General features: G+C 65.4%; 53 protein-coding genes and 1 tRNA gene (2 of these 54 cut by a window edge). 16 read left to right on the top strand and 38 right to left on the bottom strand.

Annotation, left to right across the window (positions count from 1 at the left end):
- Nucleotides 1-844, top strand: partial view of a PLP-dependent cysteine synthase family protein gene (locus HB681_RS03640; protein WP_213953412.1) — the 3' portion only. It extends 221 nt beyond the left edge of the window; the window shows 844 of its 1,065 coding nt (coding positions 222-1,065); its start codon lies off the left edge, out of view; the stop codon is at nt 842-844.
- Nucleotides 841-1,893, top strand: coding sequence for a carotenoid 1,2-hydratase (locus HB681_RS03635; RefSeq protein ID WP_213953411.1), 1,053 nt, complete (start codon nt 841-843; stop codon nt 1,891-1,893). The genes HB681_RS03640 and HB681_RS03635 overlap by 4 nt, the downstream gene beginning before the upstream one ends.
- Nucleotides 1,894-1,971: 78 nt before the next feature.
- Here HB681_RS03635 and HB681_RS03630 read toward each other — a convergent pair whose 3' ends face one another.
- The 11 genes from HB681_RS03630 to HB681_RS03580 form a co-directional block, all read right to left on the bottom strand.
- Nucleotides 1,972-2,928, bottom strand: a complete 957-nt coding sequence (locus HB681_RS03630) for an SMP-30/gluconolactonase/LRE family protein (RefSeq protein WP_213953410.1) — start codon at nt 2,926-2,928, stop codon at nt 1,972-1,974.
- The gene (locus HB681_RS03625; protein WP_213953409.1) at nt 2,925-3,911 is read right to left on the bottom strand and encodes a branched-chain amino acid ABC transporter permease; all 987 of its coding nucleotides are present in this window, start codon (nt 3,909-3,911) and stop codon (nt 2,925-2,927) included. The genes HB681_RS03630 and HB681_RS03625 overlap by 4 nt, the downstream gene beginning before the upstream one ends.
- Nucleotides 3,912-3,919: 8 nt before the next feature.
- Entirely contained in the window at nt 3,920-4,795 is an 876-nt protein-coding gene (locus tag HB681_RS03620; protein ID WP_213953408.1) for a branched-chain amino acid ABC transporter permease, read from the bottom strand.
- A gap of 39 nt (nt 4,796-4,834) precedes the next feature.
- Nucleotides 4,835-6,028, bottom strand: a complete 1,194-nt coding sequence (locus HB681_RS03615) for an ABC transporter substrate-binding protein (RefSeq protein ID WP_213953407.1) — start codon at nt 6,026-6,028, stop codon at nt 4,835-4,837.
- A gap of 11 nt (nt 6,029-6,039) precedes the next feature.
- The gene (locus HB681_RS03610; RefSeq protein ID WP_213953406.1) at nt 6,040-7,236 is read right to left on the bottom strand and encodes an ABC transporter substrate-binding protein; all 1,197 of its coding nucleotides are present in this window, start codon (nt 7,234-7,236) and stop codon (nt 6,040-6,042) included.
- 43 nt (nt 7,237-7,279) lie between these two features.
- A complete protein-coding gene (locus tag HB681_RS03605) occupies nt 7,280-7,990 on the bottom strand; it encodes an ABC transporter ATP-binding protein (protein WP_213953405.1) in 711 nt (236 codons plus the stop codon).
- Nucleotides 7,990-8,760: an ABC transporter ATP-binding protein gene (locus tag HB681_RS03600; protein ID WP_213953404.1), complete on the bottom strand. Its 771-nt coding sequence runs from the start codon at nt 8,758-8,760 to the stop codon at nt 7,990-7,992. Before HB681_RS03600 ends, HB681_RS03605 begins: the two co-directional genes overlap by 1 nt.
- A gap of 174 nt (nt 8,761-8,934) precedes the next feature.
- Nucleotides 8,935-10,497 carry a DHA2 family efflux MFS transporter permease subunit gene (locus HB681_RS03595; RefSeq protein WP_213953403.1) on the bottom strand — a complete coding sequence of 521 codons (1,563 nt, stop codon included), beginning with the start codon at nt 10,495-10,497 and terminating at the stop codon, nt 8,935-8,937.
- A 26-nt stretch (nt 10,498-10,523) separates the two neighbouring features.
- Nucleotides 10,524-11,891 carry an efflux RND transporter periplasmic adaptor subunit gene (locus HB681_RS03590; protein WP_213953402.1) on the bottom strand — a complete coding sequence of 456 codons (1,368 nt, stop codon included), beginning with the start codon at nt 11,889-11,891 and terminating at the stop codon, nt 10,524-10,526.
- A 31-nt stretch (nt 11,892-11,922) separates the two neighbouring features.
- Nucleotides 11,923-13,380 carry an efflux transporter outer membrane subunit gene (locus HB681_RS03585; RefSeq protein WP_213953866.1) on the bottom strand — a complete coding sequence of 486 codons (1,458 nt, stop codon included), beginning with the start codon at nt 13,378-13,380 and terminating at the stop codon, nt 11,923-11,925.
- A gap of 10 nt (nt 13,381-13,390) precedes the next feature.
- Nucleotides 13,391-13,942: a MarR family transcriptional regulator gene (locus HB681_RS03580; protein WP_213953401.1), complete on the bottom strand. Its 552-nt coding sequence runs from the start codon at nt 13,940-13,942 to the stop codon at nt 13,391-13,393.
- A 76-nt stretch (nt 13,943-14,018) separates the two neighbouring features.
- On the opposite strand from HB681_RS03580, the gene HB681_RS03575 reads away from it, so the two are divergent.
- Complete coding sequence (locus HB681_RS03575; protein WP_213953400.1) at nt 14,019-15,806, top strand: ABC transporter transmembrane domain-containing protein; 1,788 nt, start codon at nt 14,019-14,021, stop codon at nt 15,804-15,806.
- 86 nt (nt 15,807-15,892) lie between these two features.
- Here the strand turns inward: HB681_RS03575 and HB681_RS03570 are convergent, their stop codons facing one another.
- The 25 genes from HB681_RS03570 to HB681_RS03450 all read right to left on the bottom strand — a co-directional run bounded on the left by HB681_RS03570 (nt 15,893) and on the right by HB681_RS03450 (nt 39,698).
- On the bottom strand, nt 15,893-16,318 hold the full coding sequence (locus tag HB681_RS03570; RefSeq protein ID WP_213953399.1) for a DUF1178 family protein: 426 nt from the start codon (nt 16,316-16,318) through the stop codon (nt 15,893-15,895).
- Nucleotides 16,319-16,329: 11 nt separating this feature from the next.
- Nucleotides 16,330-16,920, bottom strand: a complete 591-nt coding sequence (locus HB681_RS03565; RefSeq protein WP_213953398.1) for an NUDIX hydrolase — start codon at nt 16,918-16,920, stop codon at nt 16,330-16,332.
- The gene (locus HB681_RS03560) at nt 16,913-17,230 is read right to left on the bottom strand and encodes a DUF2818 family protein (RefSeq protein ID WP_213953397.1); all 318 of its coding nucleotides are present in this window, start codon (nt 17,228-17,230) and stop codon (nt 16,913-16,915) included. The genes HB681_RS03565 and HB681_RS03560 overlap by 8 nt, the downstream gene beginning before the upstream one ends.
- Before the next feature lie 4 nt (nt 17,231-17,234).
- Nucleotides 17,235-18,725: an NADH-quinone oxidoreductase subunit NuoN gene (gene nuoN, locus HB681_RS03555; protein WP_213953396.1), complete on the bottom strand. Its 1,491-nt coding sequence runs from the start codon at nt 18,723-18,725 to the stop codon at nt 17,235-17,237.
- 22 nt (nt 18,726-18,747) lie between these two features.
- Entirely contained in the window at nt 18,748-20,223 is a 1,476-nt protein-coding gene (locus HB681_RS03550; protein ID WP_213953395.1) for an NADH-quinone oxidoreductase subunit M, read from the bottom strand.
- A 24-nt stretch (nt 20,224-20,247) separates the two neighbouring features.
- Nucleotides 20,248-22,275, bottom strand: coding sequence for an NADH-quinone oxidoreductase subunit L (gene nuoL / locus HB681_RS03545; RefSeq protein ID WP_213953394.1), 2,028 nt, complete (start codon nt 22,273-22,275; stop codon nt 20,248-20,250).
- 12 nt (nt 22,276-22,287) lie between these two features.
- Nucleotides 22,288-22,596: an NADH-quinone oxidoreductase subunit NuoK gene (gene nuoK / locus HB681_RS03540; RefSeq protein WP_213953393.1), complete on the bottom strand. Its 309-nt coding sequence runs from the start codon at nt 22,594-22,596 to the stop codon at nt 22,288-22,290.
- Nucleotides 22,593-23,258: an NADH-quinone oxidoreductase subunit J gene (locus HB681_RS03535; RefSeq protein WP_213953392.1), complete on the bottom strand. Its 666-nt coding sequence runs from the start codon at nt 23,256-23,258 to the stop codon at nt 22,593-22,595. Before HB681_RS03535 ends, nuoK begins: the two co-directional genes overlap by 4 nt.
- 28 nt (nt 23,259-23,286) lie before the next feature.
- Nucleotides 23,287-23,796, bottom strand: a complete 510-nt coding sequence (nuoI, locus tag HB681_RS03530) for an NADH-quinone oxidoreductase subunit NuoI (RefSeq protein WP_213953391.1) — start codon at nt 23,794-23,796, stop codon at nt 23,287-23,289.
- 14 nt (nt 23,797-23,810) lie between these two features.
- Nucleotides 23,811-24,887, bottom strand: a complete 1,077-nt coding sequence (gene nuoH / locus HB681_RS03525; RefSeq protein WP_213953390.1) for an NADH-quinone oxidoreductase subunit NuoH — start codon at nt 24,885-24,887, stop codon at nt 23,811-23,813.
- Complete coding sequence (gene nuoG / locus HB681_RS03520) at nt 24,884-27,064, bottom strand: NADH-quinone oxidoreductase subunit NuoG (RefSeq protein ID WP_213953389.1); 2,181 nt, start codon at nt 27,062-27,064, stop codon at nt 24,884-24,886. The genes nuoH and nuoG overlap by 4 nt, the downstream gene beginning before the upstream one ends.
- Nucleotides 27,065-27,080: 16 nt before the next feature.
- Nucleotides 27,081-28,421 (bottom strand): NADH-quinone oxidoreductase subunit NuoF, encoded by a 1,341-nt coding sequence (nuoF, locus tag HB681_RS03515; RefSeq protein ID WP_213953388.1) that lies wholly within the window; start codon nt 28,419-28,421, stop codon nt 27,081-27,083.
- Nucleotides 28,421-28,951: an NADH-quinone oxidoreductase subunit NuoE gene (nuoE, locus tag HB681_RS03510; protein WP_213953387.1), complete on the bottom strand. Its 531-nt coding sequence runs from the start codon at nt 28,949-28,951 to the stop codon at nt 28,421-28,423. Before nuoE ends, nuoF begins: the two co-directional genes overlap by 1 nt.
- The gene (locus HB681_RS03505; RefSeq protein WP_213953386.1) at nt 28,948-30,201 is read right to left on the bottom strand and encodes an NADH-quinone oxidoreductase subunit D; all 1,254 of its coding nucleotides are present in this window, start codon (nt 30,199-30,201) and stop codon (nt 28,948-28,950) included. Before HB681_RS03505 ends, nuoE begins: the two co-directional genes overlap by 4 nt.
- A complete protein-coding gene (locus tag HB681_RS03500; RefSeq protein ID WP_213953385.1) occupies nt 30,202-30,810 on the bottom strand; it encodes an NADH-quinone oxidoreductase subunit C in 609 nt (202 codons plus the stop codon).
- 7 nt (nt 30,811-30,817) lie between these two features.
- Nucleotides 30,818-31,300, bottom strand: a complete 483-nt coding sequence (locus HB681_RS03495; protein WP_140839331.1) for an NADH-quinone oxidoreductase subunit B — start codon at nt 31,298-31,300, stop codon at nt 30,818-30,820.
- Between the two features lie 2 nt (nt 31,301-31,302).
- Nucleotides 31,303-31,662, bottom strand: coding sequence for an NADH-quinone oxidoreductase subunit A (locus HB681_RS03490; protein ID WP_213953384.1), 360 nt, complete (start codon nt 31,660-31,662; stop codon nt 31,303-31,305).
- Nucleotides 31,663-31,718: 56 nt separating this feature from the next.
- Nucleotides 31,719-31,803: transfer RNA gene (locus HB681_RS03485), tRNA-Leu, on the bottom strand.
- A gap of 114 nt (nt 31,804-31,917) precedes the next feature.
- Entirely contained in the window at nt 31,918-32,346 is a 429-nt protein-coding gene (gene secG, locus HB681_RS03480) for a preprotein translocase subunit SecG (RefSeq protein WP_213953383.1), read from the bottom strand.
- 40 nt (nt 32,347-32,386) lie between these two features.
- Nucleotides 32,387-33,142: a triose-phosphate isomerase gene (tpiA, locus tag HB681_RS03475; RefSeq protein ID WP_213953382.1), complete on the bottom strand. Its 756-nt coding sequence runs from the start codon at nt 33,140-33,142 to the stop codon at nt 32,387-32,389.
- 12 nt (nt 33,143-33,154) lie between these two features.
- Entirely contained in the window at nt 33,155-34,150 is a 996-nt protein-coding gene (locus HB681_RS03470) for an NAD(P)H-quinone oxidoreductase (RefSeq protein WP_213953381.1), read from the bottom strand.
- A 90-nt stretch (nt 34,151-34,240) separates the two neighbouring features.
- Nucleotides 34,241-36,610: a polyribonucleotide nucleotidyltransferase gene (gene pnp / locus HB681_RS03465; RefSeq protein WP_213953380.1), complete on the bottom strand. Its 2,370-nt coding sequence runs from the start codon at nt 36,608-36,610 to the stop codon at nt 34,241-34,243.
- Nucleotides 36,611-36,815: 205 nt separating this feature from the next.
- A complete protein-coding gene (gene rpsO, locus HB681_RS03460; protein WP_007837783.1) occupies nt 36,816-37,082 on the bottom strand; it encodes a 30S ribosomal protein S15 in 267 nt (88 codons plus the stop codon).
- 109 nt (nt 37,083-37,191) lie between these two features.
- The gene (locus tag HB681_RS03455) at nt 37,192-38,364 is read right to left on the bottom strand and encodes a pyridoxal phosphate-dependent aminotransferase (protein ID WP_213953379.1); all 1,173 of its coding nucleotides are present in this window, start codon (nt 38,362-38,364) and stop codon (nt 37,192-37,194) included.
- A gap of 38 nt (nt 38,365-38,402) precedes the next feature.
- On the bottom strand, nt 38,403-39,698 hold the full coding sequence (locus tag HB681_RS03450) for a branched-chain amino acid ABC transporter substrate-binding protein (protein ID WP_213953378.1): 1,296 nt from the start codon (nt 39,696-39,698) through the stop codon (nt 38,403-38,405).
- A gap of 135 nt (nt 39,699-39,833) precedes the next feature.
- On the opposite strand from HB681_RS03450, the gene HB681_RS03445 reads away from it, so the two are divergent.
- The gene (locus tag HB681_RS03445; RefSeq protein WP_213953377.1) at nt 39,834-40,208 is read left to right on the top strand and encodes an Hsp20/alpha crystallin family protein; all 375 of its coding nucleotides are present in this window, start codon (nt 39,834-39,836) and stop codon (nt 40,206-40,208) included.
- A gap of 181 nt (nt 40,209-40,389) precedes the next feature.
- A complete protein-coding gene (locus tag HB681_RS03440) occupies nt 40,390-41,139 on the top strand; it encodes an alpha/beta hydrolase (protein ID WP_256354108.1) in 750 nt (249 codons plus the stop codon).
- Here the strand turns inward: HB681_RS03440 and tsaD are convergent.
- Nucleotides 41,099-42,136 carry a tRNA (adenosine(37)-N6)-threonylcarbamoyltransferase complex transferase subunit TsaD gene (gene tsaD, locus HB681_RS03435; RefSeq protein ID WP_213953376.1) on the bottom strand — a complete coding sequence of 346 codons (1,038 nt, stop codon included), beginning with the start codon at nt 42,134-42,136 and terminating at the stop codon, nt 41,099-41,101. The two genes, HB681_RS03440 and tsaD, sit on opposite strands and share 41 nt — an antisense overlap.
- Before the next feature lie 60 nt (nt 42,137-42,196).
- Between tsaD and HB681_RS03430 the strand changes: the two genes are divergently transcribed.
- The 11 genes from HB681_RS03430 to cobA all read left to right on the top strand — a co-directional run bounded on the left by HB681_RS03430 (nt 42,197) and on the right by cobA (nt 56,499).
- Nucleotides 42,197-43,456: a nitrate regulatory protein gene (locus HB681_RS03430; RefSeq protein ID WP_213953375.1), complete on the top strand. Its 1,260-nt coding sequence runs from the start codon at nt 42,197-42,199 to the stop codon at nt 43,454-43,456.
- A 314-nt stretch (nt 43,457-43,770) separates the two neighbouring features.
- Complete coding sequence (locus tag HB681_RS03425) at nt 43,771-45,015, top strand: CmpA/NrtA family ABC transporter substrate-binding protein (RefSeq protein ID WP_213953374.1); 1,245 nt, start codon at nt 43,771-43,773, stop codon at nt 45,013-45,015.
- A 10-nt stretch (nt 45,016-45,025) separates the two neighbouring features.
- Complete coding sequence (gene ntrB, locus HB681_RS03420; RefSeq protein WP_213953373.1) at nt 45,026-45,967, top strand: nitrate ABC transporter permease; 942 nt, start codon at nt 45,026-45,028, stop codon at nt 45,965-45,967.
- Nucleotides 45,964-46,791, top strand: coding sequence for an ABC transporter ATP-binding protein (locus HB681_RS03415; protein ID WP_213953372.1), 828 nt, complete (start codon nt 45,964-45,966; stop codon nt 46,789-46,791). The genes ntrB and HB681_RS03415 overlap by 4 nt, the downstream gene beginning before the upstream one ends.
- Before the next feature lie 37 nt (nt 46,792-46,828).
- Entirely contained in the window at nt 46,829-47,269 is a 441-nt protein-coding gene (locus HB681_RS03410) for a globin family protein (RefSeq protein WP_213953371.1), read from the top strand.
- Entirely contained in the window at nt 47,266-48,162 is an 897-nt protein-coding gene (locus tag HB681_RS03405; RefSeq protein ID WP_213953370.1) for a GAF domain-containing protein, read from the top strand. Before HB681_RS03410 ends, HB681_RS03405 begins: the two co-directional genes overlap by 4 nt.
- 25 nt (nt 48,163-48,187) lie before the next feature.
- Nucleotides 48,188-50,701 carry a nitrite reductase large subunit NirB gene (nirB, locus tag HB681_RS03400; protein WP_213953369.1) on the top strand — a complete coding sequence of 838 codons (2,514 nt, stop codon included), beginning with the start codon at nt 48,188-48,190 and terminating at the stop codon, nt 50,699-50,701.
- Nucleotides 50,702-50,715: 14 nt separating this feature from the next.
- On the top strand, nt 50,716-51,144 hold the full coding sequence (gene nirD, locus HB681_RS03395; RefSeq protein WP_213953368.1) for a nitrite reductase small subunit NirD: 429 nt from the start codon (nt 50,716-50,718) through the stop codon (nt 51,142-51,144).
- Between the two features lie 669 nt (nt 51,145-51,813).
- Complete coding sequence (locus tag HB681_RS03390) at nt 51,814-54,639, top strand: nitrate reductase (protein ID WP_213953367.1); 2,826 nt, start codon at nt 51,814-51,816, stop codon at nt 54,637-54,639.
- A 160-nt stretch (nt 54,640-54,799) separates the two neighbouring features.
- Nucleotides 54,800-55,705 carry a DNA-binding protein YbiB gene (ybiB, locus tag HB681_RS03385; protein WP_213953366.1) on the top strand — a complete coding sequence of 302 codons (906 nt, stop codon included), beginning with the start codon at nt 54,800-54,802 and terminating at the stop codon, nt 55,703-55,705.
- Entirely contained in the window at nt 55,702-56,499 is a 798-nt protein-coding gene (cobA, locus tag HB681_RS03380; protein ID WP_213953365.1) for a uroporphyrinogen-III C-methyltransferase, read from the top strand. Before ybiB ends, cobA begins: the two co-directional genes overlap by 4 nt.
- A gap of 7 nt (nt 56,500-56,506) precedes the next feature.
- Here cobA and HB681_RS03375 read toward each other — a convergent pair whose 3' ends face one another.
- On the bottom strand, nt 56,507-56,871 hold the final stretch of the coding sequence (locus tag HB681_RS03375) for a M48 family metallopeptidase (RefSeq protein WP_213953364.1). Its footprint extends 3,487 nt past the window's final position; the window shows 365 of its 3,852 coding nt (coding positions 3,488-3,852); its start codon lies off the right edge, out of view — the gene reads right to left on this strand; it ends in the stop codon at nt 56,507-56,509.

Genomic DNA, 56,871 nt, shown 5'->3' with positions numbered 1-56,871 from the left:
CTGGATCCGCGAAGGCACCACGGTCGTCGAGGCATCGAGCGGCTCGACGGCCGTGAGCGAGGCCTACTTCGCGCGCCTGCTGGGCCTGCCCTTCGTCGCGGTGATGCCGCGCATCACCTCGCCTGAAAAGATCGCACAGATCGGCTTCTACGGCGGCCAATGCCATTTCGTCGAGCGCGCCGCGCAGGTCTACGACGAGGCGCGCGCGCTGGCCGAGCGCAGCAACGGCCACTACATGGACCAGTTCACGTTTGCCGAACGCGCCACCGACTGGCGCGGCAACAACAACATCGCGCAGAGCATGTTCGAGCAGATGACGCACGAGCGGCATCCGGTCCCGGCTTGGATCGTGGTCGGCGCCGGCACGGGCGGCACCAGCGCAACCATCGGGCGCTATGTGCGCTATCGCTGCCACGACACCTCGATCTGCGTGGCCGATCCCGAGGGCTCGGTGTTCGGCGCCTACCACCGCACGGGCGATGCATCGCTGACCGCCCCGGGCTCGCGCATCGAGGGCATCGGCCGTCCGCGCGTGGAGCCCAGCTTCATCCGCACGCTGGTGGACCGGATGGTCGAAGTTTCCAACGCCGATTCGGTGGCCGCGATGCGCGCGCTCTCGGCGCTGCTCGGCCGCAAGGTCGGACCCTCGACCGGCACCAACCTGGTGGCGATGCTGGCGCTTGCGCAGGAGATGCGCGATGCCGGCCGGCAGGGCTCGATCCTGTCGCTGCTCTGCGATGCCGGCGAACGCTACCTGCCCAGCTACCACGATGACGATTGGGTGCGCGAAGCGTTCGGCGATGTGAGCGCGGACCAGCGACGCATCGAGGCGCTGCTGAAATGACGCTGCGCCTGTCGCGTCGCCACCTGCTGCTGGGCGCGCTGATGCCGCTGCCGGCCTGGGCCCTGCCGCCCCGCGGCTTGCAGTTTCCGCGCGACTTCGGCAGCCATCCCGACTTGCGCACCGAGTGGTGGTACATCACCGGCCAGGCCACGTCCGGCGCGCGCGTGTTCGGCTTCCAGGTGACCTTCTTTCGATCGCGCATCGCAGAGACGCAAGCCATGCAATCGGCCTTCGCGGCCAGGCAACTGATCTTTGCGCATGCCGCGATGACCGATCTCGCCGGCGGCAAGCTGCTGCACGACCAGCGCATCGCGCGGGCCGGCATGGGCGTGGCCGAGGCGAGCGAAGGCGATACCCGCGTGCATCTGCGCGACTGGCTGCTGGAACGCAAGGCCGAGGAGTACAGCGCCCGCATTCCGGCCAGCGGCTTCGCGCTGGACCTGCGTTTCATGCCCACGCAACCGCCGCTGCTCCAGGGTGACGCCGGCCTGTCGCGCAAGGGCCCGGAGGTCGAGCAGGCCAGCTACTACTACAGCGAGCCGCAACTCGCGACGAGCGGCCGCATCACCCTGCGCGGCCAGCCCTTCGATGTGCAGGGCAAGGCCTGGCTGGATCACGAATGGAGCGAGGCCTACCTGCACCCTGATGCGGCCGGCTGGGACTGGATCGGCATGAACCTCGCGGACGGCAGCGCGCTGATGGCGTTTCGAATGCGCCTCAAGACGGGCGGCGTGCTGTGGGCCGGTGGCTCGTTCCGGGCGGCAGGCGGCATGGCGAAGCCGTTCGCGCCGGGCGAGGTGGCGTTCGAGCCGCTGCGCGTGTGGAAGAGCACGGCCAGCCAGGCGAGCTACCCGGTCGAATGGAAAGTGCGCACGCCTGCGGGGAGCTTTGTCGTCAAGGCCCTGCTGGATGACCAGGAACTCGACAGCCGCGGCTCGACCGGCGCGATCTATTGGGAAGGCCTGAGCGACCTTCTGGATGAAAAAGGCAAGCCCGTCGGGCGGGGCTACCTGGAGATGACGGGCTACGCGGCTGCGCTACGGCTCTGACGCGACTCTGCAATCAAGCGCAGGACAAGGCGGAGCGCCGCAGACAGTGCTGTAGCACGGCAAGGCGATCCAACGCAGTCATGCGTTTGATTGCGAAGTCGTATGAGCGCCCTGCGTGTTCACGTACAGCGCATACACCGACTGGCTCGCCGCCATGAACAGCCGGTTGCGCGCCACGCCGCCAAAGCACAGGTTGGCGCAACGCTCCGGCAGCGTGATGTGCCCGATGGGCTTGCCATCCGGTGCGAACACCCGCACCCCGTCCTGGCCCTCGCCCGTGCCCCAGCCGGCCCAGAGGTTGCCGTCGACATCGCAGCGGAAGCCATCAGGGCGCTCGCCCTTCTTGCAACTGTAGAACACGCCGTCGTTGTAGAGCTGATCACCGCCATCGCTGACATCGAACACGCGGATGCGGGGTGGTGTGGTGCCGGACTCGACCACGTACAGCCGCTTCTCGTCCGGCGAGAAGCACAGTCCATTGGGCCTGTTCACCGAACTCCTGACCACCGTCGCGTGGCCTGTCTTGCCGTCCACGCGATAGATGTTGGTGGGCAACTCCGCCTCGGCGCGATGGCCTTCGTAGTGACCCAGGATGCCGAAGGGCGGATCGGTGAACCAGATCGAGTCGTCGGACTTCACCACGATGTCGTTGGGCGAGTTGAGCCGCTTGCCGTCGAACTTGTCGAGGATCACGGTCACGCGCCCATCGTGCTCGGTACGCGTGACGCTGCGGCTGCCGTGCTCGCAGCTCAGCAGCCGCCCTTGCCGGTCGCGCGTGTGTCCGTTCGCGAAGTTGGACGGCTGCCGGAACACGGTCACGTCGCCACTCGGTTCGTCCCAACGCATCACGCGGTTGTTGGGGATGTCGCTCCACAGCAGGCAGCGATGGTCGCCGAACCAGACCGGCCCCTCCGCCCAGCGCATGCCGGTGGCGATCCGCTCGATGGCGGCACTGAAGATCATGTACTTGCTGAAGCGCGGGTCCAGCACCCGCACTGCGGGATCCGGGTAGCGCGTGGCAGGTTGCCAGCTCATTTCGCCGGCCCCCGCAGCCGATCGATGAAAGCGATGATCTCGCCCATGATCCCGCGCCGGAACGCCAGCACGCAAACCACGAAGATCAGGCCCGTGACCATCGTGACCGACTCGCCCAGCGTATTGAACCAGTCGATGGTGGTGATGCGCGCCAGCAGGTTGCCGAGTTCGCCGATCTTGTTCTCCAGCAGCACCACGACGGCCGAGCCGACCAGCGGTCCCGACAGCGTGCCCAGCCCGCCCACCAGCGTCATCAGGATGACCTGGCCCGATGCCGTCCAGTGCACGTCGCTCAAGGTGGCAAAGCCCAGCACCAGCGTCTTCAGCGAACCCGCCAGGCCCGACAGCGCCGCCGAGATCACGAAGGCCAGCAGCTTGAAGCGGCTCACGTCATAGCCCAGCGACAGCGCACGCGGCTCGTTCTCCTTGATCCCCTTGAGCACCTGCCCGAAGGGCGAATGGATGGTGCGCACGATCAGCAGGAAAGCGAGCACCACGACCACGAGTGCGACGTAGTACATCGTGAGGTCGTTCGACAGGTCGATCACGCCGAACAGCTTGCCGCGCGGCACGCCCTGGAGGCCGTCCTCGCCGCCAGTGAACTTGGCTTGCAGCGCGACGAAGAACATCATCTGCGCCAGCGCCAGCGTGATCATTGCGAAGTAGATGCCCTGGCGGCGGATCGCCAGCACGCCGAACAGCCAGCCCAGCAGCGCGCCGGTGAGCGTGCCGGCCAGCAGGCCGAGTTCCGGCGTCAATCCCCAGACCTTGATCGCATGGCCGGCGACGTAGGCCGACCCGCCGAGAAAGGCGGCATGCCCGAAGGACAGCAACCCGGTGTAGCCCAGCAGCAGGTTGAACGCGGAGGCAAACAGCGCGAAGCACATCAGCTTCATCACGAACACGGGGTACGCGCCGAAGAACGGCGCGACGACCAATGCCACCAGCAGCAGCAAGTAGAAAACGATGGAGATCTTCTTCATGCCTGCGCTTATTTTTCTTTACCGAACAGGCCGGCCGGGCGGATGAGCAGCACGATGACCATGATCACGAACACGACCGTGGACGAAGCTTCCGGATAGAACACCTTGGTGAAGCCCTCCACGACGCCGAGCCCGAGCCCGGTGAGGATGGCGCCCATGATCGAGCCCATGCCACCGATCACCACCACCGCGAACACCACGATGATGAGGTTCTGCCCCATCAACGGCGACACCTGGATCACCGGCGCCGCCAGCACGCCGGCAAAGGCCGCCAGTGCGCATCCGAAGGCATAGGTCAGCGTGATCATCAGCGGCACGTTGACGCCGAAGGCCTCGACCAGCCGCGGGTTCTCGGTGCCGGCACGCAGGTAGGCGCCGAGCCGGGTCTTCTCGATCACGTACCAGGTCGCGAAGCAGATCACCAGCGACGCCAGCACGACCCAGGCGCGGTAGTTGGGCAGGACCATGAAGCCGAGATCCGTCGCGCCCGCCAGCGCGTCGGGTGCGTCGTAAGGCAGGCCGGACGAGCCATAGACCGAGCGGAACACCCCTTCGATCAGCAACGTGAGCCCGAGTGTCAACAGCAGGCCGTAGAGGTGGTCGAGCTTGTAGATCCAGCGCAGCAGCAATCGCTCGATCAGGACGCCGACGATGCCGACCACGATCGGCGCCAGCAGCAGCATGAACCAGTAGTTGATGCCGAAATACTCCGCCGCCATCCACGTGAAGATGGCGCCCAGCATGAACAGCGCGCCGTGCGCGAAGTTGATGACGTTGAGCAACCCGAAGATCACCGCGAGCCCGAGGCTCAGGATCGCGTAGAACGAGCCGTTGACCAGCCCCAAGAGGAGCTGGCTCAACAGGCCCTGGATCGAAATGTTCATGTGGTTGGGAGCGCGCGGGTCAGGTTGGCAGCGAGACGGTTACTTCCAGAGGGCGCACTTCGACTCGGCCTTGGTCGTGAAGACCTCGTCGCCCTTGAGCTTCTGCACCAGCTTGTAGTAGTCCCACGGCTGCTTCGATTCGGCCGGCGACTTGACCTGCATCAGGTACATGTCGTGCACGAAGCGGCCGTCGGCGCGCACCGTGCCCTTGGCATAGAAGTCGTCGATCGGCGTCTTCTTGATCTGGTCCATGACCTTGTCGGCGTCGATGGTCTTGGCGGCCTGCAGCGCCTTCAGGTAGGTCATGGTGGCCGAGTAGTCCGCCGCCTGGATGTCGGTGGGCATGCGCTTGGTCTTTTCGAAGAAGCGCTTGCCGAATTCGCGCGTCTTGTCGTCGAGGTTCCAGTCCCAGCTCGTCGTGACCAGCAGGCCCTCGGCATTCTTGAGGCCGATGCTGTGCACGTCGGTCACGAACACCAGCAGCCCGACCATCTTCATCGTCTTGGTGATGCCGAATTCCTTGGCCGCCTTGATCGCGTTGATGGTGTCGCCGCCGGCGTTGGCCAGCGCCAGCACCTGCGCCTTCGAGTTCTGCGCCTGCAGCAGGAAGGACGAGAAGTCGGAGGTGTTGAGCGGATGCTTGACCGAGCCCACCACCGTGCCGCCCTTCTCCTTCACGACCTTGGTGGCATCGGCTTCGAGCGCCTGGCCGAAGGCGTAGTCGGCCGTGAGGAAGAACCAGCTCTTGTCGCCGCGCGCGATGACGGCGCTGCCGGTGCCCTTGGCCAGCGCCACCGTGTCGTAGGCGTAATGCACGGTGTAGGGGCTGCACTGCTCGTTGGTCAGGGCCGAGCTGCCGGCGCCGTTGACCATGAACACGCGCTTCTTCTCCTGCGCCACCTTGGCCATCGCCAGGCCGGTGCCCGAGCTGGTGCCGCCGAACAGCATCGTCAGGCCCTGCGTGTCGATCCACTCGCGGGCCTTCGAGGCGGCGATGTCGGCCTTGTTCTGGTGGTCGGCGGTGAGCAGTTCGATCGGCATGCCGTTGACCTTGCCGCCGAAGTCGTCGATGGCCATCTGGATGGCCAGTGCGCCGTTCTTGCCTTCGACGTCGGCATAGAGGCTCGACATGTCGGTGATGAAGCCGATCTTGACCTTTTCCTGGGCTTGCGCGGCGCCAGACGCCAACGCGATGGCGAGGGAGACGGCGGAGAGTGCGAGTACCTTTTTCATGTTCGGATTCCTTATTTCCAGAGAGCGCATTTCGATTCGGATTGGGTCGTGAAGATCTGGTCGCCCGGCATCTTCTTGATCACCTTGAGGTAGTCCCACGGCCGCTTCGATTCCTCGGGCTTCTTCACTTCCACGAGGTACATGTCGTGGATGAAGCTGCCGTCGGCGCGGATCTGGCCCTTGGCATAGAAGTCGTCGATCTTCATGCTCTTGAGCTGGGCCATCACCTTGTCGCTGTCGGTGGTCTTGGCGGCCGTCACGGCCTTCAGGTAGGTCATGGTGGCCGAGTAGTCGGCGGCCTGCACGTCGGTCGGCATGCGCTTGGTCTTCTCGAAGTAGCGGGTCGCGAACTTGCGCGTGTCGTCGTTCAGGTCCCAATACCAGCTCGTGGTGTGCAGCAGGCCTTCGGTGTTCTTCAGGCCCAGGCTGTGCACGTCGCTCAGAAACACCAGCAGGCCGGCGACCTTCATGGTCTTGGTGATGCCGAATTCCTTGGCCGCCTTCATCGAGTTGATGAAGTCGCCGCCGGCATTGGCCAGACCCAGGATCTGCGCCTTGGAGTTCTGCGCCTGCAGCAGGAAGGACGAGAAGTCCGACGCGTTGAGCGGATGCCTGACCGAGCCGACCACCGTGCCGCCCTTGGCCTTGACGACCGTCGTGGTGTCGGCCTCGAGCGCCTGCCCGAAGGCATAGTCGGCCGTCAGGAAGAACCAGCTCTTGCCGCCGTTGTCCACCACCGCGCCGCCGGTGCCCTTGGCCAGCGCCACGGTGTCGTAGGCATAGTGCACGGTGTAGGGGCTGCAGGCTTCATTGGTCAGCGCCGATGAGCCCGCGCCGTTGTTGAAGTAGACGCGCTTCTTTTCCTGCGCCACCTTGGCCGCGGCCAGCGCCACACCGGAGTTGGTGCCGCCGAACACCATGGTCACGCCGGCGGTGTCGATCCATTCGCGCGCCTTCGAGGCCGCGATGTCGGCCTTGTTCTGGTGGTCGGCCGTGAGCAGCTCGATCGGCTGGCCCAGCGCCTTGCCGCCGAAGTCGTCGATGGCCATCTGGATCGCGGTGGCGCCGCCCTTGCCTTCCAGGTCGGCGTAGAGGCCCGACAGGTCGGTGACGAAGCCGATCTTGACTTTCTCCTGCGCGTAGGCCGGGACCGCTGCCAACGCGAGCGCGCCGATGGCCAGTGTCAGTGCGGTAAGACGGTATTTCATGGATTCCTCTGTGCGATCGATGGAAAAACGTAGAAGGGAAAAATCAGACGCCCAGCAGTTCATTGAGCACCGGCATCTTGGCCTCGAGTTCCTTCGCGCTGAAGGCCTCGACCATGCGGCCGTGCTCCATCACGTAGAAACGATCGGCCAGCGGCGCGGCAAAGCGGAAGTTCTGCTCCACCATGACGATGGTGTAGCCCTTTGACCGCAGCGTGACGATCATGCGGGCCAGCGCCTGCACGATCACCGGTGCGAGTCCTTCGGAAATTTCGTCCAGCAGCAGCAGCCTGGCGCCGGTGCGCAGGATGCGCCCCACTGCGAGCATCTGTTGCTCGCCGCCCGAGAGCCGCGTGCCCTGGCTGTTGCGGCGCTCGGCCAGGTTGGGAAACATCGCGTAGATCTCTTCCACGGACATGCCCTTCTCGGCACCCTTGAGCACCGGCGGCAGCAGCAGGTTCTCTTCCGCGGAAAGGCTCGCGAAGATGCCGCGCTCTTCCGGGCAATAGCCGATGCCGAGATGCGCGATCTTGTGCGTCGGCAAGCCCACCGTCTCGGTGCCGTGCACCTTGATGCTGCCCTTGCGGCTGCCGGTCAGGCCGAGCACTGCGCGCATCGTGGTGGTGCGCCCTGCACCATTGCGGCCCAGCAGCGTGACCACTTCGCCGGGCTGCACCACCATGTCGACGCCATGCAGCACATGCGACTCGCCGTACCAGGCGTGCAGGTCCTTGATTTCGAGTGCGGGGGCGGCCATCAATGTGCTCCCTGCAGTTGGCCGTCGGTCGTGCCCATGTAGGCCTCCATGACCAGCGGATTCTTCGAGACCTCGGCGTACGGCCCTTCGGCCAGCACGGCGCCGCGCTGCAGCACGGTGATGGTGTCGGCGATGGTCGAGACCACGCTCATGTTGTGCTCGACCATCAGGATGGTGCGGCCCGCCGACACGCGCTTGATGAGTTCGGCGACGCGGTGCACGTCTTCATGCCCCATGCCCTGCGTGGGCTCGTCGAGCAGCATCAATTCGGGTTCCATCGCGAGCGTGGTCGCGATTTCGAGCGCGCGCTTGCGACCGTACGGCAGGTTCACCGTCAACTCGTCGGCCATTTCCTCGAGTCCCACCTCGGACAGCAGTTCGCGCGCCCGCGCCTCGAGCGGCTTGAGCGACTTCTCGCTCTTCCAGAAGTGGTATGAGGTGCCCAGCGAACGCTGCAGGCCCAGCCGCACGTTCTCCAGCAAGGTGAGGTGCGGGAAGACGGCCGAGATCTGGAACGAGCGGATGATGCCCCGCCGCGCGATCTGCGCAGGGCGTTCCTGGGTGATGTCCTGCCCGTTGAAAAGGATCGTGCCGGACGTGGGCTCCAGGAACTTGGTGAGCAGGTTGAAGCAGGTGGTCTTGCCGGCGCCGTTGGGCCCGATCAGCGCATGGATCGCGCCGCGCTTCACGGCAAGGTCGACCTTGCTGACAGCGGTGAAGCCCTTGAATTCCTTGGTGAGCTGGCGCGTTTCAAGAATGATGTCGCTCATCTCGCGCGCTCGCCCTCTTGCTGGCGGAAATTTACGGTCATGCAGTCCATCTGTTCGCGCTACCAAGCGAGCGCGGACGCATGTTAGGCGCGGGCCCATGCCCTTCCTACTGGGGCAAATGCCTATGCTGCAGTGCAACGGGGCGCGGTCCTACGCGCCGTCGTAAGTCTCCTGTCAGTGAGCCCCGGCAGCCGCGTCGCTGGCGCCTGCGCCACCTTTCGGCGGACGCGACAGCCACACCAGCGGAATCAGCAGGATGAAGATCAACGCAGACGCATAGAACAGGTCGTCCGCCGCCAGCATGAAGGCCTGCTGGTCGACCATCCGATTGATCTGCCCCAGCACCTGCTCCGCACTGAACCCGTTGCCGCCCAGCCCCGTGATCGCGCTGGCCGTCGCCGAGCTGCCGTTGGTCACCGCTTCCACGAGTTGCGCGTGGTGCAGCGCCGCGCGGTCTTCCCATACCGTGGTTGCGATCGACGTGCCCATCGCGCCCGCCGTGATGCGCAGGAAATTCGACAGCCCCGATGCCGCCGGAATGCGGTCCGGCGTGAGGCCCGACAGCGTGATCGTGACCAGCGGAATGAAGAAGAACGCCATCGCCACGCCCTGGATGACGGTCGGGATCATCAGCGTCCAGAAGTCGGTCTGCGTGTTGAAGTGCGAACGCATCCACAGCACCAGCGCGAACACGAGGAACGAGAAGGTCGTGTAGCGCCGCGGGTCCACCTTGGCCACCGTCAGTCCGACGATCGGCGAGAACACGATCGCCAGCAGGCCCACCGGCGCCGTCACCATGCCGGCATCCGTCGCGGTGTAGCCCATCCACTGCTGCAGCCACAGCGGCATGATCACCACATTGCCGAAGAACAGGCCGTAGGCGATGGCCGTCGCGAAGGCGCCCGTCCAGAAGTTGCGGCGCTTGAAGAGCGACAGGTCCACTACTGGATGCTCCTCCGTCAGCTCCCAGATCAGGAAGAAGGCAAAGGCGACGACGGCCACCACGGCCAGCGTGACGATGGTGCTCGAATGGAACCAGTCGAGCTCCTTGCCCTTGTCCAGCATGAGCTGCAGCGAGCCGACCCACAGCACCAGCAGCCCGAGTCCGATCGCGTCGATCGGCACCTTGTAGGTCGCGCTGTCGCGATTGCGGTAGAGCGCCCAGGTAATGGCCGCGGCGACGAAACCGACGGGCAGGTTGATGTAGAAGATCCACGGCCACGAGATGTTGTCGGTGATCCAGCCGCCGAGCAGCGGCCCCATCACCGGCGCGACCAGCGTGGTCATCGCCCACATCGCCATCGCCAGCCCGGCCTTGGCTTTCGGATAGCTGGCGAGCAGCAGGGTCTGCGACAACGGGATCATCGGCCCGGCAACGAAGCCCTGGGCCGCGCGGAACAGGATCAGCGTCGTCATGTTCGGCGCCAGGCCGCACAACAGCGAGGTGAGCATGAACAGCGCGATGCTGAGCACGAACAGGCGCACCTGTCCGAAGCGCTGCGTCATGAAGCCGGTCAGCGGCACGGCGATCGCGTTGGCGACCGCGAAGCTGGTGATGACCCAGGTGCCCTGCGTCGCACTGACGCCGAGGTCACCCGAGATGGCAGGCAAGGACACGTTCGCGATCGATGAATCGAGCACGTTCATGAAGGTAGCCGCGGAGAGCGCAATGGTCCCCCAGACGCGCGCGGCGCCTTCGAGGGGTGCGTGGGCTACGTGGGCGGGAGCGGTAGCCATGAAAGGACTGGAAAGCTACCGGGGGATCAGCTGCGCGGCATCGACAGCGCGACCGCCGCCGAGTGCGGACCGCTGGCTTGCGGCGGCTCGGCCGAGGCGCCCGGGCTGGGCACCGCTGGCGCTGGCGCCGGTGTGCCCGGCTGCTTGCCGGCCTGGGGCGCACGCGCACCGCCCACGTTGGCCGCGATGATGCCGTTGACCACGGCTTCGGCGCCCTCGTTCAGCGCGCTATAGACAGCGGTCTGCGAAAACGCCGCGGCGCGCGGAGCATCGGCCAGCATCTTGCCGTCCTTGTTCGACACGTCGATGGTCGCATCCATCGACAGGCCCACGCGCAGCGGATTGGTCTTGAGCTGCTCGGGGTCGAGCGAGATGCGAACCGGTACGCGCTGCACCACCTTGATCCAGTTGCCGGTCGCGTTCTGCGCGGGCAGCAGCGCAAAGGCGGACCCAGTGCCCACGCCCAGGCCTGCGACCTTGCCGGTGTACTCGACCTTCTTGCCGTACAGGTCGGCGGTCATCTTCACCGGCTGGCCGAGGCGGATGTTGCGCAACTGCACTTCCTTGAAGTTGGCATCGACCCAGACCTGGTTCAGCGGCACGATCGACATCATCGGCGTGCCGGCCGCGACGCGCTGGCCCAGCTGGACGGTGCGCCTGGCGACGTAGCCATCGACCGGCGCTGGCATGGCAACGCGTTGCGTGGCCAGGTAGGCCTCGCGCACCTTGGCGGCGGCGGCGAGCACGGCGGGGTGCTTCTCGATGCTGGTCCCTTCGGTCAGCGACTGGTTGCTCACCAGTTGCTCGCGCGCCGACACCACGCCGGCCTGCGCCGCCGCCAACTGGCTCCTGGCGTTCGACAGCGCCGTCTCCGAGTGGCTCAGTTCTTCCTTCGACACGGCGCCGTTGCCGGAAAGCGCCTGGCGGCGCTTCAGGTCCTCCTGGGCGCGTTCGATGTCGCTCTGGGCGCGCACGATGTCGGCCTGGCGCAGGTTGACCTGGGCCGCGAGCGAACCGTTGTTGGCATAGAGCGTGCGCACCTGGCGCACGGCCTGGGCCAGCGCGGCCTCGGACTGCTCCAGCGCAACCCTGGCATCGGCCGGGTCGAACTGCACCAGCGGCTGGCCCGCCTTCACGAAATCGGTGTCGTCGGCGCTGATGGACATCACGGTGCCGCTGATCTGCGGCGTGATCTGGATGACGTTGCCCTGAACGTAGGCGTTGTCGGTGTCCTCGTAGTGGCTCGCGACCAGCCACTCATAGGCGCCCCACGCGCCGCCGGCGATGACGACGACGGCCGCGAGCGCGGTGAGTGCACGGCGACGCTTGCCGTTGGGTGCGGGGACGGCTGCCGGTGCTTCTGCAGCGGGGCTGGTGTTGGCGGTGTCAGTCATTTGTGGGCTCTCTGAATGGGTGGTGATGCGTTCACTGGATCTTGTTGGGGGCGACCAGCGCGGCAGTGCTGGTCTCCGGGGTCGGCTGCCAGCCGCCGCCGAGGGCGCGGGCCAGGCCGACTTGCGTGTCGAGTGCGCGGGCCGCGAGATCGACACCCTGGCGGCGCTGCAGCAGCACGGTGGTTTCGGCCGACAGGACGTCGAGGAAGTTCCCGAGCCCTGCGCCGTATCGCTGCATCGCGATGTCGTAGGCGCTTTCGGCTGCGGCCTGTGCTTCGCGCTGCTGGGCCTGCTGGCGCACCACCGACTGCACGGAAGTCACCGAATCGGCCACGTCGCGCACGGCGTCCAGCACGGTGGTGTTGTAGCTCTCGATGGACGCATCGAGGTCGGCCGACTTGCCGCGCAGGTTGGCACGCAGCCTGCCGCCTTCGAAGATCGGCAGGCGGATCGCCGGGCCGATGCCCCACTGCTGGCTGGCCGACTTCAACAGCGAATCGACGCCGATCGACTGGAAGCCGGCGAAGGCGACCAGGTTGACGTTGGGATAGAACTGGGTCTTCGCGTTCTTCACGTCCTGCATGGCGGCCTCGACGCGCCAGCGTGCTGCGGCGATGTCGGCACGGCGCCCGAGCAGGTCGGCCGGCAACACCGGTTGCAGCGCGATGTTGCGGATCGCCGTCAGTTCGGGCGACTTCAGGTTGGCGGTGGCATTGGGCTGGCCGACCAACGCGTCGAGCGCATGCTGCGACAACGCGATCTGCTCGGTGATCGCCTCCATCTGCTGGCGTGCCTCGGGGATGCCGCCTTCGCTCTGGCGCAATTGCAGGCGGGTGTCGAGTCCGGCCGAGACGCGGTCGCGCACCAGGCGCAAGGTCTCTTGGCGCTGGGCCAGCGTGCGCTTGGCGACCACCAGCTGGTCGTTCCAGCGGGCCCATTGCAGATAGCCGCGCACCACGTTGCTGGCGAGCAGCACACGCGCCGCGTCGGCGTCCGCGGCGGCAGCATTGGTCGCGCCGATGGCGGCATTCAGGGCCGAACGGTTCTTGCCGAAGAAGTCGATCTCCCAGCTGCCGTTGAGCTGCAACGTGCCGGTCTCCTGGATCGATCCGCCGAGCGGTGGCGGGTAGATGTAGGTCTCGCTGAACAGCTGGCGCGTCAGGTCGAGGCCAGCGCCGACTTGCGGCAGCTCCGCGGCGCCGACCACCTGGCTCTGCGCCCGTGCGCGGGCGATGCGGGCTTGTGCCACCTGCAGGTTCGGGTTGCCCTGCAAGGCCTGGTCGACCAGCGCGTTGAGCTGGGTGTCGCCGAAGGCCAGCCACCATTGACTTGCCACAGTCACTTCCGGCGCGGCTTGGGCGGGCAGGTCTAGCGCCGCCGCGTCGCGCATCTGGGCAGCGGAGTCGATGTGGCCCATCTCGGCACAACCGGCCAGCAGCAGCGCCAGCGCGGCGGCGGCCACGGCGGTGCCTCGGCGCGCCGTCTTCATGGCAAGGGAATCAGGAGGAAGAAGGGTCATTTTTTTCTCCACGGGCCGACAGGGCCTGTGCGTTGTCGAGGATGCGGCGCAGGAAGTTCTTGAGCTGTTCCCACTCTTCGGGGCTGAAGCCGGCCAGGTGCTCGTTCTGCACGCGACTCAGGATGTAGGGCACCTGCTCGGCGGCGATGCGGCCTTCGTCGGTCAGTTCGATGTTGACCACCCGGCGGTCGGCCACCGAGCGCACGCGGCGGCACAGGCCCTTGGCTTCGAGACGGTCGAGCAGGCGCGTCATGGCGCCGTTGTCGAGCTGGCATTCTCGCGCCAGTTCGGCCACCGTGGCGGCCTGTCCCATGTGCAGCTTGTGCAGCGGCACCCATTGCGGGAAGGTCGGGCTGCCGGGCTCACACATGTTGAGTTCGACCGACTGCCCCACCGCCGTCATGATGCGACGCATCAGGTAGCCGATGCTCTCTTCCGAGCGATAGTTTTCGCCCGTGTAAAAGCTCGGCACGGCGCGCTCCGGATCGGCATCGGGAGCACCGAGAGACGCAGGAATGTCACGAACTGTCATGGCCTGAATATTAGTTGCCTCGGCAATTATTGTCAAGGCGACCTTTGTATCGGCAGGGGATAGTTACAATGCATACATGGCTGCAATCGCTTCGACGTCTTCCCCTGCGAAGGGCTCGCCCCAATCGCTCTCCGGCCTGAGGCCCTTCCTGCGGCCCTACCGACTCCAGATCTCGCTCGCGGCCCTGTTCCTGGTGCTGGCGGCTGTCACCACGCTGATCTTCCCGATGGCCTTGCGCAGCCTGATCGACGGCGGCCTCGTTTCCACCGACAAGGGTGAGCAGACGATGGCGCTGCGCGACCACTTCCTGGCGCTGTTCGGCGTGGCGGTGGCGCTCGGCATGTTCTCGGCTGCACGCTTCTACACCGTGAGCTGGCTCGGCGAACGCATCACGGCCGACCTGCGCAATGCGGTGTACTCCCACGTGTTGCGGCAAAGCCCCGCCTTCTTCGAGACCACGCAGACCGGCGAGGTGCTGTCCCGCCTGACCGCCGACACCACCCTCGTGCAGACCGTGGTCGGCTCCTCGCTGAGCATGGGCTTGCGCAACGCGGTGATGGGCGCGGGCGCGCTGGCCATGCTGGTATGGACCAACCCTTATGTGATGTTCCAGGTGCTGCTGATCCTGGTGCTGGTGGTGCTGCCGAGCATGTGGTTCGGGCGCCGCGTGCGCAAGCTCTCGCGCGCCAGCCAGGACCGCGTGGCGGACTCCAGCGCCATCGCCGCCGAAGTGCTCAATGCCATTCCGGTGGTGCAGAGCTATACGGCCGAGGCGCGCGAGGCCGAGCGCTTCGGCACTTCGACGCAACATGCCTTCCTCACCGCCGTGCGGCGCACTAAGGCGCGCTCGGTGCTGGTGGCCTTCATCATCATCGCGACCTCGGCCGCGCTGCTGTGGGGCCTGTACCAGGGCACGCAGGCGGTGCTGCATGGCGACATCACGGCGGGGCACTTGGGCCAGACCGTGGTCTACGTGATCATCCTGGCCAGCTCGGCCGCGGTGCTGGGCGAGGTGTATGGCGACCTCTTGCGGGCCGCGGGCGCGACCGAGCGCCTGATGGAACTGCTGCATGCGGAATCGGCCATCGTGTCGCCAGCGAACCCGGCGCAAACGCCAGTGCCCGCCGCCGGCAGCGCGATCCGCCTCGAGGACGTTGGCTTCCACTACCCCTCGCGGCCACAAACGCCGGCGCTGCGCCACTTCAGCCTGGACGTGGCGCCCGGCGAAACGGTGGCGCTGGTCGGCTCCAGCGGCGCGGGCAAGAGCACGGTGTTCCAGTTGCTGCTGCGCTACTACGACCCGCAGTCGGGCCGCATCGTGCTGGACAACGCGCAGTTGACCGAACTCTCGCTCGACCAGCTGCGCCACCGCATCGGGCTGGTGCCGCAGGATGCCGTGATCTTCTCGACCAGCGCACTGGAAAACATCCGCTACGGACGTCCGGAAGCCACCGAGGCCGAGGTCCACGAAGCCGCCCGCGCCGCGTTTGCCGACGACTTCCTGCGCGCCCTGCCCGAGGGCTACGACACCTTCCTGGGCGAGCGCGGCGTGCGCCTGTCGGGCGGCCAGCGCCAGCGCATCGCCATAGCGCGCGCCATCCTCAAGAACCCGCCGCTGCTGCTGCTCGACGAAGCCACCAGCGCGCTCGACGCCGAAAGCGAACGCATGGTGCAGGCCGCGCTGGAATCCGCGATGGAAGGTCGCACCACCCTCGTGATCGCGCACCGGCTGGCCACGGTGCAGAAGGCAGACCGCATCATCGTGCTCGACCACGGCGGCATCGTGGAGCAGGGAAATCACGCGACGCTGGTGGCGCAGGGCGGGGTCTACGCGCGCCTGGCTGCATTGCAGTTCGCCGCCTGAGGAAGCGCTTTCGCGGCCGGTTGCAAGGCGCAAGGCTCAGCGACGAGCCGGGCCGTGCCCCACGGATGGAGCGCCGGTCGACGCCGCTATTGCAGCGTTTCCTTGAGTGCCGCCGGGATCGGCAGCTGGAGCACGGGAATGCCCTCCTCCGCCAGCGCCTCGGCCTGCTCGCGCGTGGCTTGACCTCGGATACCCCGGTCAGTCGCTTCTCCGTAGTGGATCTTGCGGGCCTCGTCGGCAAAGCGATCACCCACGTCCTCGGTCTTCGCCATCAGTTCACGCGCGGCCTGCATCCAGCGCGCCGAAGCTTCGGCCGCCGGTGCGCCGGGCTGCGAAGGCGCCACGGCGCCCAGGTTGATGCGAGGCGCGCTGAGTAACTTCGTGACCCGGGTGTCGCTGCAAACCGGGCATTCGACCAGTCCGCCGGCGAGCTGCGTCTCGAACGCTTCGTTGGACGCGAACCACCCTTCGAAGCCATGCCCCAGCGCGCATTGGAGGTTGAGGACCTTCATGCCGCCAATTATCAGGCCCCGCCCGCTCCGTCCAGGGGCTTCCAGTCGAGTGACCACGCGCCCGACTGCACGTTCTGCAGCCACAGCGCGCAGGTCAGGGTCTTGGCGTCTGTCACGGTGCCATCCCGGCACCATGCCAGCAATTCCTCGGTCGTTGCAGTGATCACGTCGAGAAACTCGCCGTGGTCGAGCTGGCGCGCGCCAAGCTCCAGCCCCCGCGCGAAATACACGTGGATGATCTCCGTCGAATAGGCCACGGCCAGGTGCATCGCTCCCGCATGCGCCCACTCGCGTGCGCGGTAGCCCGTTTCTTCCAGCAGTTCGCGCTGCCCGCAAACGAATGGATCCTCGCCCGCGTCGAGCTTGCCGGCAGGAAACTCCGTCATCACGTGCCCGATCGGATAGCGGAATTGCCGCTCCAGCACCACCCGCCCATCGTCGAGCAGGGGCACCACGACCACGGCGCCCGGATGCACCACGTATTCGCGCGTGGCGCTGTGCCCGTCAGGCAGGCGAACCGTGTCGCGCCGCGCCACCAGGAACTTGCCCTCGAACAGCAACTGGCTGTCCGTGGGTTCTTCTCTCAGATGTGAATCAGGCATGGCCGCCCTTGCGATGTTTGAGGAGGTAGCGCCAGGTGAAGCCGGGGAAGGCCAGCACCAGGAACAGTGCGCCCGTCACGGCATAGAACTCCCAGCCTTGCGGGGCGATCTGCCCCACGCGACGCTCGAAGAGCATGCCGACACCGCCTGCCAGGAAATACAGGACCACCAGTTCGGCGACCCGAAGTGCAAGCGGCTTGCCGCGCCCCGCCAGCGGCACCACGGCCATCAAGCGTTCGTTGACAAAAGGCAGGTTGGCAGCGACCAGCGCCACCAGCAGGACCACCCAGCACGACGCCGCCTGCGACACGCGGTCAGGTGGCCAGCGTGGCCACGATCGCCTTCGCGCAGAGCGTCATGAGGCCGCCCGGCAGGATGCCCAGGATCAGGATCAACGCACCATTGATCGACAGCACCGTGCGCACGTCGAAAGGCGCCGACACCGTCGTCGCCGTCACCGGCTCATCGAAATACATGACCTTGACCACGCGCAGGTAGTAGAACGAGCCGACCAGCGACATCATCACGGCGAACACCGCGAGCCCGATGTAGATCGGCTGGCCCGACGCGATGAGCGCCTGCAGCACCGCGAACTTGGCATCGAAGCCGACCAGCGGCGGCAAGCCTGCCAGCGAGAACATCGCGATCGCCATCACGCCGGCATACAGCGGGCTGCGTTGGTTGAGACCTGCCAGGTCGACGATCTCCTCGCTCTCGAACCCTTCGCGCGCCAGCAGCAGGATGATGCCGAAGCTCGCCAGCGTCGTCAGCACGTAGCTGATGACGTAGAACATCGATGCGCTGTACGCGTACTGGGCGTTGTAGGTGTTGTCGTTGACCACGCCCGCGACGAGGCCGAGCAGCAGGAAGCCCATCTGCGCGATCGTCGAGAAGGCCAGCATCCGCTTCAGGTTGCTTTGCGCAATCGCCGCCAGGTTGCCGACCAGCAGCGAGGCCACGGCCAGCACGGCGAGCATCTGCTGCCAGTCGATCGCGAGCGGCAACAGGCCCTCCACCAACAGGCGGATGATGATCGCGAAGGCGGCCAGTTCCGGCGCGGCGCCGATCAGCAGCGTCACCGCCGTCGGCGCCCCCTGGTACACGTCCGGGACCCACATGTGGAACGGCGCGGCGCCGACCTTGAAGGCCAGGCCCGAGACGATGAACACCAGGCCGAACACCAGCACCTGGTGATCCACCTTGCGGCTCGCGATGGCCTTGTAGACCTCGTTGATGTCGAGCGAACCGGTGGCGCCGTACATCATCGACATGCCGTACAGCAGGAAGCCGCTCGCCATGGCGCCGAGCACGAAGTACTTCATCGCCGCCTCGCTCGCCACCGCGTTGTCGCGGCGCAGTGCCACCAGCGCATAGCTCGACAGCGTCAGCAACTCGAGACCAAGGTAGATCATCAGGAAGTTGGCGCCCGACATCATCACGAAGATGCCCAGCAGCGCGAACATGCTGATGGTGAACATCTCGCCGCCACGCAACATGCCGCGATCGGCCGCGTACGGGCGACCATAGACCAGCGTCACCATCAGCGCGATGGTGGCGAAGCACTTGAGCCAGTTGCCCATCGGATCGCTCACCACCAGGCCGCCAAAGGCATAGACGGTGGTTCCGCCGGCCGCGTTGAGGCCGGTCAGCAAGGCCACGACGGCCAGTGTCAGAGACGTCAGCAAGTAGGTGCGCGAGCGGCGCGGGCTGGTGTCAGACAGGTCGACCAGGCAAATGATGCAGGCCATCGCCAGCAAAACGACCTCGGGGTAGATCGGCGCCAGCCAGCTGAGTTTGTCAATCATCTCGTTCTCTTCTTCAGCGGGTTCAAGGCAGCTTCGACACGGCGACGTGGCGCAGCAATTCACCCACCGAAGCGTTCATCACGTCGGTAAAGGGCTTCGGATAGATACCCATCCACAAGGTGGCGATCGCCAGCAGGGACAGCATCAGGAACTCGCGCCCGTTGATGTCCGACAGTTCCTTGACGTGGTCGTTGCCGGGCTCGCCGAGGTAGACGCGCTTGTACATCCACAGCGTGTAGGCCGCGCCGAAGATCAGCGCCGTGGCCGCCGCGAAGCCGAGCCAGAAGTTGGCCTTGACCGCACCGAGGATCACCATCCACTCGCCCACGAACCCGGCAGTGGCCGGCAAGCCGCAATTGGCCATCGCGAACAGCAGCGCGAAAGCAGCGAACTTGGGCATGGTGTTGACCACGCCGCCGTAGTCCGCGATCTGCCGCGAATGCACGCGGTCATACAACACGCCGATGCAAAGGAACATCGCGGCCGACACGAAGCCGTGCGAGATCATCTGCACGATGCCGCCCGACACGCCGAGGTCGCTGAAGATGAAGAAGCCGAGCGTCACGAAACCCATGTGGGCCACCGACGAATAAGCCACCAGCTTCTTCATGTCCTGCTGGACCAGCGCCACCAGGCCGACGTAGATCACGGCAATGACCGACAAGGCGATGATGAGCCAGGCCCACTCGTGCGATGCGTCCGGCGCGATCGGCAAGGAGAAGCGCAGGAAGCCATAGGCACCGAGCTTCAGCATGATGGCCGCCAGCACGGCGGAGCCGCCGGTCGGCGCCTCGACGTGCACATCGGGCAACCACGTGTGCACCGGCCACATCGGGACCTTGACCGCGAAGGCTGCGAAGAACGCAAAGAACAACAGCGTCTGCGCGGTGCCACTCAGCTTCAACTGGTGCCAGCTCAGGATGTCGAAGCTGCCGCCCGAGGTGTTGTAGAGGTAGACCAGCGCAACCAGCGTCAACAGCGAGCCGAGCAGCGTGTAGAGGAAGAACTTGAACGCAGCGTAGATCTTGTTCGGGCCGCCCCAGATACCGATGATCAGGTACATCGGAATCAGCGTGGCCTCGAAGAACACATAGAACAGGATGCCGTCGAGCGCGCTGAACACGCCGATCATGAAGCCCGACAGGATCAGGAACGCGGCCATGTACTGGTTCACGCGTTCGGTGATCACTTCCCACGCGGAGATCACCACCACCACGGTGATGAAGGCGGTCAGCAGCACCAGCCAGAGCGAGATGCCGTCGACGCCGACGTGGTAATTGATGTGGAAACGATCGATCCAGCTCGCCTTCTCCACGAACTGCATCTTCGCAGTCGTGATGTCGAAGCGCGTGTACAGCGGTATCGTGACCAGGAAGCTCGCGATGGAGCCGACGAGTGCGACCCAGCGCACCATGCGCGCCTGCTCTTCGCGACCGAACGCCAGCAGCACGGCGCCGATGATGATCGGCATCCAGATGGCAAGGCTCAACAAACCCATTTTTCTTTTTCTCCAGCCTGCCGTTTAAGGCTTGACCCAGATGAAGTACGTCATCAGGACGAAGACGCCAAGCAGCATCGCGAATGCGTAGTGATAGATGTAGCCGGTCTGCAACCAGCGCACCGCGGCGGAAATACGGCCGACCAGCTTCCAGGAGCCATTGACGATCGCGCCGTCGATGATGGCCTGGTCGCCGCCCTTCCACAGACCGGTCCCAAGTGCCCGCGTGGCGCGTGCAATGACGTTCTCGTTGAACCAGTCCATGTAGTACTTGTTCTCGAGCAGGTTGTAGATCGGGCTGAACATGCGCTTGATCGCGGCCGGCAGCGCCGGGTTGATCATGTACATGTAGTACGAGAGAGCCACGCCGGCCAGCGCCAGCCAGAACGGCGGTGACGTGAAGCCGTGGAGGGCCATGGCGACCGGGCCATGGAAGGCTTCTTCCAATTCCTTCATCGCATGATGCCTGGTGCCGTCGACCGCGATCGCGTCCTTGAAGAATTCGCCGAACAGCATCGGGTCGATCGTCATGAAGCCGATCACCACGGAGGGAATGGCCAGCAGCACCAGCGGCAGCCAGACCACCCACGGCGACTCGTGCGGCTTGGCATCGTGCCCGTGGTGATCGTCATGGCCGTGATGGTCGTCGTGGTGCGCGTCGGGGTTCTGGTCGTAGCGCTCCTTCCCGTGGAACACGAGGAAGTACATGCGGAACGAATAGAAAGCCGTCACGAACACGCCGGCCATCACGGCGAAGTAGGCAAAGCCCGAGCCCCACAGGTGGCTCTCATGGACCGCTTCGATGATGCTGTCCTTGGAGTAGAAGCCCGCGAAGAACGGCGTGCCGATCAGCGCCAGCGAACCCAGCAGCGAAGTGATCCAGGTGATCGGCATGTACTTGCGCACGCCGCCCATCCAGCGGATGTCCTGGTTGTGGTGCATGCCGATGATGACCGAGCCCGCCCCGAGGAACAGCAGCGCCTTGAAGAAGGCGTGCGTCATCAGGTGGAACACCGCGACCGAATAGGCGGAGGCGCCCAGCGCCACCGTCATGTAGCCCAGCTGCGAGAGCGTCGAGTACGCCACCACGCGCTTGATGTCGTTCTGGATGATGCCGAGGAACCCCATGAACAGCGCCGTGATCGCACCGATCACCAGCACGAAGCTCAGTGCCGTGTCGCTCAGTTCGAACAGCGGCGACATGCGCGCCACCATGAAGATGCCGGCCGTCACCATCGTGGCCGCGTGGATCAGCGCGGAGATGGGCGTCGGGCCTTCCATCGAGTCGGGCAGCCACACGTGCAGCGGGAATTGCGCGCTCTTGCCCATCGCACCGATGAACAGGCAGATGCAGATGACCGTGATCAGCATCCACTCGGTGCCGGGGAAGGTCAGCTTGGCCAGGCTGTCGGCCTTGGCAAAGGCCTCGGCGTAGCTCAGCGTACCGGCGTAGGCCGCGATGAGGCCGATGCCGAGGATGAAGCCAAAGTCACCCACGCGGTTGACCAGGAAGGCCTTCATGTTCGCGAAAATCGCGGTCGGGCGGTTGTACCAGAAGCCGATCAGCAGATACGACACCAGGCCCACCGCTTCCCAGCCGAAGAACAGCTGCAGCATGTTGTTGCTCATCACGAGCATCAACATCGAGAAAGTGAACAGCGAGATGTACGCGAAGAAGCGGTTATAGCCATCGTCTTCCTGCATGTAGCCGATGGTATAGATGTGCACCATCAGCGATACGAAGGTCACGACACACATCATCATGGCCGTGAGGCCGTCGATGAGGAAGCCGATCTCCATCTTCAGCCCGCCGACGACCATCCATTCGTAGATGGTCTCGTTGAAGCGGGCGCCGTCGGACACTACGCTCTTGAGCGTCAGCGCCGAGATGACGAAAGCCACGAACACGCCGAGGATGGTCAGCGAATGGGTCACCGTGCGGCCAAGGCGGTCGCCGGCGAACTTGGTCCCGAACACGCCCGAGACGACGGCGCCGACCAGCGGCGCCAATGGCACGACCAGCAGGGTGGATGCGGAAAGCGTTGCGCTCATGGTGATCTCTTGTTATCCCTTGAGTGCGTTCAGTTCGTCGACGTTGATGTTCGACTTGTTGCGGAACAGGAGCACCAGCAGCGCCAGCCCGATGGCCGACTCGGCCGCAGCCACTGTCAGGATGAAGAACACGAACACCTGGCCGTGCATGTCGCCCAGGTAGTGCGAGAACGCGACGAAGTTCATGTTGACCGCGAGCAGCATCAGTTCGATGCACATCAGCAGCACGATCAGGTTCTTGCGGTTGAGGAAGATGCCGACGACCGCCATCGCGAACAGCATCGCGCCAAGCGACAGGTAATGATGGAGCGACAAGGTCATGCTTTTTTCTCCGCTGCGGCCGCCGGGGCGCCTTCTGCTGGCGTGGCCGGGGATGCCGGCGCTTGTGGCGGTTGTGTCGCCGCCAGCTTGACCAGCGCCATGCGATCGCGCGCCTTGACCTTGACCTGGTCATCGACGTGAACGAACTTGGTGTCCTTCCGCGCGCGCAGCGTCAGCGCAATGGCCGCGATCATCGCCACCACGAGGATGACGGCCGCGATCTGCACGGGGTAGAGATATTCGGTGTAGAGCAGGATGCCCAGCGCCTTGGTGTTGGAGACCTGGCTGGCGGCTGCCTGCGCCGCTGCCGGCAACTGGCGGAAGCCACCCATCAACACGTAGGCCATTTCAAGCGCGATGACCACGCCGACGAGCGCCGCCAACGGGAAGTGCTTCCAGAAGCCCTGTCGCAGGCTGTCGATGTTGAGGTCCAGCATCATCACGACGAACAGGAACAGCACCATCACGGCGCCCAGGTACACAAGCACCAGCACGATGGCCAGGAACTCGGCCCGCAGCAGCAGCCACACCGCCGATGCCTGCGAGAACGCGAGCATCAGGTACAGCACCGCATGCACGGGATTGCGCGCGGTGATCACCCGGAAGGCTGCGAACAGCAGCACGACCGAGAACAGATAGAAGAAGCCAGTCTTGACGTCCATGGATTTTTTTCTTCGGGGCGTCTGCCGTTTAGCGGTACTTCGCGTCCGCGGCCTTGGCGGCCACGATCTCGTTTTCGTAGCGGTCGCCCACGGCCAGCAGCATTTCCTTCGTGAAATACAGGTCGCCGCGCTTTTCGCCGTGGTATTCGAGGATGTGGGTTTCGACGATCGAGTCGACCGGGCAGCTTTCTTCGCAGAAGCCGCAGAAGATGCACTTCGTCAGGTCGATGTCGTAGCGCGAGGTACGGCGCGAACCGTCGTCGCGCACTTCCGACTCGATGGTGATCGCCACCGCCGGACACACGGCCTCGCAAAGCTTGCAGGCAATGCAGCGTTCTTCGCCGTTTTCATAGCGGCGCAGCGCATGCAGGCCGCGGAAGCGCGGGGAAAGCGGCGTCTTTTCCTCGGGGAATTGAACCGTGATCTTGCGCTTGAACGCGTATTTTCCGGTCAGCATCATGCCCTTGAACAATTCCGCGAGCATGAAGCTCTTGAAGAAGTCCTTGACCGAAAAGGAGGAGGCAGCAACGGCTGTCATTTTTTTCTCTCCGCTTATTTCCAGATGTTCCAGGGCGTCTGCATCCAGCCCCCGACCACCAGCAGCCACACCAGGGTGACCGGAATGAAGATCTTCCATCCCAGACGCATGATCTGGTCATAACGGAAGCGCGGGAAGGTGCCGCGAATCCAGATGAACAGCGAGACCACGAAGAAGGTCTTCGCGCCCAGCCAGATCCAGCCCGGAATGAAATCGAGGAAGCCGACCGGCGAAAGCCATCCGCCCAGGAACATCAGTGCGGCCAGGATGGCCACCAGCCACATGCTGGCGTACTCGGCCAGGAAGAAGATCGCGAAGCCCATGCCGGAGTACTCGACCATGTGACCCGCCACGATCTCGGCCTCGCCTTCCACCACGTCGAACGGATGGCGATTGGTTTCGGCCACGCCCGAGATCACATAGACGACGAAGATCGGCAGCAGCGGAAGCCAGTTCCACGACAGGAAGCCCAGGCCCATGTTCGCGAAGGTGCCCTTGCCTTGCATCGCGACGACGTCACCCAGGTTCAGGCTGCCCGACACCATGATGACCACAACCAGGCAGAAGCCCATGGCGATTTCATAGCTCACCATCTGAGCGGAGGCGCGTAGTGCGCCAAGGAAGGCGTACTTCGAATTCGACGCCCAGCCCGCGATGATCACGCCATACACCTCGATGGAGGTGATCGCCATGATCAGCAGCAAGCCGGCATTGACGTTGGCCAGCACCGCTTCGGGACCGAAGGGGATCGCCACCCACGCGGCGAGCGCCGGCATGATGGCCATGATCGGGCCGAGGCGGAACAGGCCCTGGCTCGCCGCCGACGGGTTGATCAGTTCCTTGGTCAGCAGCTTCAACGCGTCAGCGATGGGCTGCAGCAAGCCGAAGGGACCGACGCGGTTCGGCCCCAAGCGCACCTGGATGAAGCCCAGGAACTTGCGCTCCCACAGGGTCAGGTACGCCACCGCACCCAGCAACGGCAGCAGCACGGCCACGATCTTGATCAGCGACCAGATCACCGGCCAACCGCCGCCGACCCACCAGTTCGCGGAACTCAGTCCACGGCCAAAACCATAGATGGCGTCGATCATGCGGGCACTCCGTCGAGCGTCGGAACAGTGCCGCGCACTGCTTGGCCACGGGCATCTGCTGTCAGCTGAAGCGAAGTCGCGCGTCGCACCAGGCCGTCGAGTTGATAAATGGCAGCGACTACCGGCACGACGGAGGCGCCTTGCGCTGCGGCAGACAGATCGATGCCCGCAGGCGCCGCGTTGCTCAGACGATCCGCCGGCACCTGCGCCGTCGCCACGTCCTGGGCGCCCTGGATTTGCGCCAGCACTTCCTGCGACGACTCGAAGTCGAAGCCTTGCAGGCCCAGCATGTTGCCCAGGACGCGCAGCACCTTCCAACCGGGGCGTGCGCCACCTTGCGGCTTGACCACCGCATGGAAGCTCTGCACGCGGCCTTCGGCATTGACGAAGGTGCCCGGTGTTTCGGTGAACGGCGCGATCGGCAGCAACACATCGCTGAACGCGAGATTGGCCTTGAACGGGCTCAAGGTCACGACCATCTGCGCATGCTCGAGACCCGCGGGCGTATCGCTGCCGAGGGCCGAGTCGAACTCAGGCTCGTTGTTCAGCAGGATCACGGCCTTCAGGCCGCCCGTCAGCATCTGGGCTGCGTTGAGGCCGCCGTTCTTCGGCGTGGCACCAACCCATTGCGCCCCGACCGTGTTGGCGGCTTCGGTCAGGTAGCCGACGCTGGCACCGGTCTGCTCGCCAATCCACTGCGCGATGGCCAACAATTGCGAGGCTTGCGGATGGTGGGCGGCAGCGTTGCCGAGCAGGATGGCCTTGCGTTCGCCGCCGAGCAAGGACTTGGCAAGCGCCTTGGCGGCGTCGCTGGCATCACCGTTGACAGGCACAGAAACGCCCTTCTCGGCCCCGATGGCCGAGGCCAGATTGTTCAACGCCGCGATCCATTCGCCCGACGAGGCCGTCTGCGCGCTCGCGAGCGACATCGCCCATGCATCACGCGAAGCGAGTTCCTTGCTCGAATTGATCGAGTGAACCGCCCCACCCTTGCGCGCAGCCTGGCGGATGCGTTGCGCGAACAGCGGATGGTCCTTGCGCAGGTTCGAACCGACGACGAGGACGCGTTGCAGTTGCGACAGCGAGGCGATCGAGGTACCGAGCCAGCGAATGCCGCTGGCTGGCGTGAAGTCGGCGTTGCGCAGGCGGTAGTCGATGTTGTCGCTGCCGAGGCCGCGCACGAGGCCGCTGGCCAGCGCCAGTTCTTCCACCGTGCTGTGCGGGCTCACCAAGGCACCAATGGCCGAAGCGCCATGGTCCGTCTTGATCTGGCGCAGGCCGTTCGCGACATATTCGAGCGCAGTCTGCCAATCGACCGCCTGCCACTTGCCGCCCTGCTTCAGCATCGGCTGCGTCAGGCGCTCGTCGCTGTTGAGCGATTCGTAGGAGAAGCGATCGCGATCGGCGATCCAGCATTCGTTGACGTCTTCGTTCTCGAGCGGAACGACGCGCATCACCTTGTTGTTCTTGACCTGCACGATCAAGTTGGCGCCCGATGAATCGTGCGGCGCGATCGACTTGCGGCGCGACAGTTCCCAGGTGCGAGCGCTGTAGCGGAAGGGCTTGCTGGTGAGCGCGCCGACCGGGCAGATGTCGATCATGTTGCCCGAGAGTTCGGAATCCACGGTCTCGCCGAGCACCGTGGTGATCTCGGAATGCTCGCCGCGATGGATCATGCCGAGTTCCATCACGCCGGCCACTTCCTGGCCGAAGCGGACGCAGCGCGTGCAATGGATGCAGCGGCTCATCTCTTCCATGCTGATCAGCGGGCCGACGTCCTTGTGGAACACGACGCGCTTCTCTTCTTCATAGCGCGACGACGAGCCACCGTAACCCACCGCCAGGTCCTGCAGTTGGCATTCACCGCCCTGGTCGCAGATCGGGCAGTCCAGCGGGTGATTGATGAGCAGGAACTCCATCACCGATTGCTGGGCCTTGATGGCCTTGTCGCTCTTGGTGCGGACGATCATGCCCTGCGTCACCGGCGTGGCGCACGCCGGCATCGGCTTGGGCGCCTTCTCGACGTCGACGAGGCACATGCGGCAGTTGGCCGCGATGCTGAGTTTCTTGTGATAGCAGAAGTGGGGGATGTAGGTTCCCGCCTTGTCGGCCGCATGCATGACCATGCTGCCTTCAACGATCTCCACCTTCTTGCCGTCGATTTCCAGTTCAACCATATGTTTTTCCCGTCCCTCAGGCCTTGGCGGCCGCTGCAGGGACGTAGCCCGGAATGAGCGCCTCGAACTCGTGGCGGAAGTGCTTGATCATCGCGCGCACCGGCATCGCAGCGGCATCGCCCAGTGCGCAGATGGTGCGGCCCTGGATGTTGTCGGCCACCGAATTCAGCAGGTCCATGTCGGTCGCCTTGCCTTGCCCGTTGTGGATGCGCTCGACCACGCGATAGAGCCAGCCCGTGCCTTCGCGGCAGGGCGTGCACTGGCCGCAGGATTCGTGCATGTAGAAATACGAAAGGCGCTTGAGCGACTCGACCATCGAACGGCTGTCGTCCATGACGATGACCGCACCCGAACCCAGCATCGAGCCGGCCTTGGCGATGGAGTCGTAGTCCATCGTGCATTCCATCATGATGGACGCGGGCAGCACCGGCGACGACGATCCGCCGGGGATCACGGCCTTGAGCTGGCGGCCCTTGCGCACCCCGCCGCACAGTTCCAGCAGCTTGCTGAACGGCGTGCCCATCGGCACTTCGTAGTTGCCTGGCAACTCGACGTCGCCGCTCACCGAATAGATCTTGGTGCCGCCGTTGTTCGGCTTGCCGCATTCGAGGTAAGCCGGGCCACCGTTGATGATGATCCACGGTACCGCCGCGAAGGTCTCGGTGTTGTTGATGGTCGTCGGCTTGCCGTAGAGGCCGAAGCTCGCCGGAAACGGCGGCTTGAAGCGCGGCTGGCCCTTCTTGCCTTCGAGCGATTCGAGCAGCGCGGTTTCCTCGCCGCAGATGTAGGCGCCGAAGCCGTGGGCCGCATGCAGCTGGAAGTTGTAGCTGCTGCCCATGATGCCGTTGCCGAGATAGCCGGCGGCACGCGCCTCTTCCAGCGCTTCTTCAAAACGATCGTACGACGCGAAGATCTCGCCGTGGATGTAGTTGTAGCCGACGCTGATGCCCATCGCATACGCGGCGATGGCCATGCCTTCGATCACGATGTGCGGGTTGAACTGCAGAATGTCGCGGTCCTTGCACGTACCCGGCTCGCCTTCGTCCGAATTGCAGACCAGGTATTTCTGGCCCGGGAACTGGCGCGGCATGAAGCTCCACTTCAGGCCGGTGGGAAAGCCGGCGCCACCGCGACCACGCAGCCCGGAAGCCTTGACTTCGGCGATCACCTGCTCCGGCGTCATGCCTTCGCTCAGGATCTTGCGCAGCGCCTTGTAGCCGCCGCGCGCTTCGTAGTCGGCCAGGCGCCAGTTGGTGCCGTCGAGACCCGCATAGATCTGCGGCTCAATATGGCGGTTGTGGAAGCAGGTCTGGACGCCAGTGGCCTGGAACTGGGCGAGGACTTGGTCGGCGTTCATCACGAGGCACTCCCCTGGGCCGTACGGAGGCCGTCGATGAGCTGGTCGAGCTTGTCATTGCTCATGAAGCTGCACATGGTCACGTCATTGACCAGCATCACAGGCGAATCGGCGCAGGCCCCGAGGCATTCGCTCTGCTGCAGGGTGAACAGGCCGTCGGCCGTGGTGTCGCCCATCTTGATGCCGAGCTTCTTCTCCAGGTGCGCCAGCGCGACCACGCCATCGCGCAACTGGCACGGCAGGTTCGTGCACACGTTGAGCTTGAACTTGCCCACCGGATGCTGGTTGTACATGTTGTAGAAGGTGGTGACTTCATGCACCGCGATCTGTGGCATGCCGAGGTAGTCGGCAATGACCTTTTCGCTTTCGAGGCTGACCCAGCCGTGCGCCTTCTGCACGATCTGCAGGCAGGCCATCACGGCCGATTGCGCCTGGTCGGCCGGGTACTTGGCGACCTCGCGCGCGAACAGCGCGAGCATCGCGTCGTCGATCGCTTGCGTGCTCGCAGGTGTGTGGTGGGGATTGCTCATCGATCGATCTCTCCGAACACGATGTCCAGCGTTCCGATCACCGCCACGGTGTCGGCGATCATGTGGCCGCGCGCCATCTCGTCGAGCGCGGCAAGGTGCGCAAAACCAGGTGCGCGAATCTTCAGGCGATAGGGCTTGTTGGCGCCGTCGCTGACCAGGTAGATGCCGAACTCGCCCTTCGGATGCTCGACCGCCGCATAGGCCTCTCCCTCCGGCACATGGAAGCCTTCGGTGAAGAGCTTGAAGTGGTGGATCAGCTCTTCCATGTTGGACTTCATGGATTCGCGCGCGGGTGCGGCCACCTTGTGGTTGTCGGTGATCACGGGGCCGGGGTTCGCGCGCAGCCAGGCGGAGCACTGCTGGATGATGCGGTTGGACTGCGCCATCTCTTCCATGCGCACCAGGTAGCGGTCGTAGCAATCGCCGGTCTTGCCCACGGGGATGTCGAAATCCATGCGGTCGTAGACATCGTACGGCTGCGTCTTGCGCAGGTCCCAGGCGATGCCGGAGCCACGCAGCATCGGACCGGTCAGGCCGAGGCTCAAGGCACGTTCCTGCGTCATCACGCCGATGTTGACGGTCCGCTGCTTCCAGATACGGTTGTCGCTGAGCAGCGTGTGGTACTCCTCCATGTGCTTCACGAAACGCTTCGAGAAGTCATCGATGAAGTCCAGCAGCGAACCCTGGCGGTTCTCGTTCAGGCGCGCCATGGTCTTGGCATTCTTGATCTTGCTGTGCTTGTACTGCGGCATGGTGTCCGGCAGGTCGCGGTAAACACCGCCCGGACGGAAGTAGGCTGCATGCATGCGCGCGCCGGACACGGCTTCGTACATGTCGAACAGGTCTTCGCGTTCACGGAACGCGTAGATCAGCACGGTGGAACTGCCGCAATCGTTCGCGTGGGAGCCGAGCCACATCAGGTGGTTCAGCAAGCGTGTGATTTCCGAGAACATCACGCGGATGTACTGCGCGCGAATCGGCACTTCGAGGCCGAGCAGCTTCTCGATCGCCAGGCAGTAGGCGTGCTCGTTGCACATCATCGACACGTAGTCGAGACGATCCATGTACGGCAGCGACTGGATGAAGGTCTTGCCTTCTGCCAGCTTTTCGGTCGCGCGATGCAGCAGGCCGATGTGCGGGTCGGCGCGCTGCACGACCTCGCCGTCCAGCTCCAGCACGAGGCGCAGTACGCCGTGCGCTGCCGGATGCTGGGGCCCGAAGTTCAGGGTGTAGTTCTTGATGTCGGCCATTTACTGCAGGCCTCCATAGTTCTCTTCGCGGATGATGCGCGGCGTGACTTCACGCGGCTCGATCGTCACGGGCTGGTAGACCACGCGCCGCAGCTCTTCGTCGTAGCGCATCTCGACATGGCCCGACAGCGGGAAATCCTTGCGGAACGGGTGGCCGATGAAGCCGTAGTCGGTCAGGATGCGGCGCAGGTCGACGTGGCCATCGAACACGATGCCGTACAGGTCGAAAGCCTCGCGCTCGAACCAGTTGGCCGAGTTCCAGATGTGCATCACCGAGGGAATGACCGGGAAGTCGTCGTCCGGGCAGAACACCTTGACGCGCACGCGCTGGTTCAGGGATACCGACAACAGGTGGGAGACGGCGCAGTAGCGCGGCCCATCCCATTCCGTGTCTCGCCAAGCCGAGTAGTCCATGCCGCAGATGTCGATGAGCTGCTCGAACTTGCAGCCAGGTGCATCGCGCAATGTTTCCATCGCCTCGAGATAGACGTCGGCCTTGACGGTGACGGTGACCTCGCCCAGCGCCACCTTGATGCTGGCGAGCTTGTCGCCGAGCGCGCTGGAGATCGTGTCCCTGAGGACTTCGGGAGCAATCGCAAAAGTGGTCATGAAGTGCTCAGGCCCGCGCGATAGTGTTGGTTCGGCGAACCTTCTGCTGAAGCTGGATGATCCCGTAGATCAGCGCTTCGGCGGTTGGCGGGCAGCCCGGTACATAGACGTCGACGGGCACGATGCGGTCGCAGCCGCGCACCACGGAATAGCTGTAGTGATAGTAGCCACCGCCGTTGGCGCACGAGCCCATCGACAGCACCCAGCGCGGCTCCGCCATCTGGTCGTAGACCTTGCGCAGCGCCGGCGCCATCTTGTTGCACAGCGTGCCAGCCACGATCATCAGATCGGACTGGCGTGGGCTGGCCCGGAACACCTCGGCGCCGAAGCGACCGATGTCATAGCGTGCGGCGGCCGCATGCATCATTTCGACGGCGCAGCAGGCCAGACCAAAGGTCATGGGCCACAGCGAGCCGGTCTTGGCCCAGTTCACCACGGAGTCGTACGACGTGGTGACGAAGCCTTCCTTGAAAACGCCTTCAATGGCCATTGTTATTCCCAGTCAAGCGCGCCCTTTTTCCATTCGTAGACGAAGCCCACGACAAGGATGGCGAGAAAGATGACGACGGCCCAGAAACCTGCTGCACCTACTTCCTTCAGCGCGACGGCCCAGGGAAACAGGAAAGCGATCTCAAGATCGAAAAGGATGAAGAGGATGGCCACCAGGTAATAGCGGACATCGAACTGCATGCGGGCATTCTCGAAAGCTTCGAAGCCGCACTCGTAGGGGGAGTTCTTTGCAGAATCGGGACGGTTCGGCCCGAGGATGTAGCCGAGGATCTGGGGCGCAATGCCTACCCCGATACCGACCAGGATGAACAACAGGACTGGGAGGTATGTTTCGAGGTTCATCGGGAAGGTTCTATCACCGCTTGCCACGAGCAGGAAGTGTTCCTGCTCGTGAGATTTGGTGCGGTCGGCGAGACTCGAACTCGCACAGCTTTCGCCACTACCCCCTCAAGATAGCGTGTCTACCAATTTCACCACGACCGCGGTTTGTCTTATCTGGATGGCATGAGGACCGTGAAGGATTTGGCTTTCCAGACAGAGTCAGAGTTTACCCTGAAATGAAACGTTTTCTTGCACCGAGTGCATCGAACGATGCATTTACTTTGCCGGGATCTGGGCAGCGCCACCTGCTGGTGCAACAGGCTCCGCCGCGGGTGCGCTCGTGCCCGTTGCCGGTGCCGGCGTCGCCGGAATCTGCGCGGCCGAACCCGATGCTGGAGCAGCCGGCGCAGGCGCCGGCGCGCTGACCGCGGCGCGTTCGATCAGGCTGCCACCACCACTGCTCGGGCGGGCGTGGCTCAGGTAGGCCAGGCCCAGCGTGCAGGCAAAGAAGACCGCCGCCAACACCGCCGTGGTGCGCGAGAGGAAGTTGGCGCTACCGCTTGCACCAAACAGGCTGCCGGCGCTGCCGCTGCCGAAGGCCGCACCCATGTCGGCACCCTTGCCGTGCTGGATCAGGATCAACCCGATCATCGCCAGCGCCGCGAGCATCTGCACGCCCGTCAAGATGTTGAGAAACACGTTCATTCGTTCTTACTCCAGGTTCGATTCGTACCGCAGCGCACGCTCAGCGCGCCGCCGCAATGATTTGCAAAAAGTCAGGGGCCTTGAGCGAAGCACCGCCAATCAGGCCGCCGTTGATGTCGGGCTGTGAGAGCAGTTCGGCCGCATTGGCTGCATTCATGCTGCCGCCGTAGAGGATGCGAATGCCGGCAGCATGTTCGCTGGCCGCGTGATGCAACTGCGCACGCAGCAGCGCGTGCACGGTTTGCGCCTGCGCCGGCGTGGCGGTCTTGCCGGTGCCGATGGCCCACACGGGCTCATAGGCCACCACGATTTCGCTGATGCAATGGCCGTTGACATGTATCACCGCGGCAAGTTGCCGCTTGACCACCTCTTCGGTCTGCCCCGCCTCGCGTTCCGCCAGCGTCTCGCCGACACAGACGATCGGCGTAATACCGTTGGTCAATGCGGCGGCCGTCTTCGCGGCCACCGTCGCGTCCGTCTCACCGTGGTACTGGCGGCGCTCCGAATGGCCGACGATGGCATAGCGCACGCCGAAGTCCTTCAGCATCGCGCTCGACTGCTCGCCGGTGTAGGCGCCTTGCGCGTGCATCGACACGTCCTGCGCGCCCAGTTCGATGGGCGAGCCTGCAACCAGCGACTGCACCTGCGCCAGGTAGGGCGCGGGCACGCACAGTGCGACGTCGCAGGCCGGATCGTCCACGCCCTGCTTCAGCGCTTCCACCAACGCCGAGTTGGCAGCCAAGCTGCCGTTCATCTTCCAGTTGCCCGCGATCAGCTTGTTCTTGTGAGTTGTCATCTATTGATTGCCCTACCAGGTCAGCACGATCTTGCCGATGTGCTGGTTCGACTCCATCAGTTCGTGCGCCTTCGCCGCGCCGCCCTGCTCTGCCGCCGCGAAGCTGCTGTGGATCACGGGCTTGATCGCGCCGCGTTCCAGCAAGGGCCAGACCTTTTCACGCAGGGCCTTCGCGATGGCGGCCTTGAATGCGACGGGGCGCGGACGCAGCGTCGAACCGGTGACGGTCAGGCGCTTGCGCAGCACCAGGCCGGCATTGATCTCGCTCTTGATGCCGCCCTGCACGGCGATGATCACGAGCCGGCCGTCTTCGGCCAGGCACTCGATCTCGCGCGCCACGTAGCTGCCGGCCACCATGTCGAGCACCACGTCGACGCCCTTGCCGCCGGTGAGCTTCTTTGCTTCCTCGACGAAATCGGCGGTCTTGTAGTTGATCGCATGGTCGGCGCCAAGCTTCAGGCAGGCTTCGCACTTGTCGTCGCTGCCAGCCGTCACGATGACGGTCGCGCCGAGCGCCTTGGCCAACTGGATGGCCGTCACGCCGATGCCGCTGGATCCACCCTGCACCAACAGCGTTTCACCGGCCTGCAATCGACCGCGTTCGAACACGTTGCTCCAGACGGTGAAGAAGGTCTCGGGCAGCGTCGCTGCTTCGACATCGCTCCAACCCTTGGGCACCGGCAGACATTGCGCGACCGGCGCGACGCACAGTTCGGCATAGGCACCGCCCGCGACGAGCGCGCAGACGTGGTCGCCGACCTTCAAGCCGGCCGCGGCCATCGCCACGGCGTCGCCAGAGACGATCTCGCCTGCCAGTTCGAGGCCGGGTAAATCGGAGGCGCCGGGCGGCACGGGATAGTGACCCATGCGCTGCAGCACGTCGGGCCGGTTCACGCCGCTGGCCGCGACTCGAACCAGCAATTCACCCGCGCCCGCCACGGGCGCCGGGCGCTCGCCGACGCGCAGCACCTCAGGGGCGCCGAACGTAGTGATTTCAATGGCTTTCATGGTCTCTTCGGACTGCATCCCGTCCCCAGGACGACAACGCTGTGAAACAAACGACAAGGGCCGCCTCGCGACGGCCCCTGCCTGCCGGCCTCAGGGCTGGCGTTCGCCGTTGTCGCTCTCGACGCGCGAGGCATACACGCTTTGCTGCGGCTCGGCCAGGGCCGGTGCGGCTTCACGCGGTTGCTGCTGCTGCGGCTCGTTGCGCTGCTCACGCGGCGCTTCGTTGCGCTCGCCTTCGAAGCGCGGGGCGCGCGGCTCGCGGTCGCCACGCGGCGGGCGATCGCCACGTTCACGGCGTTCGCCGCCACGGTCGCCGCGATCACCACGGTCTTCACGCGGCGCACGCTCCTGGAATTCCATGCCGGCCGGACGCTCGGTCAGGGCCTTCATCGACAGCTTGACGCGGCCCTTTTCATCGGTTTCCAGGACCTTGACCTTCACGATCTGGCCTTCGCTCAGGTAGTCGGTGACCTTCTCGACGCGTTCGTGCGCGATCTGGCTGATGTGCAGCAGGCCGTCCTTGCCGGGCAGCAGGTTGATCAGCGCGCCGAAGTCCAGGATCTTGGTGACCGGGCCTTCATAGACCTTGCCGATTTCGACTTCGGCGGTGATCTGCTCGATGCGCTTCTTCGCGTGTTCCGCCTTTTCAGGATCGGTCGACGCGATGGTGATGGTGCCGTCTTCGTCGATGTTGATCTGGCAGCCGGTTTCCTCGGTCAGCGCACGGATGACCGAGCCGCCCTTGCCGATCACGTCGCGGATCTTCTCGGGGTTGATCTTCATCGTGAACAGGCGCGGAGCGAAGTTCGACACTTCGGCCTTGGCCTCCCCCATCGCTTCCTGCATCTTGCCGAGGATGTGCATGCGCGCTTCCTTGGCCTGCGCCAGTGCGACCTGCATGATTTCCTTGGTGATGCCCTGAATCTTGATGTCCATCTGCAGCGCGGTGATGCCGTTGGTGGTACCCGCTACCTTGAAGTCCATGTCGCCGAGGTGATCTTCGTCGCCCAGGATGTCGGTCAGCACTGCGAAGCGGTTGCCTTCCTTGATCAGGCCCATGGCGATGCCGGCGACGTGCGCCTTCATCGGCACGCCGGCATCCATCATCGACAGGCAGCCACCGCAGACCGAAGCCATCGAAGAGGAGCCGTTCGACTCGGTGATTTCCGAGACGACGCGGATCGTGTACGGGAACTCTTCCTTCTTCGGAAGCACTGCGACGAGCGCACGCTTGGCCAGGCGCCCGTGGCCGACTTCGCGACGCTTGGTCGAGCCCATGCGGCCCACTTCGCCGGTGGCAAAGGGAGGCATGTTGTAGTGGAACAGGAAGCGGTCCTCGTACTCGCCGGCGAGTGCGTCGATGCGCTGTGCATCGCGCTCGGTGCCCAGCGTGGTCACGACCAGCGCCTGCGTTTCACCACGGGTGAACAGGGCCGAACCGTGGGTGCGCGGCAGCACGGAGTTGCGGATCTCGATCGGGCGGACGGTGCGCGTGTCGCGGCCGTCGATGCGCGGTTCGCCTTCGAGGATCTGGCTGCGGACGATCTTGGCTTCGATGCTGAACAGCAGGTCGTTGACCTTGCCGGCGTCGAAGGGTTCGCCGCTTTCCTTGAGCGAGGCCATCACCGAAGCATTGGCTTCGCGCAGGGCTTGGGTGCGGGCTTGCTTGCTGCGGATCTGGTAGACGGCGCGCAGCTTTTCTTCGGCCAGGCCCTTGACCTTGGCGACGAAGTTCTCGTCTTCGGCAGGCGCTTGCCAATCCCACACCGGCTTGCCGGCGTCGCGCACGAGTTCGTGGATCGCATTGATCGCGATGCTGGCTTGTTCATGGCCGAACACCACGCCGCCGAGCATGATTTCTTCGCTCAGTTGCAGGGCTTCGGATTCGACCATCAGCACCGCCGCTTCGGTGCCGGCGACGACCAGGTCCATCTGCGAATCCTTGCGGGCCGTCTGGCCCGGATTCAGCACGTATTGGCCGTTGATGTAGCCCACGCGGGCGGCACCGATCGGGCCGCTGAACGGGATGCCGGAGATCGACAGTGCGGCGCTCACCCCGACCATGGCGGCGATGTCGGCATCGACTTCGGGGTTGAGGGACAGCGTGTGGATGACCACATGCACTTCGTTCAGGAAGCCTTCGGGGAACAGCGGGCGGATCGGACGGTCGATCAGGCGGCTGGTCAGCGTTTCGTGTTCGCTGGGCTTGGCTTCGCGCTTGAAGAAGCTGCCGGGGATCTTGCCGGCGGCATAGGTCTTCTCGATGTAGTCGACGGTCAGCGGGAAGAAGTCCTGGCCAGGTTTGGCGGACTTGGAGGCAACCACGGTGGCGAGGATGACGGTGCCGTCGATGTCGACCTTGACCGCGCCGCTGGCCTGGCGGGCGATTTCACCGGTTTCCAGGACGACGGTCTTGTCGCCCCATTGGAAGGACTTGGTGACTTTGTTGAAGAGGCTCATGTTTGCTCCTGTTTTGATAGCAAGGTCACGCGACCCTGCGAGGCTTTGGAGCGCTTGTCAGAACACGATGCCATTCCAGCGAAGCTCGGCTCGAACTTCCCTGGAATGACACAGCTTCGCTCTGTCTTGCACTCCGAAATGGAACCGCGAAGTAAAAAACGCCTGAGCTAGCGGACTAACTCAGGCGTTTTTGCATGCGGTTGGCTTACTTGCGCAGACCCAGCTTGGCGATCAGCGCGGTGTAACGGTCAGCGTCCTTGGACTTGAGGTAGTCGAGGAGCTTGCGGCGACGGCTCACCATGCGCAGCAGGCCGCGGCGACCGTGGTGGTCCTTGGCGTGCGTCTTGAAGTGAGGGGTGAGTTCGTTGATGCGGGCGGTGAGCAGTGCGACTTGCACTTCGGGGCTGCCAGTGTCGTTGGCGGCGCGGGCGTTGTCTTTGACGACTTCGGCCTTGATGGAGGCTGCGATCATTTGAAAAATTTCCTTGTTCCGATGGGAATTTGACTTGCGGTGTGCGCTGGAACTGCACGCACCGTGCGCCTTGCGGCATGCAAAGCCTGTCGATTATAGCGCGTCCGCTTCAGCGGGCTGGTTTTTGCTGGACCGCGAGCCACTTCTCGAGGCGCTCGACACCCTGCACCAGCCGCTGAGGATCCCTGGAGGCGAAGCACCAGCGCAGCCAGCCCTGGGCTTCCGGCGCGAAGGCGTTGCCGGGGGCGAGGCCAAGGCCGGCTTCGGCGACCAAGCGCTTGGCGACTTCCAGGGAGTCGGAAAAGCCTTCGAGCTGGAAAAAGGCGTACATCCCGCCCCTCGCCGGTGCGACCTTGACGCCGGGAACGCATTGCAGCAAGGGCACCAGCGTGTCGCGGCACTGCTTCAGGTGCGCGACCACGCGGGGCGTGACTTCGTCGGTGCGCCGCAGGGCCTCGATGCCGGCACGCTGGGTGAAGACGCTGGCGCAGGAGGTGTTGTACTCGATGAGCTTGCCGATGCCGTCCATCATCGAAGGCGGCAGCACCAGCCAGCCTAGGCGCCAGCCGGTCATGAGGAAGCTCTTGGAGAAGCTGTGCGCGACCACCAGGCGGTCGTCCGGCGTGCAGATGTCGAGGAAGCTCGGCGCGCAGCCGTTGGGCGTGGGCTCGAAGTAGAGGCGCTCGTAGACCTCGTCGGCCAGGATCCAGGTGCCGGTGGCGCGGCAATGGTCGAGGATGGCTTGCTGTTCCTCGCGGGTGAGCGTCCAGCCGGTGGGGTTGTTCGGGGCGTTGATGATCAGGAGCTTGGTCTGTCGGGTGACGGCGGCGCGCAAGGCATCGAGGTCCAGCGTCCATTCGCCGGCCTTGGGCACCAGCGAGACGCATCGCACCTGGGCGCCAAGGATTGCCGGCTGGGCCGTGAGGTTGGGCCAGACCGGCGTGACCGCGACGACCTCGTCACCCGCGTCGACCAGCGCCTGCACGGCCAGCATCAGCGCATTGACGCCGCCGGAGGTGACCGCGATGCGGCCGGCGTCGATGCGCGGGTGCAATTTGCTGGCATAGGCCGCGATGGCTTCGCGCAACTCGGGCAGGCCGAGGTTATGGGCATAGAAGGTTTCGCCCCTGGCGAGCGAGTCGATGGCGGCCTGACGGATGAATTCGGGCGTGACTTCGTCGCTTTCGCCGAACCAGAAGGCGAGCACGTCGTCGCGGCCCAGGCCAGCATTGGCGACTTCACGGATCTTGGAAGCTTCGAGATGGAGGATGGTTTGACGCATCGGGCGATTCTGCCTGCCGAGCAAGGCCGCGCCGGGCTTCAGGCCTCACGACGCATGCGGCATGTCGTGGGCATTTCTGCCCGTGCCGCGTCGATCGTCCTGATCACGCGGAAGCCGTAGCCCGAGCCCTCGACGTCGAAGCGCACACCAGGCGCACCCTGCCTGTCCATGATGCCGACCACCAATTGCTGCTGGAACTGGTGATCGCTTGCGCGCATGTGCCCGCGGCGACCGGCGAGGGTGACATCGGCATGCTCCAGCGCCTTGGCCAGCGGCAGCGCCTCCGTACTGCCGGCGCGCTCCAGCGACTGCGCCAGCGCCTCGACCAACAGCTGCATGCGCATGTGCACGTAGTCGTCGGCAGGCTTGGGAAAGCGCGTGCGAAAGGACTTGTAGAAGGCCTCCGAGGCCGGCGTCTGTACGTTCGGCAGCCAGTCGGCGACCGCGACGACGCGGCCGACCCCGGCGTCGCCGATGGCGGCCGGCGCGCCCAGCGCATTGCCATAGAAGGTGTAGAACTTGCCTTGGTAACCGGCCTCGCGCGCAGCCTTCACCAGCAGCGTCAGGTCATTGCCCCAATTGCCCGTGACCACGGCCTGCGCGCCGCTCGCGAGGATCTTGCTGGCATAAGGAGCGAAGTCCTTCACGCGGCCCATCGGATGCAGTTCCTCGCCGACGATCCGGATATCGGGCCGGAGCTGGCCGAGCTGGCGCTTCGATTCGCGCAGCACCGACTGGCCGAAGCTGTAGTCCTGCCCGATCAGGTAGACGCGTTCCAGCGACGCGTCGTCCTTCATCACGTCCATCAGCGCGGTCACGCGCATGTCGGCATGGGCGTCGAAGCGGAAGTGCCAGAAGCTGCAGCGCTCGTTGGTGAGGATCGGATCGACCGCCGAATAGTTCAGGAAGACCACCCGCCGGGACGGGTCGCGCTCGTTGTTCTTGTCGATGGCGTCGAGCAGCGCGGCGGCGGTGGCGGACGAGTTGCCTTGCAGGACGATGCGCGAACCGTCGTCGATGGCGGCGCGCAGGGCGGACAAGGCTTCTTCGTTCTGGCCCTTGCTGTCATAGCGCTCGAGCTTGAGCGGCCGGGCGCCGCCGGGCAGCCTGACGCCTCCGCGCGCGTTGACGCGCTCCACCGCCCATTGCAGGTTGCGGAACACGGCCTCGCCGGTGTTGGCGAATGGGCCGCTGAGGCTTTCGATCAGGGCCAGGGAAATGGGCTCGGGAGACTTGGCGCGCGATGGGAGCGACATCGATGCGGCAAGGGCGCCGCCTAGCGCCAGCGCGCCGGATTTCAAGGCCCGGCGGCGCGAAATATTGGGGAAATTCATGCTCTTGAAAGGCGTCCGCACGGGCCTAGATGAGGTGGCATGCGGCACTCATGATGAAAAGGCCGCGCAGTGTAAGGGGCAGCCCCATGCCCGCCCCTTTTGTCCTCAATGACCCTACGAGATCAGGAGATCAACATGTTCTTTGCACCGGCCCTCTACAACTGCTCGCCCCGCGCCCATGACCGCAGCTTCGAGCGCTTCGTCAATCGCGCCTTTGCCAACGCCACCGTGTCGCGCCATGGGGTGAACATCGAGCAGGACGACACCAGCTGGACCCTGTCCTTCGACGTGCCGGGCCTGACCCGCGACGACCTGTCGGTCAGCATCGAAGGCGCCGTGGTTCGCGTCGAGAGCAAGGCAGAAGCCAGGCGCCAGGTCAAGGCAGCCTACGAGATGCCGCTGGAAATCGACACCGCGGCCAGCGAAGCCAAGCTGGAAAACGGCGTGCTGACCCTCAAGCTGGGCAAGCTTCAACCTGTCTCCAACAAGGTCGATTTGTCAATTCAGTAACTCGCCTTCCCAGCCACAAGCCGGTAACTTTTAGTTGCCGGCTTTTTTGTTTTTGCAGCCACAATACCTACAAATCTCACATATTGTGACGTTTATTAAACTTAATTTCTTACATTGACACCGCGGGTTTCGCCGATGCGCTGACCCGTCACGGTGCCCTTGTTGCCAACACGAATCACCGATGGACACGCATTTGCACGCCGCCCACTCGCTTTCGCGCGCCGACACGCTGCTGGTGTTCCTGCCCGGCGCGTTCCTGAAGCCGGAAGAGTTCGAGCGCGAAGGCTTTGTGGATGCCGTACGGCAGCGCCGGATCGACGCCGACGTGCTGATCGTGGATGCCAACGTCTCCTACTACTACGACCAGACCTTCATCGAACGCCTGCAATCGAGCGTGATCCAGCCGCAACGGGAGCGCGGATACAAGTCGATCTGGCTCGTCGGCATTTCGATCGGTGGCTTTGGTGCGCTGATACATGAACTGGCTTCGCCGGGCAGCGTCGACGGCATCGTGACCATCGCGCCCTATCTCGGACGCCGGCCGCTGGGCGCCGACATTGCCCGGGCCGGCGGCCTGCGCTCCTGGCGCCCGCTGGAAGGGCCGCCGTCGGATTCGGAGGCCGACCGTCTGTTGTGGCCATGGCTGCAGCAATACGCCTTCCCGACGCCATCCAGGCGCCTGCCGCCGCTCTACCTGGGTTTCGGGACCAGCGACCGCTTCGCGTGCAACCACAAGGTGCTGGCCGAGGTGCTGCCCGAAGGCCATGTGTTCACGACCGAGGGCGGCCACGACTGGCCGCAATGGGCTCGGCTCTGGCGCGACATGCTCCAGGTCCTGCCGCTGCCGATACTGCGCCCGGTGTCCGCGCAGCGGGATCTGCAAGCTCTCGCTACGCAGCCTGCAACGAATCCAGTGGCCATCGGGGCTTGACGTCGAAGGCATAGCGCGGGGTGGCCGCGGCCATGCCGGCTTGCAGGCGCATGGCCGCGGCCATCGCGATCATGGCGCCGTTGTCGGTGCACAGATGAAGCTCGGGGTAGTGCACACGCACGCCGCGCCTGGCGCAGGCCGCGTCGAGTTGCCGGCGCAGGTCGTGGTTGGCGCCGACGCCGCCGGCCACGACCAGCCGCTTCATGCCGGTGGCCTCCAGCGCCGCCATGCTTTTCTTGAGCAGCACTTCGACGATGGCCGCCTGGGTCGATGCGGCCAGGTCGGCCTTGCGGGCCTCGAGTTCGCCACCGAGTTTCTTCGCCTGCGTCATCACCGCGGTCTTGAGGCCGGCGAAGGAAAAGTCGAGGTCTCCGCTGTGCAGCAAGGGACGCGGCAGCTTGAACGCCGCGGCATCGCCCTGCTCCGCCAGCTTGGCCAGCCACGGGCCGCCGGGATACGGCAGGCCCATGAGCTTGGCGCTCTTGTCGAAGGCTTCGCCGGCGGCATCGTCGATGGTCTCGCCGAGGATCTCGTAGTGGCCCACGCCGTCGACGCGCATCAACTGGGTATGGCCGCCCGACACCAGCAACGCGACGAAGGGAAACTCCGGCGGGTCGGCACTCAGGAAAGGCGACAGCAGGTGGCCTTCGAGGTGATGCACGCCGAGCACCGGCTTGCCGAGCGCCGCGCCCAACGCGCATGCCACGCCGGCGCCCACCAGCAGCGCGCCGGCCAGGCCCGGCCCTCGCGTGTAGGCCACCACATCCACGTCGGCCAGTTGGCGCCCGGCCTCCGCGAACACGGTCTGCGCGAGCGGCAGCACACGGCGGATGTGGTCGCGGCTTGCCAGTTCCGGCACCACGCCGCCATAGGCCTGGTGCATGGCGATCTGGCTGTGCAGCGCGTGGGCGCGCAGCAGCGGTGTGGCGCTGCCTTGCGCTTCCACGAGCGCGACGCCGGTTTCGTCGCAAGACGATTCGATTCCGAGTACAAGCATCCGGGGAGTGTAGGAGCCGCACGGCTTGGGGGCACGGATGTTGCTGCATGACCTTCCACGATGAAATCAGGACTGAGCTTTCTTGTCGCAGCCCGGCGCTGCGAAATCGACGAACTGGACCAGCTCGCGCGCACCAGTGAACTGGTCGGGACGATCGGCCGTCTGGTGCATGCGCTGCAGCGCGAGCGCGGGTTGTCGAACGTGCTGCTGGCCTCGCAGGGCAAGCGTTTTGCCGCGCAACGCAGCGTGCAGGTCGGCGAATCCATTCGGCTGGAGCAGGAGGTGCGTGCCGGCTTCGACAGGTTGCATGCGGAAGCACGCCGCCTGGGCAGCGGCACGCGCCTGTTCAGCCGCATCGCCTGGGTGCTGCCGGGGCTGGATGCCCTGCCCGTTCTGCGGCGGCGCATCGGCGCGCTGGAGATCGGCGTGGCCGACGCGGCGGCGGCCTTTGCCAAGCTGATCACCGGACTGCTGGCGGTGGTGTTCGAGGCGGCCGATGGCGCGACCGACCCGGAAATTTCGCGACTGCTCGCCGCCATGTTCAATTTCATGCAGGGCAAGGAATTCGCGGGCCAGGAGCGTGCCTGTGGAGCGGCCGCGTTTGCCGCGGGCCAGGATGACGGCACCCGCCAGCAGCGATGGCTGCAACTCATTGCGGCGCAGGAGCGCTGCTTCCATGTGTTCACCGAGTTTGCCGGGCCTGTGCTGGCGAGGTTGTGGCGCGACAGCCAACCCGCGGAGGAAACCGCCGAGCTGGAACGGCTGCGCCGCGCGGCCATCACGACCGCACCCGGCGAGCCGCTCGACGCCGAACTCAGCACGGTCTGGTTCGATTGCTGCTCGCTTCGCATCGACGCAATGAAGGCGATCGAGGAACGGCTGGCGAGCGACCTGCGCGCGCTGTGCGACCGCAAGATCGCCGAGGCCCGGGCCGAGGCCGATGCCAACGAGGCCTTGCTGGACCAGGTGACCGGCGCGCAGGAGACCGGCGTGCCGACGGCCTTCTTCGACGACATCGCGCCCCAGCCGCCCACGGTCAAGGCCTATGGACACCAGCTCGAGCGCTCGGTGCTGGACATGCTGCAGGAGCAGTCGCAGCGCCTGCAGGCCATGAGCGACGAACTGGAAGCCGTGCGCGCCGGCCTCAACGAGCGCAAGCTGGTGGAGCGGGCCAAGGGCCTGTTGATGGCCCACAAGCGCATGACGGAAGAGGAGGCGCACAAGATGCTGCGCCAGACCGCGATGAACCAGAACCGGCGGCTGGTCGATGTGGCCGAGTCGGTGCTTTCGATGGCCGACTTCCTGCCCTCCGGAAACTAATTGGTGCGCTGCACAAATCGGGTGCCTCCGGGTCGATCTCATTCAAATCGCGCGGAGATGCTTGTTGAGTAACAGTTCATTGCTATCATTTTGATAGCAATAAGCAACTCGGAAGCGCTGGCACGCCGCTTGCAACCACTTCAGCCATAGACCAAAGACGGTCTTCAGGCAGGTGGCATCCAACGAAGGGTGTCGCCCACCAACAGGACAAAGGCGTCCTTGCCCGCATGCACTCGTATTCATTTCGAGCAGCAGATGCGCGGCAAGGACGCCTTTTTTGTTTTTCGTTTGTTGTTTTGACCGGAGTTCGCCCCATGACCGATGCGCTGAAATTCAAATTGAGCCGACGCACCGCACTGAAAGCCGCCGCCGCAGGCGCGGTCGCTATCGCCCCCGCGTTGCGCGCCACCGTCTGGGCGCAAGGCTCCGACAAGCCCGAGAAGCCCGAGGTGAAGATCGGCTTCATACCGCTGACCGATTGCGCCAGCGTGGTGATGGCCTCGGTGCTGGGCCTCGACAAGAAGCACGGCGTGAAGCTCACGCTGAGCAAGGAGGCCAGTTGGGCCGGCGTGCGCGACAAGCTCGTCAACGGCGAGCTCGACATGGCGCACGTGCTCTACGGCCTGGTCTACGGCGTGCACGTCGGCGCTGGCGGCGCGAAGAAGGACATGGCCGTGCTGATGGGCCTGAACCGCAACGGCCAGGCGATCACGCTGTCGAAGGCGCTGGCCGACAAGGGCGCGGTCGACGGCCCGTCGCTGGCCAAACTGATGGCCAAGGAGAAGCGCGAATACACCTTCGCCGGCACCTTCCCCACCAGCACGCACACGATGTGGCTCAACTATTGGCTGTCGGCCTCGGGCATCAGCCCGATCAGCGATGCCAAGGTCATCGTGGTGCCCCCGCCGCAGATGGTGGCCAACATGCGCGTGGGCAACATGGACGGGTTCTGCGTCGGCGAGCCGTGGGGCCAGCGGGCCATCATCGACAAGATCGGCGTGACCGCGATCACCACGCAGGACATCTGGAAGGACCACCCGGAGAAGGTGCTCGGCACGCGCGCCGAGTTCGTCAAGGCCAATCCGAACACCTGCCGCGCCGTGATGATGGCCGTGATGGAGGCCGGCAAGTGGATCGATGCCAACCTGCAGAACAAGACAAAGATGGCCGAGACGGTGGCCGAGAAGTCGTACATCAACACCAGCGCCGACGCGATCAACCAGCGCATCCTGGGCCGCTACGACAACGGCATGGGCAAGACCTGGGACGACCCCAACCACATGAAGTTCTTCGACGACGGCCAGGTCAACTTCCCTTACCTGTCCGACGGCATGTGGTTCCTCACGCAGCACAAGCGCTGGGGCATCCTGAAGGAGCACCCGGACTACCTCGCGGTCGCGAAGCAGATCAACCAGATCGACCTCTACAAGGACGTCGCCAGCGCGATGAAGGTCAGCGTGCCGAAGGACCCGATGCGCACCAGCAAGCTCTTCGACGGCGTGGTGTGGGACGGCAAGGACCCGAAGAAGTACGCCGATTCGTTCAAGGTCCAGGCCTGAGGAGCACGACATGGTCAGCGCTGTTTTTCACTCCCCGCTCGATGCGTCCATTCCTCTCCCTCTCCCGCGTGCGGGAGAGGGTCGGGGTGAGGGTGTACCTCGTGTCCAGGCTGCCCCTCACCCCAGCCCTCTCCTCACGGGGGAGAGGGAGCAACGGCGCAAAGTCCTAGACCTGCGATGGCTCTGGATGCGCGTGTTGCCGCCGCTCGCGGGCTTCGGCCTGCTGCTGCTGATCTGGGAACTGGTGGCACTCCGGAGCACCAATGGCTTTCCCTCGCCGCTGGAGACCTGGAAGCAGGCGCTCGATGTCTTCAGCGATCCGTTCTACAGCAAGGGGCCGAACGACCAAGGCGTCGGCTGGAACGTGCTCTCGTCGCTGCAGCGTGTCGCCTTGGGCTTCGGGCTCGCGGCCGCGGTCGGCATTCCGGCGGGCTTTGCGATCGGGCGCTTCGAGTTCCTGGCGCGCATGTTCAATCCGCTGATCAGCCTGCTGCGGCCCGTGTCGCCGCTGGCCTGGTTGCCGATCGGCCTGCTCGTTTTCAAGGGCGCCAACCCGGCCGCCATCTGGACCATCTTCATCTGCTCGATCTGGCCGATGGTCATCAACACGGCCGTGGGCGTGCAGCGCGTGCCGAGCGACTACATGAACGTGGCCAAGGTGCTCAACCTCAGCGAGTGGAAGATCATCACCAAGATCCTCTTCCCCGCCGTGCTGCCCTACATGCTCACCGGCGTGCGGCTCGCGGTCGGCACCGCATGGCTGGTAATCGTCGCGGCCGAGATGCTGACCGGCGGCGTCGGCATCGGCTTCTGGGTCTGGGACGAGTGGAACAACCTCAACGTCAAGAACATCATCATCGCGATCTTCGTCATCGGTATCGTCGGCCTGTTGCTGGAGTTCGCGCTCATCAAGATCGCCACCGCGTTCACGTTCGAAGAGGTGAAGTCATGAGTGAAGCCACGACCCTGGAGAAGGCAGACAGGAAGTTCATCGACATCAGCGAAGTCGAGCAGACCTTCAAGACGCCCAAGGGCAGCTTCCAGGCGCTGCGCGACATCAACCTCACGGTCGCCAAGGGCGAGTTCGTGGCGCTCATCGGGCACTCGGGCTGCGGCAAGTCGACACTGCTGAACCTGATCGCCGGGTTGACCAAGCCGACGCATGGCGGGCTGCTCTGCGCCAACAAGGAAATCAACGGCCCGGGCCCGGAGCGCGCGGTGGTGTTCCAGAACCATTCGCTGCTGCCTTGGCTGACCTGCTACGAGAACATCTACCTTGGTGTGGAGCGCGTGTTCGGCTCCGCAGAATCGAGGGTGCAATTGAAGGCGCGCACCGATGCGGCGCTGGCACTCGTCGGCCTCACGCCCGCCACCCACAAGCGACCGGGCGAGATCTCGGGCGGCATGAAGCAGCGCGTCGGCATCGCCCGCGCACTGGCCATGGAGCCCAAGGTGCTGCTGATGGATGAGCCCTTCGGCGCACTCGACGCGCTCACCCGCGCACGCCTGCAGGACGAGCTGCTCGCCATCGTGCAGAAGACGCAGAGCACGGTCGTCATGGTCACGCATGACGTGGACGAGGCGGTGCTGCTGTCCGACAAGATCGTGATGATGACCAATGGCCCCTCGGCCACGATCGGCGAGTTGCTCACGGTGAACCTCGAACGTCCGCGCAATCGCGTGGAACTGGCGGAAGACCGCAACTACGTGCACTACCGCAAGGCGGTGATCGACTTCCTGTACACGCGCCAGGGCCATGTCGAGAAGGCCGCGTGATTTTTCGCCCGCACAACAACCGACGAGGAACCCCACGATGACCCCTAATCAGATCGAACTGGTGCAGTCCAGCTTTGCCAAGGTTGTGCCGATATCCGAGCAGGCCGCGGCCATCTTCTATGGCCGGCTCTTCGAATTGGCGCCGGAGGTGCGCGCACTCTTCAAGGGCGACATGGTCGAACAGGGGCGCAAGCTCATGACGATGCTGGGCGGCGTGACTCGAGGCCTCGGCAACCTCGACACGCTGGTGCCGGTGGCACAGCGCCTGGCCGAGCGGCACGTCGGCTACGGTGCGGAGCCAGCGCACTACGCGGTGGTCGGCGCCGCACTCATCGACACGCTCGACAAGGGGCTGGGCGCCGAATTCACGCCCGACGTGCGCAACGCCTGGGAGACGGCCTACGGCACCCTTTCGGGCGTGATGATCGCGGCGGCCCGGAAGACGGCTGAGGGCTCCGCCATGGAGGCGCAGGCGTGAAGACGTTCATCCGCGTCATCGAGTACTGGGTGCCCAGCGAGGATGGCAGCCTGCTTGAATTTGGTGGCGGCCTGTTCGGCCCTGCACATCGCTTCGCGGCCGTGAGCCAGAACCTGTGCTTCGGCCGTGGCGAAGGCTTGCCGGGCCGCGCCTGGGAGACGGGGCGCCCGATCGTGCTCAAGGAGTTGTCGGGCTCCTACTTCCGGCGCGCCGCGGCAGCGAAGACGGCGGGGCTGACCTGCGGCATCGCGGTGCCGATCTTCAAGGGCGACCGGCTGAGTTCGGTGGCCGTGATCTTCTGCGGCGACGACGAAGAGCATGCCGGCGCCATCGAACTCTGGGGCAACGACCCGGAAGAGTCCACCGACATGACGCTGGTCGACGGCTACTACGGCACCACCGGCGACACCTTCGAGTTCATCTCGCGCGCCACCGCGTTTCGTCGCGGCACGGGGCTGCCCGGCATGGCGTGGGATTCGCAAAAGCCGGTGTTCCTGCCGGACCTCGGCAAGGGCGCGGGATTCATTCGCGCCGACAGCGCGGTGAAGGTCGGCATCAACCGCGGCTTCGCGATCCCCTGCTCGACGCTGGACGGCTCCAGCTTCGTGATGGCCTTCCTGTCGGCCCGCGCGACGCCGATTGCGCGCCGCATCGAGATCTGGGAGCCCGACACCAGCGGCACGCACCTGCGTCGCAGCCTCGGGTTCTCCGACACCGCAGCCAAGGACGACGATGCCTTCGAAGCGATCGCCATGACGGGCGATGCACCGGATGCGGCCGGCGCCATCGCCCGCGCCTTCGCGAGCGGGATTCCGTACACCGCCGAACCCATGATCGCCATCCCGGTCGCGCCGCAAGGCCGCATCACCGCTGTGATGGCGCTGCACTTCTGATCACCTCTCAATCGGGAAGCACACGATGAAAAAGATGAAACTGGTCCTGGTGGGCAACGGCATGGCCGGCGTTCGCGCCGTGGAAGAGTTGATCAAGCTCGCGCCCGACCTCTACGACATCACCGTGTTCGGCGCCGAGCCGCATCCCAACTACAACCGCATCCTGCTGTCGCCGGTGCTGGCCGGCGAGCAAACGGTCGAGCAGATCATCCTGAACTCGTGGGAGTGGTACGCGGAGAACGACATCACGCTGCACGCCGGCAAGCTGGTGACCGAGGTGGACCGTGTGAAGCGCATCGTGCGTGCCGAGGCGGCGGACGGCAGCGTGGTGGAAGCGGAATACGACCGGCTGCTGCTGTGCACCGGTTCCAATCCCTTCATCCTGCCGGTGCCGGGCAAGGAGCTGAAGGGCGTGATCGCCTACCGCGACATCGCCGACACCAACACCATGATCGAGACTGCGAAGACGCACAAGCATGCGGTGGTGATCGGCGGCGGCCTGCTCGGCCTCGAAGCCGCCAACGGCCTGATGCTGCGCGGCATGAGCGTGACCGTGGTGCATGTCAACGCGTGGCTCATGGAGCGCCAGCTCGACGACGTGGCGGGCGGGCTGCTTCGCCAGTCGCTGGAAGCGCGCGGCCTCAACTTCCTGCTGAGCGCGCAGACGCAGGAACTGGTCGGCGACGCCGAAGGACGCGTCAAGTCGGTCAAGTTCAAGGGCGGCACCGAAGTGCCGGCCGACCTGGTCGTGATGGCCGTGGGCATCCGTCCGAACACGGCGCTCGCCGAATCGATGCGCCTGCACTGCAACCGCGGCATCGTGGTCAACGACACCATGCAGACGGTGACCGATGCGCGCGTCTACTCGGTCGGCGAATGCGCGGCGCACCGCGGCATCGCCTATGGCCTGGTGGCGCCGCTGTTCGAGCAGGCCAAGGTCGCGGCGAATCACCTGGCGCAGTTCGGCATCGGCCGCTACATGGGCTCGCTGACCTCGACCAAGCTCAAGGTGACGGGCATCGACCTGTTCAGCGCCGGCCAGTTCATGGGCGGCGAAGGCACCGAGGAGATCGTGATGAGCGATCCCTTCGGCGGGGTCTACAAGAAGCTCGTGATCAAGGACGACAAGCTCGTGGGCGCCTGCCTGTACGGCGACACGGTCGATGGCAGCTGGTACTTCAAGCTGCTGCGCGACGGCCGCAGCGTGAACGACATCCGCGAGAAGCTGATGTTCGGCGAATCGAACATCGGCGACGTCGGCCATGAAGGCCACAGCAGCGCGGCGACGATGCCCGACGAAGCCGAGGTCTGCGGCTGCAATGGCGTGAGCAAGGGCACGATCTGCAAGGCGATCAAGGACAAGGGCCTGTTCACGCTGGACGAGGTGAAGAAGCACACCAAGGCGAGCGCGAGTTGCGGCTCGTGCACGGGGCTGGTCGAGCAGATCCTGATGTTCACCGCCGGCGGCGACTACTCCGCCGCGCCGAAGAAGAAGGCCATGTGCGGCTGCACCGACGCGAGCCACAAGGACGTGCGCGACGCCATCCGTGCCCAGAAATTCCTGACGCATGCCGAGGTGTTCGAAGGCATGGGCTGGCGCACGCCCAACGGCTGCGCGAGCTGCCGCCCGGCCGTCAATTACTACCTGATCAGCACCTGGCCGAAGGAGGCGAAGGACGATCCGCAAAGCCGCTTCATCAACGAGCGCAGCCACGCGAACATCCAGAAGGACGGCACGTATTCGGTGATCCCGCGCATGTGGGGCGGGCACACGACGCCGGACGAACTGCGGCGCATCGCCGATGCGGCGGACAAATACAAGATCCCGACGGTCAAGATCACCGGCGGGCAGCGCATCGACCTGCTGGGCGTGAAGAAGGAAGACCTGCAGGACGTGTGGAAGGACATCGGCATGCCGAGCGGCTTCGCCTACGGCAAGTCGCTGCGCACGGTGAAGACCTGCGTGGGCAGCGAGTGGTGCCGCTTCGGCACGCAGGACTCGACGCAGATGGGCAAGGACCTGGAGCATGCGCTGTGGGCGATGTATTCGCCGCACAAGGTGAAGCTGGCGGTGTCGGGCTGCCCGCGCAACTGCGCCGAGGCCGGCATCAAGGACGTGGGCGTGATTGGCGTGGACTCGGGCTGGGAGGTCTACGTTGGCGGCAACGGCGGCATCAAGACCGAGGTGGCGCAGTTCCTTGTGAAGCTCAAGACGAGCGAGGAAGTGATGGAATACACGGGGGCCTTCCTGCAGCTGTACCGCGAGGAAGGCTGGTACCTGGAGCGTACGGTCCACTACATCTCGCGCGTGGGGCTGGACCATGTCAAGAAGAAGGTTCTCGAGGACGTTGCCGGCCGCAAGGCGCTGTGGGAGCGCTTGCAGTTCGCGCTGGATGGCGAGCCGGATCCGTGGTTCGAAGCGAACCGGGCGCAGGTCGATGTGCGCCAGTTCGTGCCGGTGGCCGACGCGGTCACGGCACCGCTGACTTTCGTGCCGAAGGCCAGCATTGCCTCGCCGGACCTTGCCGATATCTCGTGAAGCAGGAGGCACCGATGACCGAATGGAAAACCATCTGCCGCGTCGACGAGATCCCGGTGCTCGGTTCGCGCCGTGTCTCACGCCCGGTGGGCTTGGCCGTGGCGGTGTTCCGCAACAGCCAGGACGAGGTGTTCGCGCTGCTGGACCGCTGCCCGCACAGGGGCGGGCCGCTGTCGCAAGGGATCGTGTTCGGCACCAGCGTGGCGTGTCCGCTGCACAACTGGACGATCGGGCTCGATGACGGCTGCGCGAGGCAACCCGACGAAGGATGCACGCCGAAGTTTTCGTGCCGCGTCGAGGACGGCCACGTGCTGCTCGATGCGCACGAACTGGCGACGCATGCGCTGGACCTGGAAGCGCCCCGTGCCGGTCCCGGGAGGGCTGCGCCCGCAGGGCCGTTGGGGGACGAGACCTTTGATGTGCAGGCGCCGCATGGCTCTTGAATTCGTCGCTGCTGGTGGAGTGGGCACAGCGCATGTAGGGGACGTGTTGCGTGCAGGGGGCGCATTGCGTGCAGGGGGCGCATTGCGTGCAGGGAGCGCGTCGTCGGGCGGCATGCGGTACGGGCCGGCCGACCCTACTGCGGCGGCCCCTTCGGGGCTCCCTTGCGGTGCTCGCTTTGGGCGGGGTCCACATGAACTCGCTTCGCTCAGACAGCATGTGGCCCTGATCCGCCCAAAGCTGCGCTCCTCAGCACCGCAGAAGGGATCGACCAACCCGTACCGCATACCACCCGCCGCCGTGGACACGTCCGTGGTGCATCAGCATTGCCCCCACTCCCCCGTACGCAGTGCCCCGGTCTTGCTCCCTCTCCCCCTGGGAGAGGGCTGGAGTGAGGGCAGCCGCACCCCCAAAGGGGACGGTGCGTTTCGCCACCCCCAAGCCCGGTGCGCGGTGTGGGTCGGGCGATCCCTTCTGCGCCGCCGAGCAGCGCAGCGTTTCGCGGATCAGGGCCACATGCTGTCTGAGCGAAGCGAGTTCATGTGGACCCCGCGAAACGCGAGCAGCGCAGGGCAGTCGCGAAGCGACCGGCGCAGTAGGGTCGCACGGCCCGCACCGCGTACCGGGCGCTCTGTCCAAGAGACGACTCCCGCCCCCACCGCACGCAAGCCATGAAAGAAACCAAGTCCACCTGCCCCTACTGCGGCGTAGGCTGCGGCGTGATCATCGAGTCGCAGGGCGACCAGATCACTGGCGTGCGTGGCGACCCCGATCATCCGGCCAACTTCGGCCGCCTCTGCACCAAGGGGTCGACCCTGCATCTCACCGCATCGGCGGAGGTCACGCGCCAGACGCGCCTGCTGCATCCCATGCAGCGCCTCGAGCGCAGCGCTGCCCCGCAGCCCGTCAGCTGGGACAGCGCTCTCGACACCGCCGCCGACAAGTTCGCCCAAGTCATCCGCGAGCACGGCCCCGATGCGGTCGGCTTCTACGTCTCCGGCCAGTTGCTCACCGAGGACTACTACGTCTTCAACAAGCTTGCCAAGGGCCTCATCGGCACCAACAACATCGACACCAATTCGCGCCTGTGCATGAGCAGCGCGGTCGCGGGCTACAAGAAGACGCTGGGCGCGGATTCGCCACCGGCCTGCTACGACGATTTCAAGGACGCGCAGTGCCTGTTCATCGTCGGCAGCAACACCGCCTGGGCACATCCGATCCTGTTCCGCCGCATCGAGGATGCGAAGCGCGCCAATCCCGCGATGAAGATCGTCGTGGCCGACCCGCGCCGCACCGACACGGCCGAGATCGCCGACCTGTTCCTGCCGGTCCAGCCCGGCACCGACGTGATGCTGTTCCACGGGATGCTGCACCTGATGCTGTGGGAAGGCTGGACCAAGCCCGAATACATCGCCGCGCACACCAGCGGCTTCGACGCGCTGAAGACCACCGTGCGCGAATGCACGCCCGACAAGGTGGCGCAGATCTGCGGCATCGACAAGGCCGACCTGCTCGAGGCCGCCCGCCTTTTCGCCACCTCGGCCGCCACGCTGAGCCTGTACTGCCAGGGCCTCAACCAGTCGTCCTCGGGCACGGCCAAGAATGCCGCGCTCATCAACCTGCACCTGGCCACGGCGCAGATCGGCAAGCCCGGCGCCGGGCCGTTCTCCCTCACCGGCCAACCCAATGCCATGGGCGGGCGTGAAGTCGGCGGTTTGGCCAACCTGCTGAGCGCGCATCGCGACCTGTCCGACCCGGACCATCGCGCCGAAGTCGCCGCGCTCTGGGGCGTGCCGAGCGTGCCCGCAGTGCCCGGCAAGACCGCCGTCGAAATGTTCCAGGCCGCTGCCGACGGCGAGATCAAGGCACTGTGGATCGCCTGCACCAACCCCGCCCAGTCGATGCCCGACCAGGCCACGGTGCGCCGTGCGCTCGAACGCTGCGAGTTCGTCGTCGTGCAGGAGGCCTTCGCCACCACGGCCACCTGCGTCTATGCCGACCTGCTGCTGCCCGCCACCACATGGGGCGAGAAGACAGGCACCGTGACCAATAGCGAGCGCCGCATCTCGCGCGTGCGCCCGGCCGTCGCGGCGCCCGGCGCGGCCCGGCATGACTGGTCCGCGGCAGCGGACTTCGCGCTTCGACTGGAAGCCCGCGTGCCCCCGCGCGCGTCGACGACGCTCTTCCCCTACACGCTCGACAGCGAGGTCGGCGCCGAATCGATCTGGAACGAGCACCGCGAGACCACGCGCGGCCGCGACCTCGACATCACCGGCATGAGCTGGGCCATGCTCGACGACCGTGGCCCGCAGCAATGGCCCCTGCCGCAAGGCCGCGCGGCCGGCCGCGTCCGGCTCTACGAAGACGGCCGATTCCCGACGCCCGATGGCCGCGCCCGTTTCGTCGACACGCCCTACAAGCCGGTCGCGGAACAGCGCGAGGCCCGCTTCCCCTTCTCCCTCAACACCGGCCGGTTGCGCGACCAGTGGCACGGCATGAGCCGCACCGGCACGCTGGGCCGGCTGTTCGGCCACGTGGCCGAGCCGGTCGTGCAGATGCATGCGCAGGACATGGCCCGGCGCCAGCTCAAGGACGGCGACCTCGTCCACCTGACCTCCCGCCGCGGCAGCATCGTGTTGCCGGCCCAGGCCAGCCGCGAGGTCGGCATGAGCCAGGCCTTCGTCGCGATGCATTGGGGCGAGGAATACCTCAGCGGGCGCGCCTCCAACGGCGATCGGCTCGCCGGCATCAACGCGCTCACCAGCCCGGCCTTCTGCCCCGACTCGAAGCAGCCCGAGCTCAAGCACGCGGCCATCAAGATCCTCAAGGCCGAGTTGCCATGGTCCTTGCTCGCGGCCGCCTGGGTGCCGGACGACCGGGCGCTGAGCACGCTGCAGGAATTGCGCGGGGTGATGAAGGAATTCCCTTTCGCCAGCTGCGTGCCCTTCGGCGCCGGTGGCGCGCTGTCGGCCGGCGCCGCCGAACGCACCGGCTTGCTGTTTCGCGCCGCCAGCCACGAAGCCGCTGCCGACGCCTTGCTGGCCCGCATCGAGACCCTGCTGGGCCTGGCCGCAGCCGACACGCTGCGCTACGCCGATGCCCGCCACGGCCAGCGCCGCGCCGCGCGCCTGGTGCGCCGCGACAGCGCGGCTGGCGAGGCGCACCTGGAAGCCTTCCTGTTGGCCGGCGACACGCGCGCAGAAGCGTGGATCACCGCGCTGCTACGCGAGCAGTTGCCCGCGCAGGCCTTCGGCCGCCAACTGTTGCGCCCCGGACCGACGGCGCCGGCGGGCGTGGCGGCGCGCGGCAAGATCGTCTGCGGTTGCTTTGGCGTGACCGAGACGGCCATCGGCCAGACGCTGCAGGGCTGCACCGGCAACGACGACCAGCGCCTGGCCACGCTCCAGGGCGCGCTGCAATGCGGCACCAACTGCGGCTCCTGCCTGCCGGAGCTGCGGCGCATGGTCCGCGCGGAAGTGGCGGAGGCGGCGCCGTGAGCGCGGTGCCGGGCCGCCCCAAACAAGCTCATGCCCCCTCGGGGGGCAGCGAGGACACGAAGTGCCGAGCGTGGGGGCCCCAGTGACCTCGGATGCAATCCACGCAGGCATAAGCCGACTCACGTATTGGCATAACGCATGCGGGACAATCCGCGCACCCATGGGAATCAGCCAATACATCAAGGAAATCGGCCGCGGCGCACGCGGCGCGAAGCCGCTCACCCGCGCGCAGGCCACCGACCTGTTCGGCCAGGTGCTGGACGGCACCGTCACCGACCTGGAGGTCGGCGGCTTCTGCCTGGCCATGCGCATCAAGGGCGAGACGCCCGACGAGATGGCCGGCTTTCTCGACGCAACGCATGCCCGCCTGCACCGCATCCCGGCCAGCGACCGTCCCCTCATCGTGCTGCCCAGCTACAACGGCGCGCGCAAGTTGCCGGTGCTTACGCCGCTGCTGGCGTTGCTGCTGGCACGCGAAGGCCTGCCCGTGCTGGTACACGGCGCGGCCACCGAATCCACTCGCGTCCTGGCGTCCAGCGTGCTCGCCGCGCTCGGCACCCTGCCGATGACGTCCATCGCCCCCATCGCCGACGGCCAGGTCGCCTTCGCCCCGACGGAACTCCTCAGCCCCGGCCTCAAGCGCCTGCTCGACGTGCGCCGCGTGGTGGGCCTGCGCAACCCGGGCCACAGCGTCGTCAAGCTGATGCAGCCGACCGAAGGCGAATGTGTCGTCGTCGGCAGCTACACCCACCCGGCGTATGCCGAATCGATGGCCGCCACCTTCGAGCTGATGGGCATCACTGCCCTGCTCTCGCGCGGCCTCGAAGGCGAGGTGGTGTCGGACCCGCGCCGCACTGCGCAGATCGACGGCTTCCTGCGCGGCGCCCGCATCGAACTGCAGGCGCAGCAACCCGGCACGCATGCCGAGGTCGAGGGCCTGCCGACCGAGATCGACATCGAGACGACCGCCGACTACACGCGGCGCGTGCTGGCCGGCGAGGCGCCCGTGCCGGCCGCGATCGCGCAACAGGTCGAACACATCAAGCAACTGGCGAACCGGCTATGAGCAAACCCACATTCCCCTCCCAAGGCACTTGCACGCTCGTCGGCGCCGGCCCGGGCGACCCGGACCTGCTGACGCTGAAGGCCGTCAAGGCGATCCATGCGGCCACCGTGCTCTTCGTCGACGACCTGGTCGACGACGCGATCCTCGGCTATGCGCGGCCCGAGGCGCGCATCGTCCACGTGGGCAAGCGCGGCGGCTGCAAGAGCACGCCGCAGGCCTTCATCGAGAAGCTCATGATCACCGCCGTGCGCGAAGGCGAAGCCGTGGTGCGCCTCAAGGGCGGCGACCCATTCATCTTCGGCCGCGGCGGCGAGGAGGTCGAGCACCTGCGCGAAGCCGGCATCGAATGCACCGTGGTCAACGGCATCACTGCGGGCCTGGCGGCGGTGACCTCGCTCAACGTACCGCTCACGCACCGCGACCATGCACAGGGCGTGGTGTTCGTCACCGGCCATGCCAAGACCGGCGCCGGCGCGGCCGAGGCCCCGACGGACTGGCGCGTCCTGGCCGCCACGGTGCGCGACGCGCGGCTCACGCTGGTGATCTACATGGGTGTGTCCGGCGTGCAGCACATCCAGAACGAACTGCTAGAGGGTCTGCCCGGCGATACGCCGGTGGCGGTGATCCAGCATGCGAGCCTGCCGCAGCAACGCCACATCGCGACCACGCTGTCCCGGTTGCAGGCCGGCATTGCGGAGGCCGCCCTCGCGAGCCCGTCGATCATCGTCGTGGGCGACGTGCTGCGCGGCCTGGCCGCGGCCGGTGCGGAGAACCAGTCCCGCTTCGGGACTTGAGAAGCTTTCAGCCGCTGAAGTAGGGCCGCTCCGCTGGCAGCAGCGCCCGCTTTGCAAAGCTCCGCCACGGTGCCGGCGCACGCTGGCCCCAGGCGATGAGCCCGATGCCGTAGGCCTGCGCCCGCAGTTGCGGCGACACGCCTTGCAGCATGGCCTCCAGGTGGATCCGGTCGCGGAATTCCGACTCGGGCCGCACCGGGTCGTGCGACTGGTCACGCAAGGCTTCCAGGCCCGCCACGAAGTCGCTCAGCGCCTTCATCTCGGCGGCCGGCAACCGGCGCACGAGTGCAGCCAGCACGTGATCGGTCTTCTGCCCCGACTTGATCGCGAGGCCGATGGCCATCCAGGCATTGTCGAGATCCATCGCCAGGC

The sequence above is a fragment of the Variovorax sp. dw_954 genome (genome assembly GCF_018449755.1).
GTDB lineage: Bacteria > Pseudomonadota > Gammaproteobacteria > Burkholderiales > Burkholderiaceae_C > Variovorax.
The sequence above is the reverse complement of the archived record's forward strand: the minus strand, read 5'-3'. Positions and strand labels throughout refer to the sequence as shown.

Bases quoted from the DNA above. Each gene is read 5' to 3' on its own strand.
- HB681_RS03635 (WP_213953411.1), top strand. From the start codon at position 841: ATGACGCTGCGCCTGTCGCGTCGCCACCTGCTGCTGGGCGCGCTGATG.
- HB681_RS03630 (WP_213953410.1), bottom strand. From the start codon at position 2,928: ATGAGCTGGCAACCTGCCACGCGCTACCCGGATCCCGCAGTGCGGGTG.
- HB681_RS03625 (WP_213953409.1), bottom strand. From the start codon at position 3,911: ATGAAGAAGATCTCCATCGTTTTCTACTTGCTGCTGCTGGTGGCATTG.
- HB681_RS03620 (WP_213953408.1), bottom strand. From the start codon at position 4,795: ATGAACATTTCGATCCAGGGCCTGTTGAGCCAGCTCCTCTTGGGGCTG.
- HB681_RS03615 (WP_213953407.1), bottom strand. From the start codon at position 6,028: ATGAAAAAGGTACTCGCACTCTCCGCCGTCTCCCTCGCCATCGCGTTG.
- HB681_RS03610 (WP_213953406.1), bottom strand. From the start codon at position 7,236: ATGAAATACCGTCTTACCGCACTGACACTGGCCATCGGCGCGCTCGCG.
- HB681_RS03605 (WP_213953405.1), bottom strand. From the start codon at position 7,990: ATGGCCGCCCCCGCACTCGAAATCAAGGACCTGCACGCCTGGTACGGC.
- HB681_RS03600 (WP_213953404.1), bottom strand. From the start codon at position 8,760: ATGAGCGACATCATTCTTGAAACGCGCCAGCTCACCAAGGAATTCAAG.
- HB681_RS03595 (WP_213953403.1), bottom strand. From the start codon at position 10,497: ATGGCTACCGCTCCCGCCCACGTAGCCCACGCACCCCTCGAAGGCGCC.
- HB681_RS03590 (WP_213953402.1), bottom strand. From the start codon at position 11,891: ATGACTGACACCGCCAACACCAGCCCCGCTGCAGAAGCACCGGCAGCC.
- HB681_RS03585 (WP_213953866.1), bottom strand. From the start codon at position 13,380: ATGAAGACGGCGCGCCGAGGCACCGCCGTGGCCGCCGCCGCGCTGGCG.
- HB681_RS03580 (WP_213953401.1), bottom strand. From the start codon at position 13,942: ATGACAGTTCGTGACATTCCTGCGTCTCTCGGTGCTCCCGATGCCGAT.
- HB681_RS03575 (WP_213953400.1), top strand. From the start codon at position 14,019: ATGGCTGCAATCGCTTCGACGTCTTCCCCTGCGAAGGGCTCGCCCCAA.
- HB681_RS03570 (WP_213953399.1), bottom strand. From the start codon at position 16,318: ATGAAGGTCCTCAACCTCCAATGCGCGCTGGGGCATGGCTTCGAAGGG.
- HB681_RS03565 (WP_213953398.1), bottom strand. From the start codon at position 16,920: ATGCCTGATTCACATCTGAGAGAAGAACCCACGGACAGCCAGTTGCTG.
- nuoN (WP_213953396.1), bottom strand. From the start codon at position 18,725: ATGATTGACAAACTCAGCTGGCTGGCGCCGATCTACCCCGAGGTCGTT.
- HB681_RS03550 (WP_213953395.1), bottom strand. From the start codon at position 20,223: ATGGGTTTGTTGAGCCTTGCCATCTGGATGCCGATCATCATCGGCGCC.
- nuoL (WP_213953394.1), bottom strand. From the start codon at position 22,275: ATGAGCGCAACGCTTTCCGCATCCACCCTGCTGGTCGTGCCATTGGCG.
- nuoK (WP_213953393.1), bottom strand. From the start codon at position 22,596: ATGACCTTGTCGCTCCATCATTACCTGTCGCTTGGCGCGATGCTGTTC.
- HB681_RS03535 (WP_213953392.1), bottom strand. From the start codon at position 23,258: ATGGACGTCAAGACTGGCTTCTTCTATCTGTTCTCGGTCGTGCTGCTG.
- nuoI (WP_213953391.1), bottom strand. From the start codon at position 23,796: ATGACAGCCGTTGCTGCCTCCTCCTTTTCGGTCAAGGACTTCTTCAAG.
- nuoH (WP_213953390.1), bottom strand. From the start codon at position 24,887: ATGATCGACGCCATCTATGGTTTTGGCCGTGGACTGAGTTCCGCGAAC.
- nuoG (WP_213953389.1), bottom strand. From the start codon at position 27,064: ATGGTTGAACTGGAAATCGACGGCAAGAAGGTGGAGATCGTTGAAGGC.
- nuoF (WP_213953388.1), bottom strand. From the start codon at position 28,421: ATGAACGCCGACCAAGTCCTCGCCCAGTTCCAGGCCACTGGCGTCCAG.
- nuoE (WP_213953387.1), bottom strand. From the start codon at position 28,951: ATGAGCAATCCCCACCACACACCTGCGAGCACGCAAGCGATCGACGAC.
- HB681_RS03505 (WP_213953386.1), bottom strand. From the start codon at position 30,201: ATGGCCGACATCAAGAACTACACCCTGAACTTCGGGCCCCAGCATCCG.
- HB681_RS03500 (WP_213953385.1), bottom strand. From the start codon at position 30,810: ATGACCACTTTTGCGATTGCTCCCGAAGTCCTCAGGGACACGATCTCC.
- HB681_RS03495 (WP_140839331.1), bottom strand. From the start codon at position 31,300: ATGGCCATTGAAGGCGTTTTCAAGGAAGGCTTCGTCACCACGTCGTAC.
- HB681_RS03490 (WP_213953384.1), bottom strand. From the start codon at position 31,662: ATGAACCTCGAAACATACCTCCCAGTCCTGTTGTTCATCCTGGTCGGT.
- secG (WP_213953383.1), bottom strand. From the start codon at position 32,346: ATGAACGTGTTTCTCAACATCTTGACGGGCGTGCAGATGCTCGCGGCG.
- tpiA (WP_213953382.1), bottom strand. From the start codon at position 33,142: ATGACAACTCACAAGAACAAGCTGATCGCGGGCAACTGGAAGATGAAC.
- HB681_RS03470 (WP_213953381.1), bottom strand. From the start codon at position 34,150: ATGAAAGCCATTGAAATCACTACGTTCGGCGCCCCTGAGGTGCTGCGC.
- pnp (WP_213953380.1), bottom strand. From the start codon at position 36,610: ATGAGCCTCTTCAACAAAGTCACCAAGTCCTTCCAATGGGGCGACAAG.
- rpsO (WP_007837783.1), bottom strand. From the start codon at position 37,082: ATGATCGCAGCCTCCATCAAGGCCGAAGTCGTCAAAGACAACGCCCGC.
- HB681_RS03455 (WP_213953379.1), bottom strand. From the start codon at position 38,364: ATGCGTCAAACCATCCTCCATCTCGAAGCTTCCAAGATCCGTGAAGTC.
- HB681_RS03450 (WP_213953378.1), bottom strand. From the start codon at position 39,698: ATGAATTTCCCCAATATTTCGCGCCGCCGGGCCTTGAAATCCGGCGCG.
- HB681_RS03445 (WP_213953377.1), top strand. From the start codon at position 39,834: ATGTTCTTTGCACCGGCCCTCTACAACTGCTCGCCCCGCGCCCATGAC.
- HB681_RS03440 (WP_256354108.1), top strand. From the start codon at position 40,390: ATGGACACGCATTTGCACGCCGCCCACTCGCTTTCGCGCGCCGACACG.
- tsaD (WP_213953376.1), bottom strand. From the start codon at position 42,136: ATGCTTGTACTCGGAATCGAATCGTCTTGCGACGAAACCGGCGTCGCG.
- HB681_RS03430 (WP_213953375.1), top strand. From the start codon at position 42,197: ATGAAATCAGGACTGAGCTTTCTTGTCGCAGCCCGGCGCTGCGAAATC.
- HB681_RS03425 (WP_213953374.1), top strand. From the start codon at position 43,771: ATGACCGATGCGCTGAAATTCAAATTGAGCCGACGCACCGCACTGAAA.
- ntrB (WP_213953373.1), top strand. From the start codon at position 45,026: ATGGTCAGCGCTGTTTTTCACTCCCCGCTCGATGCGTCCATTCCTCTC.
- HB681_RS03415 (WP_213953372.1), top strand. From the start codon at position 45,964: ATGAGTGAAGCCACGACCCTGGAGAAGGCAGACAGGAAGTTCATCGAC.
- HB681_RS03410 (WP_213953371.1), top strand. From the start codon at position 46,829: ATGACCCCTAATCAGATCGAACTGGTGCAGTCCAGCTTTGCCAAGGTT.
- nirB (WP_213953369.1), top strand. From the start codon at position 48,188: ATGAAAAAGATGAAACTGGTCCTGGTGGGCAACGGCATGGCCGGCGTT.
- nirD (WP_213953368.1), top strand. From the start codon at position 50,716: ATGACCGAATGGAAAACCATCTGCCGCGTCGACGAGATCCCGGTGCTC.
- HB681_RS03390 (WP_213953367.1), top strand. From the start codon at position 51,814: ATGAAAGAAACCAAGTCCACCTGCCCCTACTGCGGCGTAGGCTGCGGC.
- ybiB (WP_213953366.1), top strand. From the start codon at position 54,800: ATGGGAATCAGCCAATACATCAAGGAAATCGGCCGCGGCGCACGCGGC.
- cobA (WP_213953365.1), top strand. From the start codon at position 55,702: ATGAGCAAACCCACATTCCCCTCCCAAGGCACTTGCACGCTCGTCGGC.